This window comes from Lentzea sp. NPDC092896, from assembly GCF_044754905.1.
GTDB lineage: Bacteria > Actinomycetota > Actinomycetes > Mycobacteriales > Pseudonocardiaceae > Lentzea.
Genome location: NZ_JBIVPX010000015.1, coordinates 1 through 55,747 on the forward strand (window position 1 = coordinate 1; position 55,747 = coordinate 55,747).

Sequence of the window (55,747 nt, forward strand, 5' to 3'; positions counted from 1 at the left end):
CCGCAGGTCGACGAGTGGATCTTCCCGTCGGGCCGCACGATCATCGTGCTGTCCGAGGGCCGCCTGATGAACCTGGGCAACGCCACCGGCCACCCGTCGTTCGTCATGTCGAACTCCTTCTCCAACCAGGTGATCGCCCAGATCGAGCTGTTCACCAAGCACGCGGAGTACGGCAATGACGTCTTCCGGCTGCCCAAGGTGCTCGACGAGAAGGTCGCCCGCATCCACCTGGAAGCACTGGGCGGTGAGCTGACCGAGCTCACCAAGGACCAGGCCGCCTACCTGGAGCTGGACGTCGCCGGGCCGTTCAAGCCGGAGCACTACCGCTACTGATCGAGACGGGCTGGACGGCAACGGACCCGTTGCCGTCCACCCGATCAGCTGTCTCGACCCGAAGCAGGAACGATCTTGCCCAGCACGGACAGCAGGGTGGCCACGTCGCCGTCGTCCAGCGCGGACAGGGGACTGGACGCCACCGTCGTCCGCATGACCTCTGCCCGCACCTGCCGCCCCCTTTCGGTGAGGACGAGCGCGCGGGACCGCCGGTCCCGCGGGTCGGGAACCCGTTCGACCAGTCCACGGGCGGCGAGCTGGTCCGCGACGAACGACAGGTTGGGCGCGTTGCAGTGCAGACGGCTCGCCACCGTCTTCATCGACGGTGGCTCCTCGTCCGGCTCCACCGCCCAGAGCGCCTGAGCGGTCGCGGTGGTCAGACCCAGTTCCGCGAGGGGGCCGGTGATCGCCGCCTCGGTGAGCATGAACACCTCGTGGATGGCGCGGATGGCTGCGACCGCCCCTTGTTCGTTCATGAACGCATTCTAGCGACTTGCTTCGAGCCTCGAACTTGTCATTCATCGAGGCCTTGTCGGTGCCCGCACCTACTATGCCGACCATGACGCGGTACATCGACGAAGACCTGCACGGCGCGGAGTTCCGCGAGTGCGACCTGACCGGGGCACGCCTGATCGGCGTCGTGATGCAGGACGCCGTGATCGACGGGTTCGTCACCAACCTCGTGGTGAACGGCGTCGAGGTCACCGAGTACGTCGAGGCGGAGCTCGACCGGCGTCATCCGGTGCGGGTGCTGCTCCGCTCCGAGGACCCGGCCGACCTGCGCGAGGCAGCACGTCAGCTCCGCGCCGCGTGGTCCGCCACGGCAGACCGAATCCGCCGCACCCCCGGCATCGAGCACCGCAGCGTGAACGACGAGTGGTCGGCGGCGCAGACGATGCGCCACCTCGTCTTCGTCCACGACTCGTGGTTCCGCCGTTGCTGCCTTGGCTCGACGGAGCTGTTCACGCCGATGGGCATCGGCCCGGCCGTCGAGCCCTACCGCGAAGCACACGGCCTTGACCTCTCGCTCGACCCGGCCCTCGACGAGATCGTGAGCGTGCGCGACGCGCAGGCGGCCGAGCTCGAGGCCTGGCTCGACGAGGTCACCGACGCGCAGCTCGCAGCGCCGGCGCCGGTGCCCGACGACGACGTCTGGCCGCCGTACGCCAGGGGCCGCACCGTGCGGCAGTGCCTCCGCACGGTGCTCAACGAGACCTTCGAGCACCACGGCTTCTGCGTCCGCGACCTCGCCCTGATCGAGGCGCAGAACGCGTGAGCTGGGCGGGCCGCTCCCACGCCTGGCGTTCCGCGCCGCGCGGATCGTCGACCGCGCCGCTGTCCACGTCGAACCGCATGGTGGTGCGCCGGTCCAGCTCGTAGCGCGGCCAGCCGGGATCTCCGGTGCGGGCGAAGCGGACCCAGCTGTCGTGGACCCGCGTGACGAGGGACGACGGCGCCTCGTCGTCGCCGAGCAGCCTGTTCGGCCCGCGCAGTGAGGGCAGGTCGGTCCGCCCGAACACGAACGGGAGCTCGACCGTGTGCGTCGCGCCGAGCGCGCCGTCGAGGGCGGGTGAGCGCCACGCGAACTCATAGGCGAAAGCACGGGCGTGTGCTTCGGTGAGCGCCCAGGTGCCCGCGCCGAACAGGGCGTCACCCAGGATCGCGGACCGGATCTCGCCGTCGGTGGCCGCGGGCCGCTGCGAGCGGTAAGCCTTGACCAGCCGCAGCGGGTCGGGGTGCGCCTTGGCCGCGATGGCGTCCACGTCCGCGCTGGTCGAGCTGTCGTACTTGCCGAACGGGACCAGGTAGAGATTGCCCTCCTCGGCGTTCGTGCCGATGAGCAGGTCGACCTCGGCGACGGGGGCGTCCGCCGGTTGCGTGTCGAGGACCAGGCTGAACGGGCTCAGCCCGACCAGCGGATCGGTGTGCGTCGCGGTGCGCAGGTCGATGCCCGCGAGCTTGGACGCCGTCTCCACGAGACGCTCGTCGGAGATCTCCGCGAATGCCTGAGCGCTCGCCTCGACGCCGAGGAACTCGGCGGCGGCACGGGTGACGAGCGACGCCTGCTCGGGGGAGAAGGCGCCCAGACCGCTTCCACTTTGGACGATCGCGCGCCGGAACAGTCCAGTGGCGTCTGGTGTGGCCAGCAGCCCGCCGACGATGGTCGCCCCGGCGGACTGGCCGAACACCGTGACGGCGCCGGGATCGCCACCGAACCCGGCGATGTTCTCCCGCACCCAGCGCAGGGCCGCGACCACGTCGAGCAGGCCGCGGTTGGCAGGGGCGCCGGGAACGTCGAGGAACCCGGCGACACCGAGGCGGTAGTTCACGGTGACGAGCACGACGCCGTCACGGGCGAACGCCGACCCGTCGTACGACTCGGCTCGTCCGGAGCCCGCCACGAAGCCGCCTCCGTGCACGAACACCATGACGGGCAGGCCGGTGGCGGCGGGATCCGGCGTCCAGACGTTGACGGTGAGGTAGTCCTCGCCGCGGTGCCAGCCGTCGCCGAAGTAGGCGCGCAGGTCCATGCTGCCGAGCAGCCGCGGCGCCTGCGGGGCGGTCGGCCCGAACTCGGTGGCGTCGCGCACGTCTCGCCACGGCTCGTGCTCTTCCGGTGCCGCGAACCGGCCGGCACCGGAAGGTGCGGCGGCGTACGGGATGCCGAGGAAAGCGGTGATCCCGTCCCTGCTCAGCCCGCGCACGGCACCTCGGGTGGTGGCGACCTCCATCGCGCTCACCTCTGCTCGTACGAGGAGAAGGGCGCCCAGTCCTTGATGGCGAACGTGCCCCCGTCGCGCGCGACCTCCACGGCGCCGCCGCCGGGGAAGTGCGCCGGGAACACCAGCGTGCCGGTGTCCGCGGCCTCGCCCAGGATCCTGCGCCGGGTGGCGCGGGCCTCGGCCGGGTCCTCGCAGAAGCAGCTGTTGGCGTCCGGCTCGAGGACCTGCACCGGTGCGTGCATCAGGTCGCCCACGAACACCGCGCGGTCGGTGCCGGAGGCGAGGGTCAGGACGCTGGAGCCCGGAGTGTGGCCGGGTGCCGGTTCCAGGCGCAGGTTGGCGTCGATCTGGTGGCCGCGCTCCCACAACTGCACGAGACCGGCCTGGTGCACGGGGGCGACGCTGTCCTCGAAGACGTTCTGGTTGCCGCGGCCGAGCACGGGAGCCCTGTTGTTGGCGGGGTTCCAGAAGTCGAAGTCGTCCTTCGGCATCAGGTAGGCGGCGTTGGGGAAGGTCGGCACCCAGGCACGGTCCTCGAGGCGGGTGTTCCAGCCGACGTGGTCGATGTGCAGATGGGTGTTGACGACGACGTCCACGTCCTCGGGGCGGACACCGGCGCGGGCGAGGTTGCCGAGGAAGTCCGTGGAGAGATGGCTCCACACCGGGGCGTAGGGGCGCTCCTTGTGGTTGCCGACCCCGGTGTCGACCAGGATCGTCCTGCCCTCGCTGCGCACCAGCCACGTCTGGATGGCGGCGCGCACGTTGCCGGTGGCGGGGTCGAGGAACTCCGGCGCCACGTCCTCCCAGACCTGCTTCGAGCTCTCGGGAAAGAAGACCTCGGGCGTCATCTCCACCGAGCCGTAGTACTCCCACACACGGGTGACGGAGACGTCACCCAGTTCGATCGTGTCCATGCCGTCGATCCTGCGAACCCCGGCTCAGGGCAACCAGACCCGACCTTGCCTACCACTGGCGTGGTCAGGCTCCGCACGGCCGGCTTGCGCATACTGGCTGGATGAGCGGACAGGGACAGCTCGCCGAGTACCTCCAGGCCTGCCGGGCGCGCCTGCGACCGGACCAGGTCGGCCTGTCGACCTACGGCGAACGGCGACGGGTCCCCGGTCTGCGCCGCGAGGAGGTCGCCGGCCTGGCCGGCGTCAGCGCCTCCTACTACGTCCGGCTGGAACAGGGACAGGCCCAGCACGCGTCGCCGGAGGTCGTGGCCGCACTCGCCAGGGCGTTGCAGCTGAACCCCGACGAACACGCCCACCTGCGTGAACTGGCCCAGCCACGACGCCACCGGACCGCGCCGAAGCCACCGCCCGAACGAGTCTCGCCCGACACCGCCGAACTCGTCGCCACGCTGACCCAACCTGCTGTCCTGCTGGGCAGGCGCGGCGACGTGCTGGCGTGGAACCCCCTGGGCCACGCCCTCTTCGCGGGCCACCTCGACCAGTCCAGCCCGCACCGCCCCGCGGACCGTCCCAACATGACCAGGCTGGTCTTCCTCGACGCGCACACCCGTGCCCTCTACGGGAACTGGGCGCTCAAGGCCCGTGCGGTGGTCGGCAACCTCCGCCTCACCGCCGGCAAGTACCCGGAGGACCGGGAACTGACCGCCCTCGTGGGTGAACTGGCGACCCGCAGCCCCGAGTTCGCGACGATGTGGGCCGACCATCGAGTCCGCACCTGCGCCAGCACCGCGCACCAGATGCACCACCCCGTCGCGGGGGAGATCCTGGTGAAGCAGCAGACACTCCGCATCCCGAGCGCCCCGGACCAGACGCTGACGGTCGTGACGACGCAACCCGGTTCGGCCGCGGAGGCCGCGCTCACGTTGCTCGGGCAGGCCGCGGCGATGGCACGACCGGAGGCGCCCGCCGAACCGCGCCGGCCTCAGCAGTACACGTAGACGTACTTGGTCTCGGTGTACCGGTCGAGTGACCTGGAGGTCCACGCTTCGACGTCGTCCCAGCGGTTGTTCTGATAGGTGACCCGGAACGCGTTGCCGTGAGCTTTGCCGTAAGCGGGAAGAACGTAGATGGTGTGGAAACCACAGCCGTCGAAGACCCAGTACACCGCCGGTTCGTGCACCGTGGGTTCGATGCAGGCATGCCCGTAGTCACAGCTGTTGGACCAGTGCCCGGCCCCCACCTTCATCTCGGGCGCGGCCTGGGAGGGCGCCGCGCACACACCCGCCAGGGACAGGGTCATCGTGGCGCAGGCCAGCGCTTTCCTGAGGACGTTCATCAGTTCGGTGATTCCTTTCTCGCAGCGACACAACGAACTCACGCTAGGAAGAAGGCATTGCGGAAATGTTGGTTCGCAGGTCACGGCGGTCGGCCGCTGAAGCGACTCTGAAGATCGCCGCCAGGCCTGGCCACGGGGCAGCGCGGCCCGAACACTGTCCGCCATGGTGCAACTGGACGAACGCGCCGCGGTGAGGAGACTGCACGACCGGCTCGGTGTGGGGCCGCGACCCGGCGATCTCGACCGCCCGTACGACGTCGCGCTCGACGCCCTGCTGTCCGACGGTTCCGCCGGCGTTCCCGCGCCGCGACCGGCCAGCCCTCCCCGCCCCGGCAAAGGCGACAGCCAGGCCAAGAAGGACGCCGCCCGCCAACGCGTCGAGGACGAGCACGCGCTGACGGTGTGGTGGCTCGACCGCATGGTCACCGCCGACGGCCCGGCCGCCGAGCGCATGACCTGGTTCTGGCACGGGCACTTCGCGACGAGCGAGCAGAAGGTGCGGTCGCCGGCGCTGATGCTGGCGCAGAACGAGACGTTCCGCCGGCTCGGTCTCGGGCCGTTCGCGGACCTCGCGCAGGCGCTGGTGGTCGACCCGGCGATGCTGGTGTGGCTCGACGGCAACGACAACCGCGCCGGGGCGGCCAACGAGAACCTCGCCAGGGAACTGATGGAGCTGTTCACCCTGGGGATCGGCCACTACGACGAGATCGACGTCCGGGAGGCCGCGCGCTCGCTGACCGGGTGGACGGTGCGCGCGGAGTCCGGCAAGGCGGAACTGGTGGCCAAGCGCCACGACGACGGCGCGAAGAGGGTGTTCGGCCAGACCGACCGGTTCACGGCGCAGTCCCTGATGACGCTCGTCCTGGACAGGCCGGAAAGCCCCGAGTTCGTCGTGGGCAGGCTGTGGTTCCGGCTTGTGTCCGCGCAGCCGCCCGCCGCCGAGGTGGTCGAGCGGCTGGTTCCGGCGTTCCGGCGCGACACCCGGTCGTTCCTGCGTGCCCTCGCCTCCGAGGCGGCGTTCCGCGACTCCGCGAACGTGCTGGTGAAACAACCCGTCGACTGGGCCGTGGGCCTGATGAGAGCGCTGAACGTGATGCCGCGTGACCTGAACGGGAAGCAGGCGGACGCGATGCTGCGCTCCCTGCGCGGGCTCGGGCAGGTCCCGTTCCGGCCGCCGAGCGTCGGAGGCTGGCCGGCGGGCGGTGCGTGGCTGACGACGGCCGCGTGGCCGTCCCGGCTCGACCTGGCGAAGCTGGTGGCCGAACGCGCCGGCCTCAAGACCGCTCTCGGCGGCGCGGACAGGATCGAGGGCGTGCGGCGCCTGCTCGGCGTCGACTCCTGGTCGGACCGCACCAGGTCGGCGCTGGAGAAGGTCGTGGACACCCCGGTGCAGCTCGTCGTCGTGGCGGCGAGCGCCCCCGAGTACGTGGTGAGCAGGTGAGCTCGTGAACATCGTGACCCGACGCCGATTCCTCACGTTGTCCGGTGTCACCGCGGCCGGTGCCCTCGCCTTCGGCGCCACGCGGGTGAACTGGGACGACCTGATGGGCGCCGCCGCCGACAACCCGCTCGACCCGAGCCAGGGCGTGCTGGTCGTCGTGACGCTCTACGGCGGCAACGACGGTCTCAACACCGTGGTGCCCGCCGGGGACCGCGCCTACCAGGACGCCCGCCCCGACCTGGCCTACCGGCCGGACGAGGTGCTCGGCCTGGGCGAGGGTCTCGGCCTGAACCCCGGCATGAAGGGCCTCAAACAACTGTGGGACGAGCAGGGGCTCGCCATCGTGCGCGGGGTCGGCTACGCCCAGCCCGACCACAGCCACTTCCGGTCGATGGCCATCTGGCAGACGGCTTCGCCGCGCACCTCGGTGCCTTCCGGCTGGCTGGGGCGCTGGCTCGACGAGACCGCGGGTGACGACCCGTTGCGCGCGTTGTCGGTGGAACCGCTGCTGCCGCCGTTGCTCGCCGGCGAACGCACCGCGGCGGCGTCGTTCCCGCTCAACGGCCTGAAGCTGCCGACGGGCCCGCTCGGAGACGCGTTCGCCGCGCTGGGCCAGGCGTCGGACGGCGAGGAGCACTGGCAGGCACGCGTCGCCCGGTCCATCGCGGACGTCCGCCACACGGCCACGACCCTCACCGGCTCGCCCTCTGGCGGGCAGATCCCGAGCGACGACCCGGACGAGCAGCGCGACAAGGGCTCCTCGGCGGGCGGCGGTGGCGCGCTGGGCGCACAGCTCGACGTGGTCGCCCGCCTGATCGAGGCGGGAGCGCCCTGCCGGGTCTACTCGGCGTCACTGGGCGGGTTCGACACGCACTCCGACGAGCGCGCGACCCAGCAACGCCTGCTGTCCGAGCTGGACGGCGCGCTCACGCCGTTCGTCCGCCGCGTGGGGAAGAGGGCCGTCGTGCTGGTCTACTCCGAGTTCGGCAGGCGGGTGCGCGCCAACGCGAGCGACGGCACCGACCACGGCACGGCGGGACCGGTCTTCCTGCTCGGCGCGAACGTCCGGGGCGGGTTCCACGGCGCGCAGCCGAGCCTGACCGACCTCGACGACGGTGATCTCAAGCAGACCACGGACTTCCGCGACGTGTACGCGACCGTGCTCGACCGCGTGCTCGGGACGGAGCCCGGCCGGGTGCTGAAGGACCACACCGGTGAGGTCGGCGGCCTGTTCACCTGACCGGATTCGCGGTGTCAGGTCCGGCGCGAGGCGAACCGTTCGAATATCCGTCGCCTATTTGTCCGGTGTTGCCGGACCTGTGACCTCGACGGACAGCCCGCTGTCGCTGTCTGTAGCGACGTGCTCACCAGGGGAGATGTGACCATGAACACTTGCCCGTGATGTTCTCGTGTTCGTTTCGTAATGTGGCCCGTCTTGTGAGTATGCCCTGTCCCCGACGCAAGGTGTTTCCCGAATGCCGGGCCGACATAGAACGCCGCAGACACCCAGCCGGAAGCTGCCCATCGCAGTCGCCGCCACCCTCTCCGTGGGCTTGGTCGTGACCTTCTGGATCGTCCGCAGCTCCGATCAGCCGGTCGATCCGACCGGAGCGGCCGCCCTTCTCGCCGCCCCGACGACGTCAGTCAGTCAGGACGTGCGGCCGGTCACGACGACGCCGTCCTCGGAACCTCCGGTGACCACCACGCCGCCGCCGGTGACCACGACGACCCCCGAGACCACCACGCCGCCCCCACCACCCCCGCCGCCGCCCTGCCCGACCACTCTGGACGGAGTCAAGCCGCACGTGGCGCAGGTGGGTAACCACATCGCGGGCAAGTTCGGAATCAAGGACATCGGCGGCGCCGCCGGTCGTGCCGGCGGCGGCGAGCACCCCCTCGGGCTGGCGCTGGACTTCATGGTCAACACCGACACCGCCACCGGCAACGCCGTGGCCGACTACGTGCTGGCCAACCGCAAGGCGTTCGGCGTCACGTACGTGATCTGGCGCCAGCGCTACAACGACGGCAGCGGCTTCACGCCGATGGAGGACCGCGGTAGTCCAACGGCCAACCACATGGACCACGTGCACGTGTCGTTCCAGGCTTCCGCGACCGTCAACGTCACCTGCTGATCCCGCTGGAACCCGTTTTGACGACGCGGTAGCGCAGGTGGTCGACGGCAGGGGAGTGGGGCGTCTCGACGCGTTCCAGCTCGATCGCCGAATCGAGCGCGGCGAAGAGTGGCGTGCCGCCGCCGAGGAGCAGCGGGACCACGTGCACGTGGATCTCGTCGACCAGGCCGAGTGGCAGGGCCTGCTGCATCACCGTGGCGCCGTGCAGGCCGACCCACTTGTCGCCCGCGGCCTTCTGGGCCTGCCCGATCGCGCTGGCCACGCCGTCGGTGACGAAGGTGTAGCCGGGGTGGTCCTCGGCGGGCGCGTGGTGGGTCACCACGAAGCTCTGGCAGCCCGGAACCGGGCCGCCGGGACCCCACGCGTGCACGGTCTTGTCGAACGACGTGCGGCCCATCACCACGGCACCGCAGTGGGCGACCGCGTGCTCGAGGTACTCGCGGTCCGCGTCGATCGGGTCCTTGAACATCCAGTCGTGCAGGCCGCCGGCGCCGTCGCCGAACGGGTTCTCCCTGCTCGCGCCGGGGCCGGTGGCGAAGCCGTCGAGCGAGATCGACATGTCACAGATGACCAGTCCCATGGTTCGTGTCCCTTCCGGATCCATCTTGCTGTCACCCACACGTCGAACACGTGCGGTGGATTTCGACAGCTGGGACCGGACACCCTCTGAGAGCCTGTTGGTAGATGGTCATGCCGTGGTTGAGCTGGGTTGTCCGGGCTGGCCCCAGCGTGCTGGTGGTGGGTCGCCGGAGAGTTCTCGGGTCGGGCGGCGGGTCAGCCGGCCGAACGTCCTCTCGACGACCCATCTGCGGGGCGGTACCACGAAGCCCTTGATGTCGTCGGTGCGTTTGACAACGGTGAGTGTCAGGCACAGCACGGCTTTGGCCCACGTGACGAGGCGTCCGGCGTAGCCGCCGTCGGCCCAGACCAGGGTGATGGTGGAGAAGTGTTCGCGCAGCAGTGCCGGCAGCCGGTGGGCGCTGTCGCGGTCTTGCACGCCGCCGGAGGTGACGGTCACCATCAACAGGAGTCCGAGGCAGTCAGTGGCAATGTTTCTCTTACGCCCCTTGGTTTTCTTCCCCGCGTCATAGCCGGCGCCGTCGGCTGCCACGGTGTCGGCACCGCGCGCGGTCTGGGCGTTGATGACCGCTGCGGTAGGCAACTCGGCCCGGCCACACGCGATCCGGATGCGTCCCCGCAACCGGTCGGCCAGACGCTGCGGCAGGCCCCGTTCGCTCCACCGTTCGAAGAACGCATACACCGCTTCCCAGAGCGGGAAGTCGACCGGCAACGCCCGCCGCTCGATGCCATAGCGGGTCAGATAGCCGATCGCGTCCACCATCGCACGCAGGTCATGCTTCATTGGCGCTCCGGCAGGGCTCTTGCGCAGCTCGGCCATGACCGCCCGCGCTTGCGGCTCCAACACCTGCGAGTGCTCATCGGTCAGATCAGACGGACACCGACGTGTCCGGTCACGACATGCGCAACCAGACACGCCACAACTCGCCTTCGCGTCCTCGACACGGTAGACAGACGTCCTGGGGCTTTTAATGATCAAGTTGGTGGTACATCTCGATTACCAGAAGCCCCACCTTGATGCCCTCACGCTCACGACCAACCCACACCATTCGCCAACAGACTCCCAGGGAGGAAGTCGTGCGAGTTCTTTTCTCGTCATCGCCGGGGCTTGGCCACCTGTTTCCGATGATCCCGCTCGCCTGGGCGCTGCGGACCGGGGGTCACGACGTGCTGGTCGCCAGCACCGGTGACGTCGTCGAACGCGCCGCGCAAGCTGGGCTGCCCGCGGTGGAGGCCGCGCCGGGGCTGGACGTGATGAAGTTCTTCGGGACTGCAGTGCGGGAGAACGAGCGGTTCGGGGACTTCGCGTCGATCCACGAGCTGTTCGTGGAGGACCCGCGGCGGGCGATGGAACTCGTCGCGCGGGTGTTCGCCGCGCTCGGCGACCGGCTCACCGAGGGGATGCTCGCCGCCGCCCAGGGTTGGCGGCCGGACCTGGTGGTCTTCGAGCAGATGGACTCCGCGGGCCCGTTCATCGCCGCGAAGCTCGGAATTCCCGCCGTGCAGCACAACTTCGGTTCGGCGCGCGGGACCGACGAGCTCGCGCTGTACGCCAAGTACACCGACGCCTACGACCGGCATGGCGTGACGCGGCCGACCGAGGCTGACGCGATCATCGACATCGCCACCGAGGGGCTCGGCACCCCGCAGATCGGGTGGCCGATGCGCTACGTCGCGTACAACGCGGGCGGGGTGCTGCCGGGGTGGCTGCTCGCCAAGCGGGAACGGCCGAGGGTGTGCGTCACCCTCGGCACCGCGGTCGGCCTGATGTCCGTCGGCGCGCTGGGCCAGATCGTCGAGGCGGCCAAGGAGATCGACGCGGAGTTCATCTTCGCGCTCGGCGACTCCGACGTCGCGGAACTGGGCGAGCTGCCGGAGAACGTGCGCCTCGTCGAGTGGATCCCGTTGAACGCCCTGTTGGAGCACTGCGACGCGATCGTGCACCACGGCGGCTCCGGCAGCACCTTCACCTCGCTGGCCGCCGGAGTGCCGCAGTTGCTGCTTCCGCACAGCGCCGACCAGTTCGACAACGCGACACTCGTCCGCGATGCTGGTATCGGCCTGTGGCTCGAAGACACCACCGTGGACGCTTCGCATCTCACGAAGCTGTTGGAGGACAAGGGGATCAGGGCGGCGTGCGAGCGACTCCGCGCGGAGAACGCCGCACGCCCCCTGCCATCGGAGCTGGTGTCGAAGCTCGTCGCGCTGGTGAGCTGATCCGGCTTGGTGATCTGGGCCTCGACCGAGCTCGGCGCGCCGAGCGCTGGTAGGCCTTGCGGCCGAAATGTGTCAGTCGGACGTATTCAGCCGGACGTCTCGGCCACGGCGGGAGAACGGGCCGGTGAACACCGAGGGGCGGCGACGGGGGTCTGAGCGGGGCGGTGGACATTGCCCGACACGGCACGGACCGAGGAGGACCCGACATGGGTGGTGTGATCATCAGCGAGCCGGAGGAAGGCTCCCCAGTCGAGGACCTGCCCTGGGTCATCGTGTTCCAGTCCCTCGACGATTCGTGGGACTCCTTCACCTGCGGGCCATACGACCGGGACCCCGCCACTGTCCACTGAGGATGAACAGTGCGCCACCGACCGCCAGGAGCGTTCCGGTCACCGCGACCGTGCGCAGCCACGGCCGGTCGCCGCGCCGGTAGATCTCGTTGTGCCTGCGGGCGTGCCGACGGTCGGGCTCGAAGTCCGACCGCCGCCGGGGCATCCGCCCGTCGGCGTCCGGCACCTGCACTGGCGAGGTGACCCGGGGGAACACCGGGACCGCCTGCGGCGACACGTGCGGCTGACCGCGTTCGTCCCACGCCAGTTCCACGCCGAAGCGCTGATTCGGGTAGCGCAGCTCGGTTGGCAGCTTGTCCGCGGGCAGTACCATCGGCCGGTCCTCGCCCTTGAGCTGGTTCGCGCCCCTCGCCAGCTCGCCGAGCAGCACCCATTCCGCCGCGTCGATGGAGGCGCCGACCTCGCGCGACCATTCGCCAACAGGCTCTAAGTGGTGGGCACGAGGTGGCGTGGGGCTTCCTGCACGACCGGATTCGTCAGCGACCCGAGCTGGTCGATCTCGACGGTGCACTCGTCGCCCGGCTTGAGCCAGACCTGCGGCTTGCGCAAGGCACCGACGCCGCCAGGAGTGCCGGTGACGATGACGTCGCCGGGGGACAGCGTCATGGCCTCGGAGAGGATCGCCACCAGCCTGGCCACGCCGAAGATCATGTCCTCGGTGTTCGCCTCCTGCATCGTCTCGCCGTTGAGGACGGTCCGGATGCGCAGTCCGCGGGCGCCAGGGGGTAGTTCGTCACGCGTGACGAGCTCAGGGCCGAAGGCGCCGGTGTGGTCGAAGGTCTTTCCCATCGTCCACTGGTCCGACTTGAGCTGGAAGTCGCGAACGGACCCGTCGTTGAACAGGGAGTAGCCCGCGACGTGGTCGAGCGCCTCGTCCTCGCCGAGGTGCCGCCCGCCCCTGCCGATGACCACGGCGAGTTCGCATTCGTAGTCGAGCAGGTCGGACGCGTCCGGCCGCACCAGCGGATCGCCGTGCGCGACGAGGCTGTTGGCGAACCGGGCGAAGACGGCGGGGTACGTCGGCGGCTCGAAACCGCTCTCCTTCGAGTGGTCGCGGTAGTTCAGCCCGATGCAGAGGATCTTTCCCGGGCGCACGACCGGCGGCAGCAACGTCACGTCGGACAGGGCGAACTCCGGTGCGCCCGCCAGGGTTTCCGCCAACTGGGCCAGAGCCGAGTCGTCGCGCAGGAAGTGCGCGAGGTCGCCGCCGAGCCGGGAGACCGGAAGTCCTCGGTAGCCCCCTCCGGACCTGATCGCGACGCCCTCTTCGGACTCGTTGGTGTAGCTGATGAATCGCAACAGTGCCTCCAGCACTCGGGATCAGACGAAGTAGATGGCGCCGGTGATGGTGGCGGCCGCCATGGCGATCAGGCTCAGGCCGAGAGTCCACGGCCAGGCGAACCGTTGAAGGGAACCGATGTCGGTGCGCAGCAGCGTGGCGACGAAGTAGATCGGCGCGATCAGCGGGCTGAGCGAGTGCAGCGGCATCCCGATCAGTGCCGCCCTGGCGATCACCTCGTGCGGGACGCCGAACGCGTCGGCGGTCTGCGCGAGGATCGGGACGACACCGATGAAGAAGCTGTCGGTGGACAGGATGATCAGCAGCGGCATGGACAGCACCGCGGTGACGAAGGCGAACGCGCCGCCCCAGCTCTGCGGGACGATCGAGATGATGCTGCCGGACATCGCCTCGACCATGCCGCTCTCGCTGAGCACGCCGGTGAAGGAGCCCGCCGCCAGGATGAGCGTGACCAGCATGACCACGGTGCCGGCGTGCGGCTTCAACCGGTCCTGCTGCACCCGCAGGTTCGGGAAGTTGACCGTGGCCGCGATCGCGAACGCCCCCATCACCAGCGCGGGCAGGGGGAAGAACCCGAGCGCCAGGCTCACCATGAGCGCGATGGTGAGCGGGAGGTTGAACCAGAAGTTCTTCGGCTCGATCACCTTGCGCGGCGTGTGAGCGCTGGTGTCCTCGGTCTCGGTCTCCGTTGCCTCGACCTTGCTCAGCCGACGCCGCTCCGAGCGACCGAGGACGTAGGCGAAGACGAGGGCGGCCGCCAGGGTGATGAAGAACGCGGGCAGCATGGGCACGACGACGTCCGTGATGTCGACGCCCAGGGAGATCGACATCCGCGCCGCCGGACCGCCCCACGGCATCCAGTTGAGGATCGGGCAGATGATGCCGAGCAGCATGGCGATGATCAGCGGGTTGATGCCGATCCGGCGGTATATCGGGTACATCGAGGACACGGTGATGAGCACGGCGGTGGCGCCGTCGCCGTCGAGACCGACGATGATCACCAGGACGGCGGTACCCACCACGATCTTCACCGGGTCCTCGCCGACCGCCGCGATGATCCGGCGGACGAACGGCTCGAACAGTCCGCATTCGAACATCACCAGGAAGTAGAGCAGGGCGAAAACGAGCATCACCGCGGTCGGCGCGGTTTCGACGATGCCGGAAATCATCATCTCACCGAGCTTGGCGCCGAATCCGCCGATCAGGCCGAACACCAGCGGAACGAGGATCAGCGCGGCGACGGCCGACATCTTCTTCGTCATCACCAGAGCGGTGAACAGGCCAATCGTGCCAAACCCCAGAAGAGCCAGCATGGCATTCCTCTCAGCGACGTCGGCGGCGCTTTTACGAGGCTGAGGCTAGGAGTCCGGTCACCGGTGAATCGTCCTGCGGTCCGGGGAGGTCTGTCCCCTGGTCGGGGGACTCTTCGCGGGGTGTGGCGAGGATAATTGCCCGCGTGGCCATTGTGGACGACTCCGGGACAACGGCGCCGCACGCGCGCGATGCGGCGGCTCCCCACGTGGTGCGCTCACTCGGCTGGCAGGCGTTGCTCATCGCGCTCGCCTGCCTGCTGGTCGACGCCGTCGTGTTCACGGCCGCGACGCCGGAGGTCCCCCTCGGGCTCCGGGCCGCCGCCCTCGTCGCCATCGTGTGCGTCGACGGCGCGCTGGCCCTGCCCCTCCGGTTCTCCGGTTGGGTGACCTTGGCACACGCGGTCACCGCGGTCGGCCTGGCCCTGATGCTCCGCACGACGCCGGACGCCGACATGGACCTCGTGGGCGGCGTGATCGCCGCCTACCGCGCCGGTGCGTGGCTGCACGGCCGGGCGAGCGTCGCGGCGGTCCTCGCACTGGCGACGGGCGCGGTCCTCTCGCAGGCGGTGGCGGACCCGTCGAACGTTCTCGCGACGGTCACGGAAATGATGAAGGACGCGTTCATCCCGTGGATGGTGGGCAGGTACACCTCGGCCCGCCGCGCCTACATCTCGGAGATTCGGCACAACCGGGAGAACGAACTGCGCGAGGCCAACGCCGAGGTGGACAAAGCGGTCCGCCGGGTGCGGACCTCGATAGCGCGCGATCTGCACGACGTCATTTCCCACCACGTGAGCGCGATTGGCGTGCATTCTGGTGCCGCGCGCATCAAACTCGCCGCGAGAACGGATTTCGACGACGAGGAGATCATGGACTCGCTCATGGCCGTCGAACTGTCCAGGCGGTCGGCGATGTCCGATCTCCGCCGGATGCTCGACCTCCTGCACGGCAAGCCGGACTCGTCCACCCAGCCAGGGCTCGGCAACCTCGACGAGCTGTTCGACGGGGTGCGCCGCTCGGGCCTCGCCACGCGGTTCCGGGTGAGCGGCGCGCCCCGCTGGCTGCCCGGCTCCGTCGACGTCGCGTTGTACCGGATCACCCAGGAGATGCTGACCAACGCCCTGCGCTACGGGGACGGGTCCACTGTGGACGTCTGGCTCGACTTCGACGAGACCTGCGTCGTGCTGACCGCGCGCAACGGCATCGGAGCCTCCTGCGAGCGCTCGTCCTCAGGACGCGGGCTGGCCGGCATCCGCAGCAGGGCCGCGCTGTTCGGTGGCACCGTCTCGCACGGGCCCGACACCGCGGGGAAGAACTGGGAGACCAGGGTCAGCGTGTCCTACGGCGTCTCATCAGCAGGAGAAGCACTGTGATGTTCCGCGTCCTCATCGCCGACGACCACGCGACCTTCCGGTCCGGTCTGCGCGCGATCCTGCACACCCAGCCGGACTTCGAGTGCGTGGCCGAGGTGGGGGACGGGCGCGCCGCGGTGGCGGAGACCATCAGGCTGCGCCCGGACCTGGCGATCCTGGACGTCCAGATGCCGAAGTTCGACGGGCTGTCCGCGGCCGCCGAGATCATCGCCTCGGGACTGACCGGGGTGCGCATGCTCATGCTGACCACCTACGACAGCGACGAGTACCTGCACCGCGCCCTGACCGCCGGCGTGCACGGCTTCGTGCTCAAGAGCCTGCCGCCGGAGGAGCTCATCGCCGCCATCAGAGCGGCGGCCAGAGGCGACGCCTACGTCGACCCGTCGGTCGTCCAGCGGCTCAAGCCGCGCTTCGCCGACGCACTGGCCCCCGCCGGGGAGGAGAGGGAACTGCCGCCGGGGATGGCCAGGCTGACCGCGCGCGAACACGAGGTGTTCCTGCTGCTGGCGGAGGGTTTCACGAACCCGGAGATCGGCCTGCGCCTCTACATCGGCGACGAGACGGTGAAGACCCACGTCTCGCGGATCCTGACGAAGCTGAAACTGCGGGACCGGGTGCACGCCGTCCGGTACGCCTACCGGCACGGCATCATCCAGGTCGGCGACGAACGCGATCTCTGAAAGCACTTCGGACGGCCGGTGCGTGCACCGGCCGTCCGAAGTGGAGGGTCACCAGCCAGGTGATTCGTCGATCCCCGGCCCGCGGAACGTCCCGGTCATCGTGGCGGGCGGGAGCGTGGCCAGGTGGACAGGAGCGACCGCGCCGTCGGCGAGGGTGCGGTCGCCCCGCCAGGGCGTCGCCGCGTTGAGGTCGGTCGGCACCCGGCCGGGCGTGGCGGCGTTGACCTGGATCCCGTCCGCCCGCAATGCCTCGGCGTACACCAGCGTGAGCACGTTGAGCGCCGCCTTCGACGAGCTGTACGCGAGTGCCCCGCGCTTGCGCTGACGGCTGTCCGGCTCGCTCAGCGCGGTCAGCGAACCGAGGCGGCTGGACATGTTCACGATCCGGCCGTTCGCCGACCTCCGCAGCAGCGGGACGCACGCCGAGATCATGGTGACCACCCCGAGGACGTTGACCTCGTAGGTCGCCCGCAGCTGGTCCGCGGTGATGTCGAGGACCTCGGTGCCGATCTCTCCCGCTACACCGGCGTTGTTGACCAGCACGTCGAGCCGTCCTGACTCGGCGTCGATCTCGCGGACGGCGGCCTCGACGGACTCCCGGTCGATGACGTCGAGACGGACGAATCGCACGTCGCCGGTGCCGATCTCGGCGACCGCCTCGCGGCCGCGGGTCTCGTCCCGCGCACCGAGGTAGACCCGCATGCCGCGCTCGGCGAGCTGGCGGGCGATCTCGTGGCCCAGCCCCTTGTTGGCCCCCGTCACCAGGGCGATGTCGCTCATGCCGCCCTCCGGGTGTTCGCCCGCACCGCCGCGAAGTCCGGGTACCCGTTCACGGCCATCAGCAGGTCCGCCTCGGCGAGCAGCGACCGCAGCACGTGGACCAGCCCGGGGACCCCGCCGAGGGCGAGGCCGTAGACGTACGGGCGGCCGATCCCGACCATGGTGGCCCCGAGCCCGATCGCCTTGACCACGTCGGACCCGCCGCGCACGCCGGAGTCGAACAGCACCGGGACGTCACCGCACGCCTCCACCACGTCAGGCAGGAGCTCGAGCGCGCTGAGACCGCCGTTGGCCTGTCTGCCACCGTGGTTCGAGCAGTAGACGCCGTCCACCCCGGCGTCGATCGCGCGGCGGGCGTCGTCCGGGTGGCAGATTCCTTTGAGGACGATCGGCAGCGTCGTCAGCGACCGCAACCACTCCAGGTCCGGCCAGGACAACGGGTTGCCGAAGACCTGCGCCCAGGTCTGGACGACGTCGCGGCCCTCGGCGAGCCGGCGGAAGACGGGGTCGCTGGTGTAGTTCGCCAGCACGTGCCCGCGCAGCTGGGGGAAGCTGCCACTCGCGAGATCACGCGGCCGCCAGCCGGGGACCCAGGTGTCCAGGGTGACCGCGATCCCGCGGTACCCCGCCTTCTCGGCGCGCTCGACCAGGCTGGCCGCGAGGTCGCGGTCCCTGGGCGTGTAGAGCTGGAAGAAGCTCGGCGTCGGACCGGCGTGCGTGATCACCTCCTCCAGCGGGTCCTCCATGAGCGTGGAGAACATCGCGGGCACACCGGTTTCGGCTGCTGCCCGCGCGACCGCGATGTCTCCGTGATCGGTGACTAGGCCGGCGACGCCGACCGGTGCCATGAAGATCGGACCGGGGAAGGTCTGTCCCCACAGAGTCACCGACGTGTCCCGCTGCTCGGCACCGACCAGCATGCGCGGCACCAGTCCCCACCGCGAGAACGCCTCCACGTTGCGGCGCTGGGTCGACTCGTCGCCCGCACCGCCCGCGACGTAGGACCGCAGCGACGGTGGAAGCACGGCCATCGCCCTGCGTTCCAGCGTCGCGTGGTCCATCGGGAACTCCGAGATCTTCCCGTTCAGCGCGTCGAGGTAGATCCCGAACTGGTAGTCGGCGAATCGGCCCGTCACAACCGGACGTCCAGCAGGTAGGCGTACTGCTGCCCGGAGTGCAGGTCGCGCTCCTCGACGCTGCCCTGAGGCGTTCGCCTCGGATAGGAGATCTTCAGGACCTTCAGGGACGGGATCGGGTACAGGGACACCGTGTCCGCGTCGACGCCGTAGATGGCCGCGATCGACTCGGCACCCAGCGCCGGGCTGCCGGAGTAGCGGTCGTAGTTCTCCTGGCCGTCGAACATCAGGTCGACGGTGACCCAGAACGGACCGGCCACTTTGGACCGGACGTGCCGGCAGACCTCACTGACCTTGGGCATTGCTGACCAGCCTTCCTGCGGTCGCGGTCTCGATCGTCTCGACGCGGACGAGCTCCAGCGGGTGCTCGACGCCGACCACGTGGTTCAGCACGAACCGGTAGACGGCCCCGCGGTCGATGTCGCCGGGGGTGAAAGCCCAGCCGTAGCTGGGAAGTTCCATGCCCGCGCGGATCGGCATGTGGAAGAAGTACGGGTTGCAGGCCTTGGCGATCTCGCTCGCCAGTGCCTGCGACTGGGCGGTGACGACGCACATCAGCCCGATCTCGAGCGGCACCGAGCCCTGCGCCGGCGGCATCCCGCTCACGCCGTTCCAGCCGTACATGCGCAGGGAGAGGTGGAACTCGTCCTCGCCGAGGCCGGTCGCCGACTTCGCCCGGTCCGTCAGGACGCTCAGCATCTTGTCGTGGAACGCCTGCGGATCGGCCAGCACGTCGGGGTCGGCGATGCCGACGATCATGATGGTCTGGAACAGGTTGCCGGAGGCGCCCTCCAGTTTCATCGTGTAGGGCTGGGGAGTCCACTTCGACCCGGTGACGCGCACCTTGGACTCGGTCAGCTGGACGTACTCGCACTGCGTCACGTCGAGCTCACCGCCCGGCTCGGTCAGCTTCCACGGGTTCTTGTTCTCGTAGAGGAGATGCCCGGAGATGCTGTTCACCGTCGCCCGGAACTGCGGATCCACCGGTTCGACGTCGAAACCGTCCGCGTGGATCTCCAGCAGCACCCCGCGCTGCCCGGTGTTGGCCGAGGTCGCCTGGCCGCCGCACTCGGCGATCTTGCCCGCGTGCCAGCACGGCCCGGCGGGCGCGCCCTTCCACAGCGGGAAGGCCGCGATGACCGCCGGATCGGAGGAACGTCCGCCGATGATGATGTCGGCACCGGCGTCCAGCGCGGCGAAGTAGGGCTCGGGGCCCATCAACGCGACGATGTGCAGGCAGGTGTCGATCGTCTCCTCGTCGAGGTCGCCGAGCGGGGGCAGGGCGGCGACCTTGCCCTCGGCGAGCTTCTTCTTGAGGAGCCCGGGAGACTGCTCCGAGTACAGCAGCGCGATCTTCGGCGTGTACCCCTTCTCCTCGGCGATCTCCAGCACGATGTCCCGCGTCCAGTCGACGTTCAGGTCGCCGCCCGCCTGACCGGCCGTGCCGATGATGATGGGGATGTTCGCCGCCCGCTGGGCCCCCATCAGCAGTTCCAGGTCCTTCTTGACCGAACCGCGGTCGTTCTTGGACACACCTTTCGCGAGATAGGCCGCGCCGCTGTCCGTCGAACCGGCGTCCAGGGCGATCACGTCGGGCTCGCGCGCCAGGGCGTAGTCGATCTCCTCCGGGAAGATCCCCACTCCCAGCGAACCCTGGGGCACGTAAACCTTGATCGGTTTGCTCATGCTGTTTCCTTCGTCGGTAACGGATCAGTGCTGGTTGGGCGGAACGTCGCTGCCGGTCCGGCCGACCAGGAAGTCCAGGTCGCAGCCGTCGTGCGCCTGGTTCACGGTGTCCACGTAGAGCCTCGCGTAGCCGCGCTTCGCCTTCGGCTCGGGAACTTCCCTCGCAGCGAGCCGTTCCTGAAGCTCCACATCGGACACGAGCAGGTCGAGCCTGCGTGCTGCCACGTCCAGTTCGATCAGATCGCCGTCGCGGACCACGTCGAGCACGCCACCGGCGGCGGCTTCGGGGGACACGTGCAGGACGACCGCGCCGAACGAGGTGCCGCTCATCCGCGCGTCGGAGATGCGCACCATGTCCTGGACACCCTGCGCCAGCAGCTTGGTGGGGATCGGCATCATCCCCAGCTCCGGCATGCCGGGAAAGCCCCTGGGGCCGCAGTTCTTCAGCACCATGACCGAGTCCGCGTCGATGTCCAGGGCGGGGTCGTCGACACGCGCGTCGAGATCGTCCTGGTTCTCGAACACCACGGCTCGTCCCCGGTGCTGGAGCAACCGCGGTTCCGCCGCGGACGGCTTGATGACGGCGCCCTCCGGGCACAGGTTGCCGCGCAGGACGGCGATGCCCGAGTGCGACTTGAACGGCTCGGCCACGCTGAAGATCACGTCGCGGTTGTGGTTCACGGCCTGGGCGTTGCTCTCCGCGAGCGTCCTGCCGGTGACGGTCAGCGCGTCGCCGTGCAGCAGGCCCGCCTCGCACAGGTCGCGGATGATCACCGGCAGTCCACCGGCCTCGTGGAAGTCCTGCATGAGGTACTGGCCGGACGGCTGGATGTTCAGCAGCGTCGGGACGTCCCTGCCGATCCGGTGCCAGTCCTCGATGGACAGTGGCACCTCCATCCTTCGCGCCATCGCCGTCAGGTGGATCACGGCGTTGGTCGAGCCGCCGATCGCGGCGTTGACCTTGATCGCGTTCTCGAACGCCTCGCGGGTCATCACCTTGTCGAGCGTGAGGTCCTCCCGGACCATGTCGACGATGCGGCGCCCCACCATGCGGGCGAGGACCTTGCGTCGCGCGTCGACGGCGGGGATCGCGGCGTTGTCCGGCAGGCCGATGCCCATCGCCTCCACCATCGCCGCCATCGTCGACCCGGTGCCCATCACGTTGCAGACGCCGACCGTGCGGTTGAGGCAGGACTCGGCCTCCTCCACGTCCGCGACGGTCGCGCGGCCGGCTCGCAGGTCCGCCGAGAGGGTCCAGGCGTCCTTGATGCCGAAGGGTTTGCCGCGGAAGCTGCCGTTGAGCATCGGTCCCGCCGACAGCCCGATCGTCGGCAGGTTGACGCTGGCCGCGCCCATCAGCAGGCCAGGGGTCGTCTTGTCGCACCCCATCATCAGCACCACGCCGTCGAGCGGGTTGGCGCGCAGGGTCTCCTCGACGTCCATGCTGCAGAGGTTGCGCAGCAACATGGCGGTGGGCCGGGTCAGCGTCTCTCCCGTCGAGATGACGGGGAACTCCATCGGGACGCCGCCCGCCTCCAGCACGCCCTCGCGCACGTGCTGCGCCAGCTCGCGGAAGTGGGAGTTGCAGGAGGTCAGCTCGGACCAGGTGTTGCAGATGCCGATGACCGGCCGTCCGTCGAAGTGGTCCTTCGGCACGCCGCGGCTGCGCACCCAGCTGCGGTGCGTGAAGCCCTTGGCCCCCTGGCCGCCGAACCAGTCCTGCGACCGGCGCTCAGCCATTCCCGATCCCCTTCCGGAACCGGCCCAGCGCGGGCAGGTACCCGATCGAGCCCTCCTCCAGGGTGGTGCCGAAGTTGCGCGCGACGCAGGACTGCAGGACGTAGAGCCCGTAGACCAGGATGAGATCGGTGACGCCCTCGGTCCCGAACCGGTCGAACTGGAGCCAGTTCTCGTCCGAGATCCGGTTGTGGAAGAACATCTCGTCGACGGTGCGGACGACCACCTCGTCGAAGCCCGTCAGCAGCCGGCTTCCCGGACCCGCGGCGACGCCGGTCAGGTCCTGGTCCGTGACGCCCAGCTTCAGGCAGGCCTTGCGGTGCTGCGACCACAGGTACTCGCTGTCGCACAACCAGACCGTGCGCATGCAGGCGATCTGCCACACGCGTGAGGGCAGGCAGGTGTCGTCGATCGCGCGTTTCCCGAACGGTGAGAGCGCCTGGAGGAACTCCGGATAGTTGATCATCGCCTTCTGCAGCTTCGAGGTGCTCGGCTTGCCGCGACGTCCCATCCGGTTCGCCTGCTCGATCTGGCGTGGGCTCAGATCGGCGTAGTCGGCCTCGAAAACACGCTTGGGCACACGACGTGGCGATGCCGCGAGGTTCCGTTCAGGTGCGGGGGACAGCGCGCCCCATCCGGTGAGACCGTCCTCCGGTTGCACGCCCATGCTGTTGACCGCGGCCGCCAGCGACACGAAGAAGCCGTAGGTGGTGATGAGGTCCATGACCGCGTTCGGGCCGAGAAGGCTTATCCGGTACCACTTCTCGTCGGACAGGTAATGCGTGTGGTGCAGCTCGTCGATCGCTTCGACGACGTGCTGCTCGATGCCGCTGAGTTCGGTTTCGGTGATTCCCGGGCTCTGCGCGTGAACGTGCGCCCACAGGTATTCGCTGCCGCACGCCCAGGCCGTGCGCGCGGACGCCAGTGCGGCCAGCCGTGGCGGCAGATCGCTGGTCAGGGTGACCCGCGTGCCGATCCGGCCGAGCGAGCGGGCGAACTCCGGGTAGTTCAGGAAGGTCCGCATCATGGTGGAGGTGCCGGCCTCCCCGTACGGGCCCATCTTGACGCGCACGGCTTCCTGGCGTCCGGTGAGGCCGTCCAGGTCGACCGGCGGAACGCGCGTCGGGTACTGCGGATTCATGAGTTCTCCGGGAAAGAGATGGGTGTTGTCGGCTCGCCGGCGGTGAGCACGGCGACGACGTTCTGCACCGCGACGGCGGCCATCCGCGTGCGGGTCTCGGTGGTGGCCGAGCCGAGATGGGGTGTCAGCACGACGTTGTCCAGTTCGAGCAGATCGGGGTGCACCCGCGGTTCGTCCTCGTAGACGTCGAGAGCGGCACCCGCGATCTCGCTGGTGCGCAGGGCCTGCGCCAGCGCGGCTTCGTCGACGACCGGGCCGCGCGCCGTGTTGACCAGGTACGCGCCCGGCTTCATCAGGCGCAGAGCCGCTTCGTCGATCAGGTGGCGGGTTTCCTTCGTCAGCGGGCAGTGCAGCGAGACGACGTCCGAAGTGGACAGCAGCTCCGCCAGCCCGACGCCGGTTCCTCGTCGCGAGTGGTGCACCACGTCCATGCCGAAGGCGGCTGCACGTACTGCGACGGCCTGGCCGATCGCGCCCATGCCCACGATGCCCAGCCGTCGCTCCTGCAGTCCTGCGCCGAGCAGGAAACCGATGTCCCACGACCACGGCTCGCCGGACCGGATCAGCCGGTCGCCCTCGCTCACCCGGCGGGTCACGTCGAGCAGCAGCGCCATGGTCAGGTCGGCGGTGGCGTCGACCAGCACACCGGGGGTGTTCGTCGCGACCGCGCCGTGGGCGGTGATGGCGGCGACGTCGAGGTTGTCGTAGCCGGTGGCGGTGTTCGCCACCACGCGCAACCGAGGACCGGCTGCCACGAGGACCTCCTGGTCGACCCGGTCGTTGAGCGTGGTGATCACCGCGTCCGCTCCGGCCACGCCGGCGCGCAGTTCCGCGGGCGTCAGCGGGCGGTCGTGCGGGGAGACCGTCACCGCGCCGACTTCGGCGAGCGGTGCGAGCACGTCGCCGGGAAGTGCCCTGGTGATGAAGATGTTCACCGGGTCTCCTAGTGCCGGACGCGCTTGAGGGCCAGCAGCCCTTCCGGCGTGAACTCGGGAGAACGCGCCCACGTCACGACGGACTGCTCCTCCTCGCGGACTTCCTCCGCCAGGCCGGGCAGACGGTCGGCGACGTCGTGCGGGACGCGCAGGACGCCGTGCTCGTCCCCGTGCAGCAGGTCGCCGGGGGAGACGTCGAGGCCGCCGACCCGGACCGGCACGCCGATCGCGGTGAGCCGCATGTGGGCACGGGCGACGCAGAGACCGGCCGCGTGCACGGAGAAGCCCAGCCCGCGCAGGTCCGGCGCGTCGCGCACCCGGCCGTTGGTCACGAACCCGGCGATGTTCAGCGCTGCCAGGAGGGTTCCGTTCACCTCCCCGAGGAACGCGCCCGCGCCGGGGACCTCGTCGAGGTCCTCCAGCACGACGACGACCGGTCCTTCGACGGCGAGCACGGCGCGGTGCAGTTCGGCCACCGGCACCGCGTCCTCGCCGGCGGTGCGTGCCCGCATCGTGGCGGTGACCGCGGTGCCGACGAAACGGCCACCGGCTATCTGGTGCAGCGAGCCGTCCGTGTACGACTGCCCGTCGGCACCGGCCTCGGTGCGGCGCAGCGCGTTGCTGAGCGCGGGCGTGTCCCAGCCGGACAGTCCTTTGAGGATGTTTTCGGTCATGGCCGTTCTCCGTTCTGGGAGGAGGAAGTGGAGGGCCGCCGGATCGCGATCCGGGTGACGACGACAGCGGCGAGGCAGGCCACGACGGCGATGTCGACGAGCATGAGGCGCCAGCCCGTCACGTCGACCATCGCGCCGATCAACGCGGGGCCGAGGAATCCGCCCATGCCCCAGCCGATGTTGTAGATGGCCGTGTACGTGCCGAGCACCCTCGCCGAGGGCGCGAGGTTCCACAGGACGACGGCGGCGTTGATGATGAACCCGGCCGCACCGGCGGCGCCGACGGCCAGGGCGATCATCGTCCCGATCTGGCTCGCGAACAGGGTCGCGGCGACCAGCGCGGCGGCGAAGGTGATCATGCCGATCACCATGACCCTGAGCCGGCCGAAGCGTTCCGCGAGCAGGGCGATCGGGTAGGCGAGCGCGATGTAGACGAGACCGCTGACCAGCGGCAACCCGCCCGCGTCGCCACGGGAGAGGCCCAGCGCCTCCATGCCGTACGGGGTGATCAGCGACCGCGACGCCGCCCACGCGCAGCTGAAGAGCAGGGTCGCGGCGACCAGCAGCAGCCGGCTGCGGTCGGGGTCGCGCAGGATCTCCGCCATCGTCCCGGTCGCCTTGATCTCCTTGCGATCACGCGACTGCGGCAACCGGTCCTCGGCGAGCGCGGCCAGGTAGGCGGGGGAGCGGCTGTCCCGCACGGTCAGACCCAGCACGGCCACCGCCACCAGCATCATCGCGGCGGGGATGAAGAACGCCGCGGTCGGGTGGTCGTCGACGACCAGGAGGCTGAGCACCGCGGCCACGATGCTGGTCAGCCCGGAGGCGATCTTGACCGCCGCGTTGCCCCGGCTGCGCCGCTCCGGCGGCAGGAAGTCGGGCATCAGCGACTCGGAGATGGACTTGAACCCGTTCGTGATCAGCCCGTAGAAGAAGATCACCACGATCAACGCCGGCAGTGAGCTCGCGACCAGCGGTACGGTCAGGAACACCAGTGCCGCCAACGGCATGCCGACCATCAGGTACGGCATCCTTCGGCCCCACGAGGTCCGTGTGTTGTCGGAGCGGTTGGCCATCCACGGCTGCACGAACAGCCCCAGGACGTTGTCCATGCCCATGAACAGGCCGACCAGTGCCGCGCTTCCGAGGTGTGCCAGCAGCAGTGGCGGGACCTGGGCGTCGTAGAAGTTCCAGGTGACCTCCTGGGCGAACACCGCGAGCGTCACCAGGAAGGTGATCTTCGCCGTGCCCTCGCGTTTCTGCAGGGGAGTGAGGGTCGTGTTCATCGAGTTTTCCCAGCGGTGTCAGAAGATCGGCGGAATGACGGCGTCGATCAGGTGCGGGCCGGGCTCGGCCAGGGCGCGCCGGAACTGCTCGGCGAGCTCCTCCGCGGTCGTCGCACGCGTGGCGGGAACGCCCATGCCTTCGGCGATCTTGACGAAGTCCAGGTCCGGCCGGGAGAGGTCGAGCAGGGCGTTCGCCTTGGGGCCACTGCCTTCCGCGCCGACGCGCTGCAGCTCCATCCGCAGGATCGCGTAGGCGCGGTTGTTCAGCAGCACGGTGGTGACGTCGAGGTTCTCCCTGGCCTGCGTCCACAGCGCCGAGATCGTGTACGCGGCGCTGCCGTCGGCCTGCAGGTTGATCACGGGCCGATCGGGTGCCGCGACGGCCGCACCGGTCGCGACGGGCATGCCGTAGCCGATCGCGCCGCCGGTCAGCGTCAGCACGTCGTGCCGCGGCGCGCCCGCGGTCGCCGACGGCAGCAGCAGCCCGGAGGTGTTCGCCTCGTCCGCGATGATCGCGCCCTCCGGCAGCAGCGCGCCGATCACCTCGACCCAGTTCTGCGCCGTCAGCGGCCCGGATGGCAGCGCGGGCCGGGAGGCCTGCCGCAGCACCGGTTCGACACCGGCGGCGACGAGGTCCGCGAGATCCTCCAGCGCACGCGGGACGTCCTGGCCAGGTTCGGCCAGCACGTGGACCCGCGCGCCCTCCGGCACCAGGTCGCTCGGCTTGCCGGGGTAGGCGAAGAACGACGCGGGCGCCCTCGTCCCGGCGACGATCACGTGCTTGATCCCGTCGAGCTGGTACGCGACCTGTTCGGCGAGGTATCCGAGCCGGTCGATCGCCGGCAGCCCTTCACCGCGTTCGAGCCGCGAGGGGAACGTCTCGGCGAACGCCTTCGCTCCGGTCGCGGTGGCGATCCGGTCGGCCGCGCGCAGCCCTGCCTCACGGCACGCGCCGCCGCCGATGAGCAGTGCGACCGGTTCGCCGCCGGTCAGCACCTCGGCGACGCTCTGCACCGTGGCCGCGTCCACCACCTGGGGACCCCGCGGCGGGACGGGCGCGGAGGTCTCGCCCCGGGGTCCCCAGGACACGTCGGCCGGGAGGATCAGCGTCGCGATCTGGCCAGGGGCGGACCGGGCGGCCGCGACCGCCGCGGCGGCGTCGGCACCGACGTCCTCGCTGCGTTCGGATCGCCGGACCCAGCCTTCGAGAGACCCGGCCACCGCTTCGATGTCCGAGTCGAGCGGAGCGTCGAACTGCTTGTGGTAGGTCGCGTGATCGCCGATCACGTTGACGACCGGGGTGTGCGCGCGGCGCGCGTTGTGCAGGTTCGCCAGCCCGTTGCCGAGTCCGGGGCCGAGGTGCAGCAGCGTCGCGGCCGGTTTGCCGGCGATTCGCGCGTACCCGTCCGCCGCCCCGGTGACGACGCCTTCGAACAGGCCGAGCACGCCCCGCATCCCCGGCGCGCTGTCGAGCGCGGCCACGAAGTGCATCTCGGAGGTGCCGGGGTTGGCGAAGCAGACGTCCACCCCGGCGTCGACGAGCGTGCGGATCAGTGACTGTGCGCCGTTCATTTCGCGTTCTCCTCGGTGGGAAGGACGCCGGGGTTGAGGATTCCGGCCGGGTCGAAACTCGCCTTGATCCGCCGCATCAGCGCGATCTTCACCGGGTCCTCCAGGCCGAGGAAGTAGGCGGACTTGGCCTGACCGATGCCGTGCTCGCCGGAGATCGCGCCGCCGAGCTCCATGCCGAGCGCGAAGACGTCGGTCAGCAGTTCCTTCCGCTTCTCCCGGTCCGGGCAGAAGATGCCGAGGTGGACGTTGCCGTCGCCGGCGTGCCCGCACCCGGCGGCGCCCGCGTCCCGCGACAGCACGATCTCCCGTGCCCTGCGCAGGAACTCCGCCATCGCCGCCCGCGGCACCACCACGTCGATGACGTCGTCCGCGCCGACCGCCTTGGCCGTCCAGAAGGACTTCTCGCGTGCCTGGACCAGCCTGCGGGCGGAACCGCCTTCGAGCACGTAGACGTCCAACGCGCCGAGGTCGCCCAGCAGGCCCCCGAGCTCGCCGACGTCGGCGTGCAGCCGGTCGTTGTCGCGGTTCTCCAGCGCCACCACCAGATACGCCTGCGCGGTGTCGCGGATCCGTTCCGGCACACCGAGGCTGAGGTTCTCGTGGTGGCTGATCGCGGCGAGCGTCAGGCTGTCGACGTACTCGAGGACGTGCGGGTCGAGCCCGCTGGCGATGACCTTCGGAACGGCGGTCAGCACCTCGTCGAAGGTCTCGAACGGGGCGAGCACCGTCGCGCCGTGCGGCAGCCGCGGGTGGAGCTTCACGATGATCTCGGTCGCGATGGCGAGGGTGCCCTCGGAACCGATGATGAGCTGGGTCAGGTCGTAGCCGCTGGAGACCTTCGAGATCTTGCCGCCGGTCCGGATGATCTCACCGGTCGGCAGAACCGCCTCCAGCCCCACGACGTGATGCCGCGTGACGCCGTACTTGACCGCACGCATCCCACCGGCGTTCGTCCCGACGTTGCCGCCGACGCTGGCACTCAGCTCGCCGGGATGCACGGCGTAGGTGAGCCCCGCCGCCGCGGCCCGTTCGTCCAGTTCGGACAACGTGACCCCGGGCTGGACGACGGCGACGTGGTTCTCGGTGTCGATCTCCAGCACCGCGTTCATCCGCTCGAACGAGATCACCAGCCCGCCCGCGAACGGCCGCGCACCACCGGAGAGCCCGGTCCCGGAGCCCCGCGCGGTGACCGGCACGCCGAACTCACCGGCGGCCTTGAGCAGCTCCGCGACCTCAGCGGCGGTCGCCGGTCTCGCCAGGTGGGCAGGCGGCAGGGGAGCGAACGACAGGGCTTCGTCGTGCGCGTAGTCCTCCGGGATCGCATTGCCGGAAAGCAGGTTCGCCTCCCCGACGATCTCCGCGAACCGTGCCGCGACAACGCTCATCGCCACTCCTCCTCGAGTGCCAGGGGCAGCTCTGTCTCAGGTGGACAGTCCCTTGACCACTACGGTAGGAATGGCGCTACCGCGGAATCGTCCCGCCAGTCGGGGACACTTCTCCCCCGACCAGGGGACGCCGGTCCGCTTCGTCAGGCGGTCAGTGCTGAACGCGGTCCGTCCCACTCCACCGGTCCCCGCGAGGGACGCGATCGCGCGGTCGTTCAAGGCCGGAGGTGATGACGGAGTTCGCCGGGGTTCTGCGTCCAGGCGAGCATCTGGCGTGCCTGGGACGGCAGGTCTGGTCAGCTCACCGGAGGCGGCGGCCGGAGGCCGTCCATCATGAGGTCCAGCAGGCGACCGGCCTTGGCCTCGTGCCCAGGCCGGGGGGCCACGGTGAAGATGCCGATGAGGAACGCGGCGATGTCTTCGGCGGTGACGTCGGAGCGCAGGTCGCCCTCCGCGCGTCCGGCGTCGAGGATCGTGGAGATCGCCGCCAGCAGCTCGGTCCGGGTCCGCGCATGGGCGATCTCGCCCGACTCGATCATCGCGAGCAGCGTGTCGATCATGCCGTTCTTGGTCGCGATCCAGTCGCCGAACAGGTCCGTCCAGCGCCGCATCGCCTCGGCCGGGGGCAGTCGGCCGAGCAGGTCGCGGGCACCTGTCGTGAGCCGCCCGACCTGGTCGCGGTAGACCGCGTCGACCAGCGACTCGCGGGTGGGGAAGTGCCGGTACAGCGTGGCGATGCCGACGCCGGCCTCGCGGGCGATCTCCCGCATCGACGGCTCCGCGTCAGCCGACGCGAACAGGCGGGTCGCCACCTCGAGCAACTGGTCGCGGTTGCGGATCGCGTCCGAGCGCGACGCGCGTGTCTCCGGTTCAGCCAAAACGGATCACGCTCCGTTTGTGTTAGGGTCGCCCATGGAAACGGAGCATAGTCCGTTTCGGTGTGCTCCCTCGTTGCAAGGAGACCGAGCTACATGCGGCACGATCAAGATTCGACGGTCAGGAGCAGGGCGGTCCTGCTCGAGTCGTTCGGTGGTCCCGAAGTCCTCGACGTCCGTGAGGTTCCCGCTCCGCAGGCCGGCGCGGGACAGGTCCGGGTGCGGGTCACCGCGGCCGGGCTCAACCCGATGGACTGGATCATGACCGCCGACGCGGACACCGCGGCCCGGTTCGGCCTGAGCCTCCCGGCCGGGTTCGGGACCGACTACGCGGGCGTCGTCGACCAGGTCGGTGCCGGGGTGAGCGGCTTCGCACTCGGCGACCGGGTGTTCGGGGGCGCCCTGTCGCGCGCGGTCGCCGACTTCGTGGTGGTCGACCCGGCCGGGGAAGTCGCGGCCAACGAGGCTCATCACATCCCCGACGGCGTCGACGACCGCACCGCCGCCACCCTCGCGATCGCCGGCCGCACGGCCTCCGCCGCCCTCGCCGTGGTGGTCCCCGGCCCCGGCGACACCGTCCTGATCGGCGGCGCGGCGGGCGGGGTCGGCGTGTTCGCCGTCCAGCTGGCCCGGATCGCCGGCGCGCGCGTGATCGGGACGGGATCAGCGGCTTCGGCCGAGTTCCTGCGCGATCTCGGGGCCGACCCGGTCACCTACGGCGACGGACTGGCCGACCGGGTCCGAGCCCTCGCTCCCGGCGGTGTCACCGCCGCACTCGACCTGCACGGGACGGAGACACTGCAGGTCGCGAGGGAACTCGGCGTTCCGGACAGCCGCATCTGCACCATCGCCACGAAGGTCGACGGCGTGTCGGCGGCCAACGGCGCGAACGCCGCTCCCGGCGCCCTGGAGGAGATCGCCCGCCTGGTCGCGGCCGGTCGGCTCCGGGTTCCCGTCGCGGCGAGCTTCCCGGTCGAGCAGATCCGCCGCGCGGCCGAACTCCAGGCAGGGCGGCACGTGCACGGCAAGGTCGTCATCGACCTCTAGAACCGCTGGACGCCGATGACTTCCAGCAGGCGCAGCTGATCGACGGCCTGGCTTCCCGGCGTGGCGACGAAGAACTGCAGCCGTTGGTGGCCGTCCTCGCTGAACAGGTTCTGGCACTGGATGTCGACGACTCCGAGTTCGGAGTGGACGATCCGTTTGTGCTCGCCCCGGCGGACGGCGACGTCACCGGTGTCCCACAGCGCCGCGAACTCGGCGCTCGTCTGACGGAGCCGCGTGACCATCGCGGCCGCCGCGCCCGCGGGGGCGTGCCGGGCGACGGCGGCGCGGAGGTCGGACACCAGGACCTTGGAGTGGTGCGGGTGGTCGTCGTCTGGGTAGATCGCGCGGACGGCGGGCTCGGTGAACCACTGCGACAGGAAGCTCTCGCTGGTCGCCGGGCCGAGCAGGGCGGTGGCGAGCCGGTTCTGCACGAGGGTTTCGTGCAGGTCGGTGATGATGCGGGCCGGGGTGCCGTCGAGCCGGTCGAGCAACGCGAGCATCGCGGGCGCCACGTGCGCCGAGACGCCGTGTGCCGGTGGCACGGGCCTGCCCGCCAGCAGGAACAGGTGCTCGCGTTCGTCGGAGTCGAGGCGGACCGCCCTGGCCAGTGCGGTGAGCATCTGTGCCGAAGGCTGTGCGCCGCGGCCGCGTTCGAGCTCGATGTAGTAGTCGACCGACGCTCCGGCGAGCTGGGCGACCTCGTCCCGGCGCAGTCCGGGCACGCGGCGCCGGGATCCGGTCGGCAGGCCCACCTCGGCCGGCGTGATGCGCGCACGCCGCGACTGCAGGAACAGGCCGAGCTCCACGAGATCCACCTCTTCAGTATCGCCGCGGGCCGCCACCCCAGCCAGGGGACGCCATCCCCTGGGTCAGCGGCAACTGGTTACCGGGCTGTCAGCACGAAATGCTTCTCTCACAACGAAAAGGAGCACGTCATGCCGTTCGCCAACCTGAAGGTTCCCGCGGGCACGCTGTCCGCCGAGCAGAAGCAGACCCTCGTGGAGAAGGTCACCGATCTCTACGCCGACACCTTCGGCGACGCCGTCCGCGACAACACCATGGTCCTCGTCGACGAGGTCGCCGACGGCGGCTGGGGCATCCGCGGCGAGGTCCTCACCCTCGCCGAACTGCAGCGGGGATGACCGTGACGGCGGCTCGCTCCGAGCCGCCGTCCTCCCGCAAGAGGTGCGTGGACGCGCCCACCACCAGCGATACCAGCGCCGGGCCCCGGCGGTATCGGGCGTGGGACCGGGACGGGAACCGGCGCTGTGACAGTCGTGTCGACCTGCTCACGAGGGGAAGACAGATGACTGAGGCGATCAAGCATCACCCCGTCCAGACCAGTGCGGCGCTCTCCGTGGACGAAGAGGACCCGTTCTTCTTCGACCACCCGCTGGACCACGTTCCCGCGATGCTGCTCCTGGACACCTGCCTGCACAGCGCCGTGCGGTCCGCTGCGGACGGCGTGCGGGTCCGCTCCGCCCGGTTCCGGTTCCGGAAGTTCTGCGAGAAGGACCTGCCCACCGCCGTCACGGTGAGCAGCGCGGGTGTGAATCCGCTGAGCCACGAGGTCTCGGTGACCCAGAACGACATCGTGGTCTGCGACGGCGAGATCACGCTGGTGCCCGGCGACGAGATGTCGTGGCCGCTGCTGCGGGCGGACGCACGGCGCGCCGACAAGCACCTCGTGCACAAGCTCGTGGACGACCGCGTGCTGGTCGGTCCGATCCAGCGACACGACGACGGCCACACCGTGGCGGTCGGCGGACCGGTCGTGCGCGCCGGGCGACCGGGCCTGCACCCGGTCTCCCCGCTCGTCGAGGCGGCCCGCCAGGCCGGGATCATGACGCTGCACGAGGTGTCCGAGGTTCCGCTCGGCTGGCAGTTCGTGGTGACCCGGCTGCAGGTCGACCTCGTCGCCGGCGGGGAGCGTCGCGGCGCGACCACCCTCCGGTACGGGACGTGGAGGCTCTCCGGCCAGGTGTTCGTCCTGCCCGCCGAGATCGTGGCCGGTGGCCGCGTGGTGGGGACGATCTCGTTCTCCGGACGGGTGATGCCGCTGTCCGACTACCACCAGCTGCGTCCCGAGGCGATCGGGGCGAACCGGTGAAGGGCCTGCTGCACAGCCGTTTCCCGGCGGTGGCGTTCGTGGTGGGCATCGCGGGCCTGGCCGCCGGCCTCGTCCGAGCCGTGCTCGACACCGGCCAGCCCACCCACCCGCTCGGCGCGGTGCTGCTCGCTCTCTACCTGGCGTGGGTCCTGCTGGAGGTGCGGACCACCCTCCGGACCGCGGCGTCGGCCTCGTCGGCGGACGACCGGGGCAGCGAGCAGCTCTACGGCGTCGCGCGCCTGGTGACGATGCTGGCCGCCGCGCTCGGACCGGTCCCGTGGTCCTCCTGGCAGCCGTGGATGGTGCTCCCGCCGCTGCTCCTGGTGTCCGGTGTCGCGCTGCGGCTGACGTCGATCCACGTGCTCGGCCGGTTCTACTCGCACCGCGTGCGCCTGGTCGACGACCACCGGATCGTCACCACCGGGCCGTACCGGCTGGTCCGGCACCCGTCCTACACCGGGATGCTGCTCGCCAACGCGGGACTCGTCCTCTACTTCGCCAACCCGGTCAGCGTGGCCGCGTTCGCGCTGTTGTTCGTGCCCGCCGTCGTGAACCGGATCCTGGTCGAGGAACGCGTGATGTTCACCGTGCCCGGATACCGCGAGTTCGCGCTGGACCGGAAACGCCTCGCCCCGCTCGTCTGGTGACCGCCCGCGTCCGAATCCCGAGGAGTTCCGCCGTGATCGAGACCATGGACCAGCCACTGGCCGCTCAGAGGGTCGGCTGGAAGTTCGCCCGGCTGAAGACCATGAGCGAAGCCGGCATCGACGTTCCCGAGTTCTTCTGCCTCACCGGCGACTTCTTCGCCCGTGCCGTGCCCGCCGCGACCGTGCGCGAGGCGTTGGCGGGCCTGGACTTCACCGACTGGCCGGCCGTGCGGGCCGCCGCCGAGCGGATCCGCACGAAGATCATCGACGGTGGCCTGCGACCGGAGGACGAGCAGCGGCTCGCCGAGGCGATCGCGGCGAACTTCGCCGACGACGCCGTGCTCGCGGTGCGCGCGTCGATGGTGGGTGCCCGTGCCGAAGAGGGCGAGGACTCGGCGGAACACGCGTTCGCCGGCATGAGCGACAGCTTCCTGTACGTGCCCGTCCACGGTGTCCGGGACGCCGTGCTGAAGTGCTGGGCCTCGGCCTTCAACCCCGAGGCCCTGCTGTACCGGCACCGGCACGGACTGTCCACACAGGACGTCTCCGTGGCGGTCGGCGTGCAGCGCATGGTGTTCGGCGAGCGATCGCTCGTGCTGTTCACCTGCGACCCGACGACCCACGCCAGGGACACGGTGATCAGCGCGGGCTGGGGCATCGGTGAGGGCGTGGTGGCCGAGCGCACGCCCACCGACCACTACTTCGTCCGCTTCGGCACCGGCGAGGTCCGCGGTGTGATCGCCGACAAGACCACCATGGTGACCTTCGACGACGAGCACGGCCACGGTGTCCGCCAGGCACCGGTGGCCGCCGAGCGCAGGGCCGCCGCCGTGCTGTCCGACGCCGAGGTGACCGGCCTGGCCGAGCTGGGCCGCCGGATCGAGGCGCTGTTCGGCTGCCCGCAGGACATCGAGGCGACGATCACGCCCGACGGCGCCGTCCACGTGGTGCAGTCGCGGCCGATCACCCTCGATCCGGCCCGCAACCGCGTCTTCAGCAGCGCCAACGTCTCGGAGAGCTTCCCGGGGACGACCACGCCGATGACCTACTCGGTGGCGCGGAGGTTCTACTGGCTGCTGAACCACGACTACCTGCGCCGCTGCGGCGTGCCCGAGCGCGAGCTGCACCGCCTGCACGAGACGATGACCCGGCTGGTCGCCCGCGTGGACGGCCGGATCTACCACAACATCACCTCTTTCATCCGGATGCTCGACGTCTTCCCGCTGTTCGACGGCCTGCGCCGGGACTGGGAACGACTGGTCGCCGAGCTGGACACCAGCTACCACTACTCGGGCGGCGAACGCAGCCGCCGCGAGCGCCTGCGCCGGGCGGCGAAGCTCGCGACGGGCTGGGGCAGGGCCGCGGTCAACTACGCGTCGCTGCGCCGCGACTTCGCGGCGTTCGAACGCGAGTGGGCCGGGATCATGGAGTCCCGCCGGGAGCGCGACCTGACCGGTGTGCACCCGCTGACCCTGGCCGACGACTACCGCGAGGTCTGGCGCCGGGCGGGCGACCTGTGGGGCGTCACGCTGGTCAACTACCAGTTCATGCTGATCACCCACAAACGCATCGAGCGCTGCCTGGAGCGGTGGGGCGTCGGCGACTCGGACACCCTGTTCAGCCAGCTGCTCTGCGGTGGCGAGCAGTTGCGCGGCGCGGAGATCGCGCTGAGCGCCGTGCGGCTCTCGGAGCAGGTGGCCGCGGATCCCGAGCTGGCGGCGCTGTTCCGGTTGAAGCCGCCGCAGGAGATCTGGCGGTTGCTCTCGGCGGGGGAGCTGCCCGAAGGGTTCACCGCCGCCGTCGAGCGGCACCTGACCCGGTACGGCGACCGCGGCCTCGAGGAGCTCAAGCTGGAGCGGCCGAACCTGCGCGAGGAGCCCTGGGAACTGCTGCGGCTCGTGGGTCAGTACGCGACGCGCGGGATCACCGCGGCCGAGATGGAGCGGACCGAGGCGGAGACCCGGCTGGCGGGGGAGGAACGGCTCCGTCGCGCGCTGCCCTCGGCCGTCAAGCGGAAGGTGCTTCTGGGCCTCTTCGACCGCCTGCGCACGTTCCTCTGCTTCCGCGAGGCCGGCCGGTACCAGCGCAGTGAGCTGTTCGGCTACAGCAAGCGGATCATCGCCGCGCTCGGCGCCGACCTCCACCGCCGTGGTGTCCTCGCCGAAGCGCACGACGTGTTCCTGCTGGAGCTCGACGAGCTGTTCGGCTTCCTGGACGGTTCGGGGTCGACGCACGACCTCGCCGGCCTGGTCGAGGTGCGCCGCGGTGACGCCGCCAGGGCAGAGCTCCGGCGGCCACAGCGCGAGTTCTCGACGGCGGACGTCGTGGCCCTGTCGGTACCGGAGGCGGTGGCCGAGGAGCCGGACGCGGGCGGTGCGCTGCGCGGGCTCGGCTCGTGCCCCGGCAAGGTGCGCGGGCGGGCCAGGATCGTGCTCGACCCGGCCTTCGCCGACGACCTCGACGAGAACGACATCCTCGTCGCCCGCGAGACCGACCCCGGCTGGCTGTACCTGATGCTCAGGGCCCGCGGCATCGTGGTCGAGCGCGGCAGCCTGCTGTCGCACACCGCGATCACGGGCCGGAAGTTCGGCATCCCCACGATCGTCGCCGTTCCCGGTGCCCTGCAACGGATCCCGGACGGCGCGCTGATCGAGCTCGACGGTGCCACCGGCACCGTCACGCTGGTGGAGGACTGATGACGACGTGGTGGCGGTTCAGCCTCCAGCGCTACCCGCCGGCGAAGTACGTCTTCTACGTCTTCCTGCTGGTGGCCGCCGTGCTGACGACGCTCGCCCCGCTGCGCGCCGGCTCGGGCCCCGGGCCCGTCGAGGTGGCGTGCGGCTGGGCCGGCGCGTTCACCCTGCTGTACTTCTTCCGCGTCGTCGACGAGATCAAGGACCTGCCCTACGACCGCGAGTTCAGCCCGGCGCGGCCACTCGTCACCGGTGACGTGACGACCGCGGACATCCGGACCTACGGGACGGGCTCCGCTGTGGCGGCGCTGGCGTTCTCGGCCGTCGCGGGCCTGGGACCGCTGATCGTGGCGGCCGGTGCGATGTCCTACTCGCTCCTGCTGTTCCTGGCGGAGCGGAAGTCGGCGAGGTTCGCGGACAGCATGTGGGGCAACATCGTCGTCACCATCCAGCTCAAGACGATCCTGGTGCTCTACGTCGTGGCGGTGGGCGGCGGGGGAGAGGTGCTGCCCACCGGGCTGCTGGTGGTCTCGTTCCTCTTCGGCTACCTGCACTGGGAAATCGCCCGCAAGACCATGCGGCGCGAGTTCGAGCGGCGCGGCGAGAAGCTCTACTCGACGGCGGCGGGGTGGAGGGGAGGGGCGTCGGTCGCCCTGGTCCTGCTGGTCGTCGCGTGCGGCCTCCAAGCGGTCGTGGCGCTCGTCTGGGACGACGCAGGGCTCGAAACCCTCCTGCTCGCACTGCCCCTGCCGATCACCGCGTGGGGCCTCGCGAAGCTGGCGCGCAGCCGCGAGAAGCGTTACGCGCCGGGAAATCCCGCACTGCTGGCCTACGTGGTGTTCCTCGCCGCGTGCACCCTGAGGACGTTGCCGTGACCATCCTTGAAGGACCCGAAGTCCGCTCGTACCCCATGGCGCGAACCTGTCCGTTCGACCCGCCGCCGGACATGCTCGACCGCCTTCCCGCCGCCAAGGTCCGCATGCCGTCCGGCGAGCAGGCGTGGCTCGTCTCCGGCTACGAACTGCAGCGGAGCCTGCTCGCCGACCGCCGGCTGAGCGCCGATCCCCGGCGCCCCGGTTTCCCGTTCCTGTCCGAGGCCGACGCCGCGTTCCGCCAGTCCTTCAAGGCGTTCGGGTTCATGGACGGGCGGGACCACATCATGCGGCGGCACATCCTGGGCGGCTACTTCACCAACAGGCGGGCCGCCTCGATGCGGGCCGGCATCGAGGCGCTCACCCAGAACCTCCTCGACCGGCTGGCGGCAGGCCCGCGCCCCGCGGACCTGGTCACCGGGTTGGCCCTGCCGCTGCCGACAGAGGTGATCTGCGACATCCTCGGCGTCCCCTACGACGACCACGAGCTGTTCCACCACAACGTCGCGACGATCGTCTCGGTCGGCGCGACGGCAGAGGAGGTGGGCGCGGCGTTCCAGCGGCTGCGCGCGTACTTCGAGGTGCTGACGTCGGTGAAGCAGCGCGATCCCGGCGACGACCTGCTCTCGATGCTGGTCGTCGAGCAACTCGGCGCGGACGGAGGGCTCCCCCGGGAGGAGGTCGTGGACACCGCGATGCTGCTGCTCGCCGCCGGCCACGAGACGACGGCGAACATGATCGCGCTGGGCGTTCTGGTGCTCCTGCAGGATCCCGCGCGCATGGAGCTGTTCCGCGACGGCGACGACGCGACGGTCGTCCGTGGCGTCGACGAGTTGCTGCGGTACCTCTCGGTGGTCCACAGCGGACTGCGCCGGGTCGCGGTCGAGGACATCCCGATCGGCGGGCAGACCATTCGCGCCGGTGAAGGTGTGGTGCTTCCCGGCGAGGCGGCGAACCGGGACCCGTCGGTCTACGCCGACGCGGACGTGGTCGACCTCGACCGCGACGCACACCAGCACCTGGCGTTCGGGTACGGCCCGCACCACTGCATCGGCCGCCGGATCGCGGAGGTGCAACTGCGCGTGGTCTTCCGCGCTGTCGCCCGCGGGCTGCCGGGCCTGCGGCTCGCGGCCGACGTCGAGAGCCTCCGGTTCAAGCACGACCAGGCCATCTACGGCGTCGAGTCCCTGCCGGTGACCTGGTAGTCCCCTCCGCCGACCTCAGGGAACCCGATCATGCAGCTCGAAGACGCCCTCACCACCACCCGCGCGGTACGGCGGCGCCTGGACCTCGAACGGCCGGTGGACCTCGAGATCGTCCTGCGGTGCCTGGAAACCGCTTTGCAGGCACCGACCGGCGGCGACCGCCAGGCCTGGCGGTTCGTCGTCGTCACCGAACCCGATCTCCGCGCCGAGGTCGGCCGGATCTACCGGCGGTGCTTCGAGGAGCGCACCCGCGGCGCCGCCGGCCGGACCTACGAGAACGCCCAGCACCTCGCCACCGTCATGGAGCGAGTACCGGTGCAGATCATCCCGTGCGTCGAAGTCCCCGGCGGCCACCTTCCACCGCGTAATCAGGCCAGTCTGTGGGCAGGCCTGCTGCCCGCCGTGTGGAGCTACATGCTGGCGGCCCGCGGACACGGCCTCGGCACCTGCTGGACCACGGCCCACCTCGCCGCCGAGGAAGAGGTGGCCGCGCTGCTGGGCATCCCGGACGGCACTCGTCAGGCGGCGCTCATCCCCACCGCCCACACGCTGGGCGCCACCTTCCTCCCCGCTCGCCGCCGCCCTCTCGGCGACGTTCTGCACCTCAACGGCTGGACCACGCGGGAACCTGCCTCCACGTGACCGGCGTCACGGAGCAGCGAGAAGCGGATAGCTCATCCGATTGCTACGTTGAAGTGGATTAGTCTTCCGTTTCAGGTCGGAGGGCGCAGCGCGGAGTGAGTGATCGGCATGAACAACACCCCGTCAGCGACACGGGAGACCGTCACGGCGTCAGGAAGGTCGCGGACCCTCACCGTGGTCGGAAACGCGGACGGTGCGCCTGGGCGCACGCTCGTGCTCGTCTTCCACGGCTCGAAGCAGACCGCGGACAAGCACCGGGCGTTCACCGGCAACGCGTTCGACGACCTGACCGCGGACGGAGCCGCTGTGGTGGCCTACCTGGACGGGTACCGGGGCAACTGGAACGACGCGCGGCGGGAGGCCTCGTTCGCTGCCCGCAAGGAGAACGTCGACGACGTCGAGTTCGTCAAGACGGTCATCGAACGGCTGAGGGTCACGCACGGCATCGACCCGCGGAAGGTGTTCGCGGTCGGGTACTCCAACGGCGGCCAGATGGTGATGCGCCTGGTGCACGAAGTCCCGGAGCTGATCTCCGGCGCGGCGGTGTTCGCCGCCACCATGGCCACCACCGAGAACTTCCTGATCGAGAACGCGCCCTCGGTGCCGATGCCGATCCTGCTCGTGCACGGGACGAAGGACCCGATCGTCAGCTTCGGGGGAGGAGCGTTCAACTGGTGGCAGAAGCTGGTGTTCAAGGTCGGCGGCCGCAACCGGTCCGCGCCCGAGACCGCGCGGTACTTCGCCGACCGCAACGGCATCACCAGCCCGCCCGTCACCACCACCCTGGCCAAGCCCCGCGACTCGGCCGATCCGACCACCGTCGAGCGCACCGACTACCGGCAGGCCGGGCGTCAGCCCGTGGTGTTCTACGCGATCGATCAGGGCGGCCACACCATCCCCGGCCCGGCCAAGGCACCCGGCGTGCTCGGCAGGACCAGCCACGGCATGAACGCCGCCCACGCCGTCGGAACCTTCTTCCGCATCACGAGCTGACCGCTGTGAGCCTTTGCGCTGCAACAGTTCGTGCACTCGGATCAATGATCCATTGTGGACCGGGGAGGCCGTCCGTGATGGCGCCGCCGGCTCGGGGTCGAGACTGGTTGAATTGCAGTGCCCAGTGTTCGACGCCTCACGAGGAGACGATCAATGCCGAGTACTTCAGGTGACCAACCGTCCTCGGGGCACGTGCCGAGTCTGCCGGTTCCGCCCATGGTCGCCGACCTCGGCCCGATCACGCACGCGCTGTTCCGTGTTGCGCGGTTGAATCGTCTGCACGCACGGAAGCTGCTCAAGCCCAGTGGCCTGCATCCGGCGCAGGAACTTGTGATGATGCAGCTGTGGGGCGTGGGGCCGCAGCGGCAGACCGACCTCGTCAACCTCCTCGGCTCGGATGCCGCGACGATGACGCGGACCATCCGCAGGCTTGAGGACGAGGGTTTCATCACCCGGCGTCGCGACGAGCGGGACAAGCGGGCGACCATCATCGAGGCGACTCCCGAAAGTCAGGCGTTGCGCGCCGACGTCGAGAAGGTGTGGTCCGAGCTGGAAGCCGCCGTGACGCGGGACCTCGACCAAGATCAACGCGACGTCCTGCTGGCGCTGCTCGAGACCGTCGAGTCCGGCCAGGCGCACATCCTCGTTGACGCCCAGATCGACGGCATCGCGCAGATCTGACCCGGTTTCCCGGCTCGCGAACGGTCAAGGCGGTGCCAGTGCTGGTGTGACTGGGGTCACTGAGGAGCGATCTCCGTCTCGGAACAACTTCGTGCAGTTACCTGTTCGAACAAGTAAGTTCAGGTCGAGTCACGAGGAGTTCACCATGTCGTTCAGCGACGAAGAACGCGCCTACATCGCCGGCCAGCCGCTGGCCCGCATCGCCACCGTGTCGCCCGACGGTCAGCCGGACGCGACTCCCGTCACCTTCGACTTCGACGGCGCTGACTTCTTCGTCGGCGGCTACGACCCCGGCAACACCCGTCGAGCTCGCAACGTGCGGGCTGGTCAGCACAAGGTCGCCCTCATCATCGACGACCTCCTGACCCGGCAACCGTGGACCCCGCGTTTCCTTCGCGTCTACGGCACGGCCGAACTCGTCGATCGAGGTGGTCAGGACGTGCTGAGGATCAGCCCGGTCACGAGTTGGTCGATGAACCTGTCCGGCGCCTGGTCACCAGGGTCGCATGTGGACAATCCCACTCGAAAGACCAATCACACCAACAACATCGAGGACTGATGTTGACGGGTGGCTGCTGCCGGCCGCTCCGATCGCCTTGCGCGCAGGCGTCCGCCGGATGACGCCACAGCAGCGCACACCCCTGCACTAGCAGGCAAATCGAACATTTCCGTTCAAGGCTCCCGAACAAGGCTCTCGCAGGTCTTGTCGGAGAACTTCGCGCGCCCAGATTCCCCACGCCCGCAAATCCCACAGACAGGAAGATCATGACCGCGACCGCTCACCAGCCGACCCAGCCCAGGTACGCCTCCACCCTGCCCGTCCCGAGCGCGGCGGACGGACCGAAGATCCCGGATGAGGGGTACCTCGTCCAGGAGATCGCCGACCAGCTCTACTGGTTGACCGACGGCAGCTACGGAATGATGTTCTCCGTCGCCGACGAGGGTGTCATCGCCGTCGACGCGCCTCCGACGCTGGGACACAACATCACCCGCGCGATCGCGAAGGTCACCTCCAAGCCCGTCACCGACGTGATCTACAGCCACCAGCACTCCGATCACATCGGTGCCTCCAGCCTCTACCCGGACACCGCTCGCCGCTACGCGCACCGCGAAACCGCGCGTCAACTGTCGGACGTCCAGGACAAGAACCGGCCCGTGCCGACCGACGTGTTCGACACCTCGATGGTGGTCGGCGAAGGCAAGCACTCGCTGCAGCTCGACTTCCACGGCCCGAACCACTCGACCGGCAACATCCACATCTTCGCGCCGGCGCAGAAGACGCTCATGTTCGTCGACGTCATCTTCCCCGGCTGGGTCCCGTTCGCCTACCTCGCCGTCAGCGCCGACATCCCCGGCTGGATCAAGGCCCACCACGCGACCAGGAACTACGACTTCGACACGCTGGTCGCCGGTCACCTCACCAAGCTCGGAACACCGGCGGACGTCGACACCCAGATCGACTACGTCACCGACCTCCAGCAGGCCGCCACGCAAGCTCTGGCGTCCGTCGACTTCGCGAAGGTGGCCGGTCCTCTCGACCACGCGAACGGATGGGCCATGTTCGGCGCCTACTTCGACGCGGTCGCCGGGCAGGCCACCGACGAGATCGTCCCCAGGTGGGCCGACCGGCTCGCCGGTGCGGACGTGTTCACCTGGTCGAACGCCTGGGCGATGGCCGAGGCCGTGAACATCGACTTCGGCACCGTCACCGACTACCAGATCCACCCCTGACCGACGCCGTCCTGATCGCCGTCGACGCACGATCGTGCGTCGACGGCTCGCTCATGAGCCCAGTCGAGTTCCGGGGCGGCTATCCGCGTCGGGGCGCCGAACGCCGCTCGCGCGACGCGCGCAGATAGCCCATGACCAGTGACTCCAGGTCGGGTTCCGCGGCGGCCCAGCCCTGCGGTGCCGGTCCGGCGTCGCGCAGCAGCAGGGTGGACTGGCGCCCGGTGCGGGTCGCGCTGACCGGCGATCCGTCCACAGCGGACTCGTCGGCGGCCGGGCCGACCAGGATCCGGTGCCGGGCGAGGACTTCCTCGATGTCGCCGTCCACCTGAACCCTGCCCTCGTCGACCAGCAGGATGTGGTCGCACACCTCCCGCAGATCGGTGAGCAGGTGTGAGGACATCACCACCGTGGTGCCGCGCTCGGCCACCTCGGTCATGACGATCCGCAGCGTCTCGTCGCGGGCCAGCGGATCCAGATCGGACAGCGGCTCGTCCAGGAGCAGCAGCCGGGGGAGCCGTCCCAGGGCCACCGCGATGGCCACCTGCGTCCGGGTGCCCGCGGACAGGGTGCGCATCCGCGCCTCCTGGTCCACGCCGCCCAGCAGCCCCAGAACCTCGCCGACCCGCTCCGCGGACCAGCGGTCGTTCATGGCCGCGCAGAGCCGCACGAGTTCGCGCACCGTGAGGTCCGGGTACAGCGGCTGGTTCTGCGCCAGGAACGAGACGTCCGGGTGAATGCGGCCCCGCAGCGGGGTGCCGAAGGCGCTCAGCTCACCGGTGGTGGGGCGGACGAGGCCCGCGGCCATGCGCAGCAGGGTGCTCTTGCCGGCTCCGTTCGGGCCGACCAGGGCGACGACCTTGCCCTCGGGAATGGTGAAACTGCAGTCGCGGACCGCCCAGTGCTTGCGGTATCGCTTGCCCAGGGCGGTGGCGGTCAAGGGAGTCATGATCGTTCCTCGGCGGGGTAGTGCTCGTCGCGGACCGCGAAGTACAGGGCGTCGACGTCCTCGACACCGAGGCCGTCCTCCCGTGCGTGGCCCATCCAGCCGGTCAGTTCCTGCCGCAGCGGTGCGTCGTCGCCGGTGGTCGCCTCGGAGGACAGGGACTTGGTCACGAACGTGCCCAGGCCGCGGCGGCCTTCGACCAGTCCTTCGCGTTCCAGTTCGCGGTAGGCCTTGAGCACGGTGTTGGGGTTGACAGCGGTCGCCTCCACCACCTCCCGTGCTGAGGGCAGCCGGTCGCCGGGGGTCAGCAGTCCCAGTCGCATGGCGTGTTTGACCTGATGGACGATCTGCATGTAGGTGGAGACCCCGGAGCGCCGGTCGATCCGGAACTCGATCACATCGGCCAGCATAGGTGCTCCCGCGGTCGGGGGCCTCCACCGCTCAACTCTGCCGTCGCAGCGCCCAGATCGTGCCCGCCAGCAGCACCACCGCGAGTCCGCCGAAGATCGCCGCGTCGACCAGGTGCACCTGCCAGGCCTGGCTCTCGGGGATGAAGACCGCGTACTGCTTGGCGAGACCGGACTGCGGCAGACACGCCAGGAATCCCTCCTGCGTGTTCGGCGTCCCGCCCGGCGTCGACTTGCAGGCCTGGGTCAGGGCCAGGACCTTGTCGCCGGGTACCGGCCGTCCTGCCGCGTCGAGATAGCCGCTCTCGAGCACCAGGTTGCTGTTCCGGTCCACGTCCAGGTTCGCGTCGGGCGCGGCTTCCAGGCGCTGTCCGGCGACCAGGCCGTTCACCAGGCCGGACAGGGCGAGGCGCACGACGATGAACGCGCCGAGCGCCGCGGTCATCGCCACCAGGGTGCGACGGGACACCACGCCGAGGAAGGTCCCGAGCGTGAACGCGAACAGCGCGTAGCCGACCGGCGAGACGTGCTCGATGCCGAAGTTCACGGCGTTGAACGGGCCGTTCATCCGCGGCCCCAGCGTGCCGGCCGCGGACAGCCACCCCGAGACCAGGTGCTGCAGCGCGATCAGCACGACCATCGCGGGCACCAGCGCGACGACGAGCTTGCTGAACATCCACCGGGTGCGGCTCACCGACTGCGTGAAAGCCAGCACGTAGGTGCCCTGCTCCAGTTCCCTGGCGAACAGGGGCGCCCCGATGAAGACGCCGATCAGGACCGGTAGCCCGGTGATCGCGAGCTGCCCCATCATCATCGGGTTGCTCCACGCCTCCCGGAACGCCTTCTGCACCTCGCCCGGCACGGAACACTCTCCCAGCGCCTGTGTCACGCACTGGGTGAGCTGCGCCGAGGTGATGTCGGCGGTCATGCTCGACCGCAGCAGGGTGATGGCGCCCGCGCCGAGGACCAGCAGGCCCAGCAGAGTGAGCAGTTGCAGGCGCTGCTGCCGCCATGAAGCCCAGATCATGCCGCTTCTCCTTGTGCCGCCGCACGCATGTGGTTGAGAGCCAGTTCGCCGAGCGGGGTGCCGCCGGCGCCGAGCCGGCTGACGTCCCCCGCCAGCAGGATCCGTCCTTTGTGGAGCAGGACGAGGTGGTCGCACACGCCCTCCAGTTCCGCCAGCACGTGTGAGGACAGCACGACGGTGATCCCTTGGTTCCTGGCCTCGGTGATCAGCGCGTGCAACACGGTTTCGCGGGCCAGCGGGTCCAGATCGGCCAGCGGCTCGTCGAGCAGCAGCAGGCGAGGTCGCTTGCCCAGGGCCAGTGTCAGGGCGACGCGGGTGCGCTGCCCGCCGGACAGCGTGCCGACCTTGGCGTTAATCGGTACCGCGGCCTGCCCGACCAGGTGCTCGGCGTAGCCCTGGTCCCAGGTCGGGTTGGTCCTCGCCCCGTACGTCAGCGTCTCCGCCACGGTGAACTGCTGGTAGAGCGGCTTCTGCTGAGCCAGGTAGGACACCGCCGGGTGCAGGCCCCTGCCCGTCGGGCGGTCACCGAACACCGTGATCGCGCCGGTCGTGGGGCGCAGCAGGCCGGTGATCAGTCCCATCAGCGTGCTCTTGCCCGCGCCGTTCGGGCCGACGAGGGCCACGACCCGGTTCTGGGGGATCACCAGGGATGTCTCCCGCAGCGCCCAGCCCCTGCGGTACCGCTTGCCCACACCCTGGGTGAAGACCGGAAGCACCTGTTCTGGCTGACTTCGCATGTTCACGGCCATCTCCTTTCCGTCCTCGGCTGCCGCCAAGGTAACACCTTTCACTAGTGAAGTAGTGAACCGTGAGATCTGCCTCGCCGAGGCAACCTGCGGGAGGGTGTGCGGATCGGGGAACCGGTGGTTCGACCCGTCTCGATGTCCGACCGCATGTTCCGCCGTGATCGACGGCATGCTTGTCTCTGGTCTGGAAACCGGACGGGTGCGCGTGTTCAGCGTCGCGACCGCCATTGTGGACGGCCGAGCAGACGAGAGAGAACCGAGTGATCAACGAGAACGACCCCGAGGTGGTCGCCGAGCTCGACCGTCTCGACGAGGCGGTCAGAGCGGCGCCAGCGGGAGACACGACGGCGCAGATCGCGCTGTGGCGGCAGGCGGCCGCGTTGGGGCACTGGTTCTTCATCGCGCGGGGGCCGGCAGACCAGCCCCGTCCCTACGCCGTGGCCGCCGAACAGGGGCCGATGATCTGCCTCTACAGCAGCGCGGAACGGGCGAGCGAGGCCGCCCACGTCCTCGGGCTGGCGGAGTCGGAGAGCGGCGTGGTGCCGACGTTCGGCGTGCCGATGCCGGTGGCGATCGACTACGTCGCCTCGTTCGGCCAGGCCGGCGTCTTCGGTGTGACACTGGATCATCCGCGGCTCGGTCACCACATCCCGCTGGCGAACCTGGGTCTGCTCAAGGGCTGGATCGAGGGGGCCGGGCGATGAACGGTGCCGATTCGGGCGACGGCTTCGTCGAGGTGATCGCGCGCGAGGTGGAGGCCGACCCCGGGAACCTGGCGTTGCGCGAGGACTTCGTCACGCTGCTGCTGGAGAACGACCTGGGGCGCGCCGCCGTCGAGCTGAAGAAGTTCGAGGCCGTCGGCGGCGATCCGGCACGGGTCCGCCTGCTGCGCGCCCGGCTGATGGCGGCGCGGATGCGAGCCTCCACCCCGCCGCCCCTCGCCGGCGAGTCCCGGCAGGACGGCGGCAGTGCCCGGCCGCCGTCGGTGTGGGACGCCGAACGCCCGGCGGTGACGCTGGCCGACGTCGCGGGGCTCACCGAGGTCAAGCGGCACCTGGACACCACGTTCCTGGCCCCGCTGCGCAATCCCGATCTGGCGGCGGCGTTCGGGCAGAGGCCGGGCGGGTCACTGCTGATGTACGGGCCTCCCGGTTGCGGCAAGACGTTCATCGCCAGGGCGATCGCAGGCGATCTCGGAGCGTCCTTCCTCCACGTGACCCTCGCGGACCTGCTCAGCAGGTGGATCGGGGAGAGCGAGAAGGCGATCCAGAGCGTGTTCCGCGACGCCCGCGCGGCAACGCCGTGCGTGATCTTCTTCGACGAGTTCGACGCGCTCGGCGGCCGGCGCACCTCCGGCGGGTCGCAGTCGATGCGGATGCTCGTCACCCAGCTGCTGGAGGAGCTCGACGGCGTGGCCGGCGTGAACGACGGGGTCTACTTCCTGGCCGCCACGAACCGGCCGTGGGACATCGACTCCGCGCTGCGCCGGCCGGGCCGGATCGACAGGACGGTGCTGGTGCTGCCACCGGACGCGGTCGCCAGGGCGGCGATCGTCCAGGGCGCGCTGGAGGGCAAACCGGCGGACGACGTCGACGTCGTCGCCGTCTCCGCGGCGACCGAGGGCTTCTCCGGTGCCGACCTCAGCCACCTGACGACCACCGTCCTGCAGCAGGCGATGGTCGAGTCGATGAGCAGAGGTGAGCTGGTGCCGGTCACGACCGACGCGCTGCTGGCCGCGGCCGGCGGCGTCACCCCGTCCACGACGTCCTGGTTCGACCAGGTGGCGCCGGTGCTCGAGTACGGCGTCGACGACGGCACCTTCGACCAACTCCGGGCGTACCGGGTCAAGCGAGGTATGCGATGAGTGACTTCGGCCGTTGGTCCGCCGACGACGCCCTGGAGCGGAACGCCGACCTGGCCTGGGAGCTCTTCGCGGCACAGCCGGCGCATCCCAGGGTCGCCGAGCTGGCGTCGCAGGTGCTCGCGGTCCAGCCGGAGCGGAGCAGCATGTCGCTGTTGCTCGCCAACCACCGGGAGATCTGTGGCCAGGCCGCCGAAGCGCGGCGCCTCTACCTCCTGGTCGCTGGTCGTCGCGACGGCCAGTTCATCAACGCGGCTCGGGCGCTCCGGCACCTCGCGTTGGCCGAGCACGATCATTCCGAGGCGCTGCGGTGGGCGCGCACGGTGCTGGGCGAGGACCACGAGGAGTGGGACGACTGGATGGAGCTGGGCTTTGCCCAGGCGCTCTGCGGGGAGCACGAGGACGGGTGGCGCCGACTCGACGAGGCGGTGGCACTGTGCTCCCGGACGGCGCCGGACGGACTCCCCAAGGCGTTCGGGAAACGCGCGGCGTATCTGCTGGGGACCTTCGCACCACCCGACCGGTTCGTCCCCGCCGCCGAGGAGGCCATCCGGGCCGACGCGGCGAACTCCTGGGTGGCTCTGATGCTCGGCTGGGCCTACCTGGTGCAGTACCGGTTCGCCGACGCCGAACAACTCGGTCTGCGGCTGCTGCGCGAGAACCCGACCGAGGAGATGCTGCAGAACCTCGCCGGGACGGCTCGGACGTTGCGGCGGATCGTGGAGAACGCCGACGCCCAGAACATCTCGCTGGAGGACATCCGCAACGCGGGGGTGATCGAGCTGGGGTGGCAGCAGCTCCGCGACCAGATGCTCGGCACCGACCTGGCTTCCGCGCTGGCGGCGTTGGACGACGTGATGCCCGCCGACCTGCGCGCCACTCTGCGGCCGGGCACCTCGATCACCGACGAGTCCGATCGGGACAGACTCGGCTCGATGGTCGCGGAGGACCTGGTGGCCTGGCACGACGGTCAGCAGCCCGGCTCCGGCGGCGCCTGGGGCCTGGCCGAGCCGTTCCGCCTGATGTCGGCAGCCGAGATCATCGCCATGAGCACCGAGATCGAGGCCGACCCGGCAGCACATCCGGACTGGCCGGAGAACGAGGCCTGGGAACAGGTGATGACCGACGACGCGGGGGCGCACCTGGTCGTCGTCGCGTTCGGCGCGCTGGTCGAGCGCCGGCCCGGACGTCCCGACGAACCCGTCGCCGCGTCGGCGGCCGACTGGATCTGGGACCGGGTGGCCGCCTTCGGCGGTCCGGACCCGCGACCGGCACCCCGGAAGGCCGAGGCTCTCCCGGCCGGCCTGCCTCCTGTCCCCGGGACGTCGCTGACCGGTGCCATCGCGACGATGTACGCCGCTCTGGGCACGTCCGAGAGCTCCGCGCCGTACGCGGAACTGCGCACGCTCTTCCCCGGCGCGACCGTCCGGCAAAGCGCGCTGGACCCGGTGATCTCGGGCCCCGGCGGCGTCGACATCGCGTTGCTCGACGGGCTGGTGAAGAAGGTCACCGTCGACGTCGCGCTCTGCCCGAGCGCCGAGCGCGTGATCTCCGGGCTCGACCTCGGCGGGCGACGCGACGCGGTCGATGCCCACGTGCGGGCCCACGGCGCCCGTGTGCACAACAGCTGGGAGGACCGCGCCTCCGGCGAGGTCACCGTCAACTACGACCTCGCCGAGCACCGCCTCGGCTTGCAGTGGCAGACCGGGAAGCTCGCCCGGATCTTCGTGTCCGCCGTTGTGCGGGCGGTTGACGACTGAGCAGGAGCCGTCTGCGAGGTCAAGGTGCGGCGGTGCGCGCAGCACGACGCGCACCGCCGCTCATTATCCCTTGCAGCCGAACGATGTCGAGCGTCTGCACGACGAACTGCCACGGCCCGAGCCCGAGCTGTCGCAGCCCGGGCGCGTGGTCGTGCGCGACCGTCACCACGGCCCCGGCGAACAGCAGCCACCAGAACGCCCGTGCAGGCCGGGAAACCCGGCCGAGCCGGGCCTGGTGGAACGGGACGTGCCGCTCCTCGTCCCGCAGAATCCGATCCGCGACGTCGGCGGTGAGCGGGTCACCACTGCCGTCCCGCAACGCCCGGTAGTACCGCAGCGCCACGGTTTCCGCGATGAGCAGCACCATCAGCTCCAGTCGCAGGCCCAGTGCGCGACGTAGCCGCACGAACACCGCGTCCGTCCAATGTGAACTGATCGTCGGCTGATCGGCCGCCCGCAGCAGATGCTCCAACATCCGCGCGTGGTTCTGCTCCTCGGCGACGAACAACCGCACCGCTCCGCCATAACTCCCACCGCCCGCTTTGGCGATCAGGTTGGCGCCGTCGCCGGACTCGCCGACCTGGAACCGTTGCACGCTCTTGACGACGTCGGGGTGCAGCCGGGCGCCGACGGTCCAGTCGGGATCACCCGTGCGCTTCCGGCGTGCGGCTTCGGCCTCGAAGTTCTCGACCCATGCAGTGAACATGACAGGAGGACGGGCGGGTCACCGGATGCGTTGGCCGTCTTGTGGGGAGGTCCTGTGAAGGTTCGGTGTGCGTGTTGAGCAGGTCCGCCACCGCTGGATGCCTTTCCAACGCCTCGGCTCACAGGGCGTCGAGCCGGGCGAAGCCGCTGTTCACCGGACTAGCCCTGACGGTGGCTTCCTGTTTCGCGGTCCCACAGCAGCTCGGTCAGCTGTGCGACCGCCTTGTCCCGGTGCCGCCGGTAGGTGTTGAACGACAGGTGCAACGACTCCGCGACGCGCTCCTGCACGCCTGTCGGTCGCAGGAACGTGCGGTCGATCAACATGCCGAAATCGGGCTTCAGCAGGGCTACGGCGTCGTCGAGCAGGTCTCGCAGGGATTCGGCGTGCGTGCGTCCTGTTCGTTGGTGCCGCCGGACCATCCGAGACCGCAACAACGGGTTGGACCTGAGCGACTCCGGCGAGTGCAAGGTGCGCAGGGCGGAGCGGACGGCCTCGGTGAACTCCGGCCGGGACAGCACCGCCTCGCGGTGAGCCGGCGTGCCCAACTGGCCGGCGTGCAACAGATCCGTGTACTCCTCGACGCCGGTTCGGCGCCAGTCGTGGGCGAACACCGGGTACGACGACTCGCCGACGGTGTAGTCGGTGACAGCCCGGAATCCGAGGGACTCCATGGCAGGTGCCCACAGCTCGCCGTCGTCGAACGCGCCCACGAGGCTCCACGCCGTGTCGTCGTCGATCAGGATGATCTCCAGCATCTGCCACGCGATGAACAGCGTCAGCGACGGTGACGGGCGTTGGCCGTGGTCGCGGTCGAGGAAGAAGCGCCAGGCGCGGACCCGGTCACCGGCGCGCGGCGGTCCGTGCTCCGCGGCGTGTTCCCACATCGCGTCGGCGCCGGGGTCCGCACCGAGGTCGGCCTCGGTCAGGTCCAGGCACGCGCCGTAGCCCTGCGGTTCGCCGGTCTCCGTGCGGAAGACGCGGAAGGCCTCCGGCCGGCGCTTCATCCAGTGCGCCACCGACCCGGCCTGTTCGCGTCCCTGCCACCGGGCGGTCATGGCGACGATCTCCGGCTGGTCACCGTCGTGCAGCCCGCCGGCGTGAGCCCGCATCGCCGGCGGCAGCGACGACAGCGCGGCGAACCGGGACCGGGCGCCGTTCAGCACGACCGTCATGACCATCAGGTCCAGCCGCTCCCGTTCGGTCGCCATCGCCCGGACCTGGCCGTGGAACAGGGCCAGTTTCCTGCGGTAGAGGGCGGCGTGGCGGGCGGGGTCGCGCCAGCGCAGGTCGGCGACGATGGCGTCGCGGACCACGTCGTGCGGGTACAGCCCGTACGGGGACTCGTCGACGAACACCTGCGCCCGCAGCCAGGCGAACAGCTCACCGGTGTCGTCGCCGGCCATCGAGCGCAACAGGTCCTCGGTCGTGACGAGCAACAGCGCGCACACCTCCAGCGCTGTGCGGTGGCGAGTGCCCGGCACCTCACCGATCAGCTGCGTCAGCAGCGTGCCCGCCCCTCCTGGCAGGTCCGACAGGGTGCGCGGAGCGGTGCCGCGGCGCACGGCGTCCACCACCATCGACAGGGTGAGGGGGTGGCCGCTGCTGATCTTCAGCAGCCGCTCGTGCGACTCCTCGGGAACGTCCTGGGCGCACAGGTAGGCGAGGCATTCCCGCGGTGACAGGTTCCCGAGCGCGACGACCCTCATCAACGTCCGCCAGGCCGGGTCCGCACGCCACCGCGGTCCTGGGCTCCGCCGTCCGGCGATCACCACCAGGCAGGACGCCGGGAGCGAGGGCAGGTAGTGCTCGCGGATCCAGTCGTCGATCGGCTCCAGCAGCTCGTAGGTGTCGATGAGGAGGATCGCGGGCTCGTCGCCGACGGGCAGGGGCAGCGCGCCTCGGCCGAGAGTCAGGTGGCGGCCGTCTGCCCGGACCGGATCGAAGCCCTTCTCGGCGGCGATGCCGGCGAACACGTCGAGCAGCGCGCTCTTGCCCACCCCGCCGGGCCCGTGCACGAAGACCACGCCGGGGCCGCCCAGCGCGTCCCGGAACACGGCGACCTCGTCGTCGCGGCCGATGAAGGACTGCCGCCGCAGCTCCCGCAAGGTGTGTCCGAGTGAGGGCATGCGCCCGACAGTAGCCACGTCACCGGGAACCGGGTTTGGGCACCGGATGGGCAGCGGCTGGGCTGTCGGCAGGAGACAGGCGCGGTGACGATCTTGGTGCGGTGTGTTCGCGCCGCGAGTCCTGACCTCATAGCGGAAACGAAGGAAAGTCACCATGAACGAGAGCCGTGCCGAGTTCCCGAGCAACTGGGGACGCTGGGGCGACGCGGACCAGCTCGGCACCGTCAACCTGATCACCGCGGAGTCCCGCGCGCGTGGTGCGGCGCAGGCGCGCACGGGGTTGTCGGTCTCGCTGGCGCGCAAGACCCCGACCGCGCCGCTGATGGGCGGTCCGATGGCGGCCCTGCAGGCGGCCACCACGGGTGTGCAGACCATCATGTCGTTCACCGGCGCACCGCCGCTGGCGATGGCCGAGCTGATGCTGGTCACGACCCATCATCCCGAGGTCACCCACCTCGACGCGTTGTCGCACATGGTGGTCGACGGGCAGGTCTACCCCGGGATCGCGCAGGCGGAGAGTTCGGGGCCCGCGGGAGTGACCCGCGGCGCCGCCGACGTGTTCGCCGGCGGGATCGTGACCAGGGGAGTGCTGCTCGACCTGGCCCCTGGCGGCAAGCTGCCCGACGGGCACGCCGTCACGGCCGGCGACCTGGAGGCCGCGGCGGCGCGGGCGGGCGTCGTGGTGGAGTTGGGTGACGCCCTCGTGGTGAGGGCGGGCTGGGACCGGGTTCCCGACCACGGCCGGGCGCTGCCGGGCATGACCTCGGGTGCGGTCCGGTGGATGCACGACCAGGAGATCTCCATCTACGCAGGGGACATCGGTGACGCGTCCCCGCCGCTGAAGGACGACGTCCCCGGCGCGTTGCACCGGCTGGGACTCCTCCGCCTCGGCCTCGTGCTGGTCGACGGCGCCCAGTGCGAGGAACTCGTCGCGGTGTGCGGGGAGCAGGGCCGTCACACGTTCCTCTTCGTGGCCGCTGTTCCCCGCATTCTCGGCACCACCGGCCTGCCGGTGAACCCGCTGGCGGTCTTCTGACCTACCGCGGCCGCGAGCCCAGCAGACCGCGGGCGGCGAGGTTCTCCATCAGCGCGGTGATGCCGAACGTCCAGTCGTCCGCGTCCTCGGCCGTGTTCACGACGTTCGTCAACGCGCCCAAGCGGGGCGAGGAGATGCGAACGACGTCCCCGGCCTTGTGGGTGAACCCTTCGCCGGGCTGGTCCCGGTCCTCGGTCGGAGCGAACATCGTGCCGGTGAACAGCACGAAGCCGTCGGGATAGCGGTGGTGGGCGCCGAAGGCGTGGGAGACGAGGTCCTCGAGCTCCCGGCTGATCTCGGAGACCGGATTCACGCCGTGCAGCTCGAAACCGTCGGGGCCGGTGATGTCCAGGGCGATCCGCGTGGCTTTGGCGTCCGCCAGGGTGAACCCGTCGTCGAACAGCCGGAGGAACGGTCCGATGGCGCAGGAGGCGTTGTTGTCCTTCGCCTCGGTGAGCAGGAGAGCGCTGCGGCCCTCGAAGTCGCGCAGGTTGACGTCGTTGCCGAGCGTCGCGCCGACCGGGTTTCCGCGCGAGTCCACCACCAGGACGAGCTCGGGCTCGGGGTTGTTCCAGGCCGAGCGCGCGAGAACGCCGACGTCGGCTCCCAGCCCCACCGCCGAGAGCACCGGGGCCTTGGTGAAGATCTCGGGGTCCGGGCCGATGCCGACCTCGAGGTACTGCGACCACAGGCCCTCGGCCTGAAGAACCCGCTTCACCTCCGCGGCCTCCGCCGACCCCGGCTTCAGGTGGGAGATGTGGCCCTGGACGATCGCGCCCACCTTCGCGCGAACTTCCTCGGCCCGCGTGGGATCCCCGTCGGCGCGCTCCTCGATGACCCGCTCGAGCATGCTGCGGACGAAGGTCACGCCGGCGGCCTTGAGCACCTGCAGGTCGACCGGTGCCAGGAACCGGGGAACGGCATCGGCCGGGTTCGTCGTGGCGGCCAGCACTTCCGCGAGCGGCCACGACGTGCCGCCGGGGTGGCTCTTGACGATCTCCAGCGTGTCCGGCCGCTCGAGCAGTGACGACACGGTCGCCGTCACCGGCGACAGGTCGACGACCTCCTCGCCCCGGATCGCCACGACCGAAGGACCGCCCGCGGACGGGTCGAAGACCCTCGCGACGAGTGTGGCGTCCGCTGCGTCCTGGGGGAGAACGTCGGCGGCGTCGAGTGAGATCCCCATGGAAGTCCTTCCTGTTGGCACCTCAGATCAGCTGAAGTCCCGACCAGCTTCCTCCGTCGCGCAGCGCTCCGAACACCCTGCGCCGTCCCGGGATTCGCACGACGTTCCTGTGTGGAACGGGGTCGTGCGCGCCTCGACCTTATGGCCAATTGGTATGTACCACTTGCCGGATCCTCGCCTTACGGTTTGCGCGCAATCACCCTGCATGCAAGGAGCGGACATGAACCGCAAGCTCATCGCCGCCACCACGGCGGCGGTCACGGCGGCCGGGCTGACCATCGCGGTGGCGCTGACGACCAGCGCCACCGCGGCCAACACGGCTGACCCTGCCCTGCTGGCCGCGATGGCCCGTGACCTCGGCATCTCCTCGGAGCAGGCGCGTGAACGCCTCGACGCCGAGAAGGTCGCGGGCCAGACCGACGCCGCGCTGAAGTCGCGCCTCGGCCCGGCGTACGCCGGGTCCTGGCTGGACAGCACCGGCCACACCCTCACCGTCGCGGTCACCGACCCGGCGCTGGCGAACGCGGTGCGCTCGCGCAACGCCGTCGCCACCGCGGCGAAGCACAGCGCGTCCGCTCTGGACAGCGCGAAGATCAAGCTGGACGCCAGGGCCACCACCGCACCCGACGCCGTTCCCGGCTGGTACGTCGACGTGCGCACCAACAAGATCGTCGTACTCGCCCGCGCCGGCGGCGAGGCACAGGCCAGGGCGTGGACGACCGAGGCAGGCCTGCAGGGCGACATCGTCGCCTTCGAGGCCAGCACCGAGGACCCCAAACCGCTGATCGACGTCATCGGCGGCAACGCCTACGGGCTCCCCGGCGGCGGACGCTGCTCCATCGGCTTCCCCGTCGAGGGCGGCTTCGTCACCGCTGGCCACTGCGGAGCCGCGGGTGGCCGCACCTCCAACCCCGGCGGCACCATCCAGGGCAGCAGCTTCCCCGGCAACGACTACGCCTGGGTCCGCACCGACGCGGGCAACACCCCGCGCGCCCTGGTCAACCGCTACCCGGGCACCGTCCCGGTCGCGGGCTCCCAGGAGGCTCCGGTCGGCTCCTCGGTCTGCCGCTCCGGCTCCACCACCGGCTGGCACTGCGGCACCATCCAGCAGAAGAACGCCTCGGTCACCTACCCCGAGGGCACCATCACCGGCCTGACCCGCACCAACGCCTGCGCCGAGCCCGGCGACTCCGGCGGCTCGTGGCTGACCGGTGACCAGGCCCAGGGCGTCACCTCCGGCGGGTCCGGCAACTGCCAGTCCGGCGGCACCATCTACTTCCAGCCGGTGACCGAGATCCTGCAGGCCTACAACCTGCGCCTGATGACCACGGCCGGTCCGACCACGACCACCCCGCCGACCAGCACGACCACGACCACGCCCCCCGGCGGTGGCGGCTCGTGGGCCCCGTACACCAACTACGGCAACGGCG

The 55,747-nt window shown here is 70.1% G+C and carries 55 protein-coding genes (1 of these 55 cut by a window edge); 26 read left to right on the forward strand and 29 right to left on the reverse strand.

The window, feature by feature from the left end; genetic code table 11:
* A partial coding sequence (locus ACIQF0_RS44160) for an adenosylhomocysteinase (RefSeq protein ID WP_401040419.1) occupies window positions 1-333 on the forward strand: 333 nt, incomplete at its 5' end.
* Between the two features lie 44 nt (window positions 334-377).
* Here ACIQF0_RS44160 and ACIQF0_RS44165 read toward each other — a convergent pair.
* Window positions 378-809 carry a MarR family winged helix-turn-helix transcriptional regulator gene (locus ACIQF0_RS44165; RefSeq protein ID WP_401040421.1) on the reverse strand — a complete coding sequence of 144 codons (432 nt, stop codon included), beginning with the start codon at window positions 807-809 and terminating at the stop codon, window positions 378-380.
* Window positions 810-892: 83 nt separating this feature from the next.
* On the opposite strand from ACIQF0_RS44165, the gene ACIQF0_RS44170 reads away from it, so the two are divergent.
* Window positions 893-1,609 carry a DinB family protein gene (locus tag ACIQF0_RS44170; RefSeq protein ID WP_401040423.1) on the forward strand — a complete coding sequence of 239 codons (717 nt, stop codon included), beginning with the start codon at window positions 893-895 and terminating at the stop codon, window positions 1,607-1,609.
* Here ACIQF0_RS44170 and ACIQF0_RS44175 read toward each other — a convergent pair.
* On the reverse strand, window positions 1,539-3,065 hold the full coding sequence (locus tag ACIQF0_RS44175; RefSeq protein ID WP_401040425.1) for a carboxylesterase/lipase family protein: 1,527 nt from the start codon (window positions 3,063-3,065) through the stop codon (window positions 1,539-1,541). The two genes, ACIQF0_RS44170 and ACIQF0_RS44175, sit on opposite strands and share 71 nt — an antisense overlap.
* 5 nt (window positions 3,066-3,070) lie before the next feature.
* The gene (locus ACIQF0_RS44180) at window positions 3,071-3,970 is read right to left on the reverse strand and encodes an MBL fold metallo-hydrolase (protein ID WP_401040428.1); all 900 of its coding nucleotides are present in this window, start codon (window positions 3,968-3,970) and stop codon (window positions 3,071-3,073) included.
* Between the two features lie 101 nt (window positions 3,971-4,071).
* Here ACIQF0_RS44180 and ACIQF0_RS44185 point away from each other — a divergent pair, with 101 nt between their 5' ends.
* Window positions 4,072-4,968, forward strand: a complete 897-nt coding sequence (locus ACIQF0_RS44185; protein ID WP_401040429.1) for a helix-turn-helix transcriptional regulator — start codon at window positions 4,072-4,074, stop codon at window positions 4,966-4,968.
* Here the strand turns inward: ACIQF0_RS44185 and ACIQF0_RS44190 are convergent.
* A complete protein-coding gene (locus ACIQF0_RS44190) occupies window positions 4,953-5,306 on the reverse strand; it encodes a hypothetical protein (RefSeq protein WP_401040432.1) in 354 nt (117 codons plus the stop codon). The genes ACIQF0_RS44185 and ACIQF0_RS44190 overlap by 16 nt on opposite strands.
* A gap of 163 nt (window positions 5,307-5,469) precedes the next feature.
* Between ACIQF0_RS44190 and ACIQF0_RS44195 the strand changes: the two genes are divergently transcribed.
* The 3 genes from ACIQF0_RS44195 to ACIQF0_RS44205 all read left to right on the forward strand — a co-directional run bounded on the left by ACIQF0_RS44195 (window position 5,470) and on the right by ACIQF0_RS44205 (window position 8,879).
* A complete protein-coding gene (locus ACIQF0_RS44195; RefSeq protein WP_401040435.1) occupies window positions 5,470-6,747 on the forward strand; it encodes a DUF1800 family protein in 1,278 nt (425 codons plus the stop codon).
* A gap of 4 nt (window positions 6,748-6,751) precedes the next feature.
* Complete coding sequence (locus ACIQF0_RS44200) at window positions 6,752-7,987, forward strand: DUF1501 domain-containing protein (protein ID WP_401040437.1); 1,236 nt, start codon at window positions 6,752-6,754, stop codon at window positions 7,985-7,987.
* A 319-nt stretch (window positions 7,988-8,306) separates the two neighbouring features.
* Window positions 8,307-8,879 carry a hypothetical protein gene (locus ACIQF0_RS44205; protein WP_401040440.1) on the forward strand — a complete coding sequence of 191 codons (573 nt, stop codon included), beginning with the start codon at window positions 8,307-8,309 and terminating at the stop codon, window positions 8,877-8,879.
* Here ACIQF0_RS44205 and ACIQF0_RS44210 read toward each other — a convergent pair.
* Window positions 8,869-9,459 (reverse strand): dihydrofolate reductase family protein, encoded by a 591-nt coding sequence (locus ACIQF0_RS44210; protein ID WP_401040442.1) that lies wholly within the window; start codon window positions 9,457-9,459, stop codon window positions 8,869-8,871. The two genes, ACIQF0_RS44205 and ACIQF0_RS44210, sit on opposite strands and share 11 nt — an antisense overlap.
* A 108-nt stretch (window positions 9,460-9,567) precedes the next feature.
* Window positions 9,568-10,374, reverse strand: coding sequence for an IS5 family transposase (locus tag ACIQF0_RS44215; RefSeq protein WP_401040767.1), 807 nt, complete (start codon window positions 10,372-10,374; stop codon window positions 9,568-9,570).
* A 209-nt stretch (window positions 10,375-10,583) separates the two neighbouring features.
* Between ACIQF0_RS44215 and ACIQF0_RS44220 the strand changes: the two genes are divergently transcribed.
* Window positions 10,584-11,675, forward strand: a complete 1,092-nt coding sequence (locus tag ACIQF0_RS44220) for a nucleotide disphospho-sugar-binding domain-containing protein (RefSeq protein ID WP_401040445.1) — start codon at window positions 10,584-10,586, stop codon at window positions 11,673-11,675.
* A gap of 306 nt (window positions 11,676-11,981) precedes the next feature.
* Here ACIQF0_RS44220 and ACIQF0_RS44225 read toward each other — a convergent pair whose 3' ends face one another.
* From ACIQF0_RS44225 to ACIQF0_RS44235, 3 genes are read right to left on the reverse strand one after another with little or no spacing between them, the layout of a single operon-like run.
* Window positions 11,982-12,395, reverse strand: a complete 414-nt coding sequence (locus ACIQF0_RS44225; RefSeq protein ID WP_401040447.1) for a hypothetical protein — start codon at window positions 12,393-12,395, stop codon at window positions 11,982-11,984.
* 56 nt (window positions 12,396-12,451) lie between these two features.
* Window positions 12,452-13,339: a fumarylacetoacetate hydrolase family protein gene (locus tag ACIQF0_RS44230; RefSeq protein ID WP_401040449.1), complete on the reverse strand. Its 888-nt coding sequence runs from the start codon at window positions 13,337-13,339 to the stop codon at window positions 12,452-12,454.
* Window positions 13,340-13,345: 6 nt separating this feature from the next.
* Window positions 13,346-14,638 (reverse strand): CitMHS family transporter, encoded by a 1,293-nt coding sequence (locus tag ACIQF0_RS44235; protein WP_401040452.1) that lies wholly within the window; start codon window positions 14,636-14,638, stop codon window positions 13,346-13,348.
* A 143-nt stretch (window positions 14,639-14,781) separates the two neighbouring features.
* Between ACIQF0_RS44235 and ACIQF0_RS44240 the strand changes: the two genes are divergently transcribed.
* Together ACIQF0_RS44240 and ACIQF0_RS44245 are read left to right on the forward strand one after the other, a co-directional pair.
* Entirely contained in the window at window positions 14,782-16,011 is a 1,230-nt protein-coding gene (locus tag ACIQF0_RS44240; protein ID WP_401040454.1) for a sensor histidine kinase, read from the forward strand.
* Window positions 16,011-16,691 (forward strand): response regulator, encoded by a 681-nt coding sequence (locus ACIQF0_RS44245; RefSeq protein WP_401040456.1) that lies wholly within the window; start codon window positions 16,011-16,013, stop codon window positions 16,689-16,691. Before ACIQF0_RS44240 ends, ACIQF0_RS44245 begins: the two co-directional genes overlap by 1 nt.
* 48 nt (window positions 16,692-16,739) lie before the next feature.
* Here the strand turns inward: ACIQF0_RS44245 and ACIQF0_RS44250 are convergent, their stop codons facing one another.
* The 12 genes from ACIQF0_RS44250 to ACIQF0_RS44305 form a co-directional block, all read right to left on the reverse strand.
* Window positions 16,740-17,471: an SDR family NAD(P)-dependent oxidoreductase gene (locus ACIQF0_RS44250; protein ID WP_401040459.1), complete on the reverse strand. Its 732-nt coding sequence runs from the start codon at window positions 17,469-17,471 to the stop codon at window positions 16,740-16,742.
* The gene (locus ACIQF0_RS44255) at window positions 17,468-18,607 is read right to left on the reverse strand and encodes an alpha-hydroxy-acid oxidizing protein (RefSeq protein ID WP_401040461.1); all 1,140 of its coding nucleotides are present in this window, start codon (window positions 18,605-18,607) and stop codon (window positions 17,468-17,470) included. Before ACIQF0_RS44255 ends, ACIQF0_RS44250 begins: the two co-directional genes overlap by 4 nt.
* Window positions 18,604-18,909: a DUF4387 domain-containing protein gene (locus tag ACIQF0_RS44260; RefSeq protein WP_401040464.1), complete on the reverse strand. Its 306-nt coding sequence runs from the start codon at window positions 18,907-18,909 to the stop codon at window positions 18,604-18,606. Before ACIQF0_RS44260 ends, ACIQF0_RS44255 begins: the two co-directional genes overlap by 4 nt.
* A complete protein-coding gene (locus ACIQF0_RS44265; protein ID WP_401040466.1) occupies window positions 18,893-20,293 on the reverse strand; it encodes an acyclic terpene utilization AtuA family protein in 1,401 nt (466 codons plus the stop codon). The genes ACIQF0_RS44260 and ACIQF0_RS44265 overlap by 17 nt, the downstream gene beginning before the upstream one ends.
* A 24-nt stretch (window positions 20,294-20,317) precedes the next feature.
* Window positions 20,318-22,033 carry an IlvD/Edd family dehydratase gene (locus ACIQF0_RS44270; RefSeq protein WP_401040469.1) on the reverse strand — a complete coding sequence of 572 codons (1,716 nt, stop codon included), beginning with the start codon at window positions 22,031-22,033 and terminating at the stop codon, window positions 20,318-20,320.
* Complete coding sequence (locus ACIQF0_RS44275; protein WP_401040471.1) at window positions 22,026-23,171, reverse strand: hypothetical protein; 1,146 nt, start codon at window positions 23,169-23,171, stop codon at window positions 22,026-22,028. The genes ACIQF0_RS44270 and ACIQF0_RS44275 overlap by 8 nt, the downstream gene beginning before the upstream one ends.
* Complete coding sequence (locus tag ACIQF0_RS44280; RefSeq protein ID WP_401040474.1) at window positions 23,168-24,106, reverse strand: 2-hydroxyacid dehydrogenase; 939 nt, start codon at window positions 24,104-24,106, stop codon at window positions 23,168-23,170. The genes ACIQF0_RS44275 and ACIQF0_RS44280 overlap by 4 nt, the downstream gene beginning before the upstream one ends.
* 8 nt (window positions 24,107-24,114) lie before the next feature.
* A complete protein-coding gene (locus tag ACIQF0_RS44285; RefSeq protein WP_401040475.1) occupies window positions 24,115-24,780 on the reverse strand; it encodes an RraA family protein in 666 nt (221 codons plus the stop codon).
* On the reverse strand, window positions 24,777-26,066 hold the full coding sequence (locus ACIQF0_RS44290) for an MFS transporter (RefSeq protein ID WP_401040478.1): 1,290 nt from the start codon (window positions 26,064-26,066) through the stop codon (window positions 24,777-24,779). The genes ACIQF0_RS44285 and ACIQF0_RS44290 overlap by 4 nt, the downstream gene beginning before the upstream one ends.
* Before the next feature lie 18 nt (window positions 26,067-26,084).
* Window positions 26,085-27,638, reverse strand: coding sequence for an acetolactate synthase large subunit (locus tag ACIQF0_RS44295; RefSeq protein ID WP_401040480.1), 1,554 nt, complete (start codon window positions 27,636-27,638; stop codon window positions 26,085-26,087).
* Entirely contained in the window at window positions 27,635-29,023 is a 1,389-nt protein-coding gene (locus ACIQF0_RS44300; protein ID WP_401040483.1) for an FAD-binding oxidoreductase, read from the reverse strand. The genes ACIQF0_RS44295 and ACIQF0_RS44300 overlap by 4 nt, the downstream gene beginning before the upstream one ends.
* 296 nt (window positions 29,024-29,319) lie before the next feature.
* Window positions 29,320-29,901, reverse strand: coding sequence for a TetR/AcrR family transcriptional regulator (locus ACIQF0_RS44305; protein WP_401040484.1), 582 nt, complete (start codon window positions 29,899-29,901; stop codon window positions 29,320-29,322).
* Window positions 29,902-29,994: 93 nt separating this feature from the next.
* On the opposite strand from ACIQF0_RS44305, the gene ACIQF0_RS44310 reads away from it, so the two are divergent.
* A complete protein-coding gene (locus tag ACIQF0_RS44310; protein ID WP_401040486.1) occupies window positions 29,995-30,945 on the forward strand; it encodes an NADP-dependent oxidoreductase in 951 nt (316 codons plus the stop codon).
* Here the strand turns inward: ACIQF0_RS44310 and ACIQF0_RS44315 are convergent.
* Window positions 30,942-31,760, reverse strand: a complete 819-nt coding sequence (locus ACIQF0_RS44315) for a helix-turn-helix transcriptional regulator (RefSeq protein ID WP_401040488.1) — start codon at window positions 31,758-31,760, stop codon at window positions 30,942-30,944. The genes ACIQF0_RS44310 and ACIQF0_RS44315 overlap by 4 nt on opposite strands.
* A 120-nt stretch (window positions 31,761-31,880) precedes the next feature.
* Between ACIQF0_RS44315 and ACIQF0_RS44320 the strand changes: the two genes are divergently transcribed.
* The 11 genes from ACIQF0_RS44320 (at window position 31,881) to ACIQF0_RS44370 (ending at window position 42,519) form a co-directional block, all read left to right on the forward strand.
* On the forward strand, window positions 31,881-32,087 hold the full coding sequence (locus ACIQF0_RS44320) for a 4-oxalocrotonate tautomerase family protein (RefSeq protein ID WP_401040491.1): 207 nt from the start codon (window positions 31,881-31,883) through the stop codon (window positions 32,085-32,087).
* Window positions 32,088-32,251: 164 nt separating this feature from the next.
* Window positions 32,252-33,055 (forward strand): AfsA-related hotdog domain-containing protein, encoded by an 804-nt coding sequence (locus ACIQF0_RS44325; protein WP_401040494.1) that lies wholly within the window; start codon window positions 32,252-32,254, stop codon window positions 33,053-33,055.
* The gene (locus ACIQF0_RS44330) at window positions 33,052-33,702 is read left to right on the forward strand and encodes a methyltransferase family protein (protein ID WP_401040496.1); all 651 of its coding nucleotides are present in this window, start codon (window positions 33,052-33,054) and stop codon (window positions 33,700-33,702) included. Before ACIQF0_RS44325 ends, ACIQF0_RS44330 begins: the two co-directional genes overlap by 4 nt.
* A gap of 32 nt (window positions 33,703-33,734) precedes the next feature.
* On the forward strand, window positions 33,735-36,398 hold the full coding sequence (locus tag ACIQF0_RS44335) for a PEP/pyruvate-binding domain-containing protein (RefSeq protein WP_401040499.1): 2,664 nt from the start codon (window positions 33,735-33,737) through the stop codon (window positions 36,396-36,398).
* Window positions 36,398-37,270, forward strand: coding sequence for a UbiA family prenyltransferase (locus tag ACIQF0_RS44340; RefSeq protein WP_401040502.1), 873 nt, complete (start codon window positions 36,398-36,400; stop codon window positions 37,268-37,270). Before ACIQF0_RS44335 ends, ACIQF0_RS44340 begins: the two co-directional genes overlap by 1 nt.
* Window positions 37,267-38,472, forward strand: coding sequence for a cytochrome P450 (locus tag ACIQF0_RS44345; protein WP_401040504.1), 1,206 nt, complete (start codon window positions 37,267-37,269; stop codon window positions 38,470-38,472). The genes ACIQF0_RS44340 and ACIQF0_RS44345 overlap by 4 nt, the downstream gene beginning before the upstream one ends.
* A gap of 30 nt (window positions 38,473-38,502) precedes the next feature.
* Entirely contained in the window at window positions 38,503-39,114 is a 612-nt protein-coding gene (locus ACIQF0_RS44350) for a nitroreductase family protein (RefSeq protein ID WP_401040507.1), read from the forward strand.
* 174 nt (window positions 39,115-39,288) lie between these two features.
* On the forward strand, window positions 39,289-40,107 hold the full coding sequence (locus ACIQF0_RS44355) for an alpha/beta hydrolase family esterase (protein WP_401040510.1): 819 nt from the start codon (window positions 39,289-39,291) through the stop codon (window positions 40,105-40,107).
* Between the two features lie 153 nt (window positions 40,108-40,260).
* Complete coding sequence (locus ACIQF0_RS44360; protein WP_401040513.1) at window positions 40,261-40,788, forward strand: MarR family winged helix-turn-helix transcriptional regulator; 528 nt, start codon at window positions 40,261-40,263, stop codon at window positions 40,786-40,788.
* Window positions 40,789-40,933: 145 nt separating this feature from the next.
* The gene (locus ACIQF0_RS44365) at window positions 40,934-41,347 is read left to right on the forward strand and encodes a PPOX class F420-dependent oxidoreductase (protein WP_401040514.1); all 414 of its coding nucleotides are present in this window, start codon (window positions 40,934-40,936) and stop codon (window positions 41,345-41,347) included.
* Window positions 41,348-41,553: 206 nt separating this feature from the next.
* Window positions 41,554-42,519: an MBL fold metallo-hydrolase gene (locus ACIQF0_RS44370; RefSeq protein ID WP_401040517.1), complete on the forward strand. Its 966-nt coding sequence runs from the start codon at window positions 41,554-41,556 to the stop codon at window positions 42,517-42,519.
* Window positions 42,520-42,598: 79 nt separating this feature from the next.
* On the opposite strand, the gene ACIQF0_RS44375 is transcribed toward ACIQF0_RS44370, so the two are convergent.
* The 4 genes from ACIQF0_RS44375 to ACIQF0_RS44390 are packed head-to-tail and all read right to left on the reverse strand — an operon-like array spanning window position 42,599 to window position 45,633.
* The gene (locus tag ACIQF0_RS44375; protein ID WP_401040520.1) at window positions 42,599-43,465 is read right to left on the reverse strand and encodes an ABC transporter ATP-binding protein; all 867 of its coding nucleotides are present in this window, start codon (window positions 43,463-43,465) and stop codon (window positions 42,599-42,601) included.
* On the reverse strand, window positions 43,462-43,860 hold the full coding sequence (locus ACIQF0_RS44380) for a GntR family transcriptional regulator (protein WP_360045703.1): 399 nt from the start codon (window positions 43,858-43,860) through the stop codon (window positions 43,462-43,464). Before ACIQF0_RS44380 ends, ACIQF0_RS44375 begins: the two co-directional genes overlap by 4 nt.
* A 43-nt stretch (window positions 43,861-43,903) precedes the next feature.
* On the reverse strand, window positions 43,904-44,896 hold the full coding sequence (locus tag ACIQF0_RS44385; RefSeq protein WP_401040523.1) for an ABC transporter permease: 993 nt from the start codon (window positions 44,894-44,896) through the stop codon (window positions 43,904-43,906).
* Window positions 44,893-45,633, reverse strand: coding sequence for an ABC transporter ATP-binding protein (locus ACIQF0_RS44390; protein ID WP_401040771.1), 741 nt, complete (start codon window positions 45,631-45,633; stop codon window positions 44,893-44,895). The genes ACIQF0_RS44385 and ACIQF0_RS44390 overlap by 4 nt, the downstream gene beginning before the upstream one ends.
* A gap of 269 nt (window positions 45,634-45,902) precedes the next feature.
* Here ACIQF0_RS44390 and ACIQF0_RS44395 point away from each other — a divergent pair, with 269 nt between their 5' ends.
* From ACIQF0_RS44395 to ACIQF0_RS44405, 3 genes are read left to right on the forward strand one after another with little or no spacing between them, the layout of a single operon-like run.
* Window positions 45,903-46,346: a hypothetical protein gene (locus tag ACIQF0_RS44395; RefSeq protein ID WP_401040524.1), complete on the forward strand. Its 444-nt coding sequence runs from the start codon at window positions 45,903-45,905 to the stop codon at window positions 46,344-46,346.
* Window positions 46,343-47,506 carry an ATP-binding protein gene (locus tag ACIQF0_RS44400; RefSeq protein ID WP_401040526.1) on the forward strand — a complete coding sequence of 388 codons (1,164 nt, stop codon included), beginning with the start codon at window positions 46,343-46,345 and terminating at the stop codon, window positions 47,504-47,506. Before ACIQF0_RS44395 ends, ACIQF0_RS44400 begins: the two co-directional genes overlap by 4 nt.
* Entirely contained in the window at window positions 47,503-49,263 is a 1,761-nt protein-coding gene (locus tag ACIQF0_RS44405; RefSeq protein ID WP_401040529.1) for a tetratricopeptide repeat protein, read from the forward strand. Before ACIQF0_RS44400 ends, ACIQF0_RS44405 begins: the two co-directional genes overlap by 4 nt.
* A 19-nt stretch (window positions 49,264-49,282) precedes the next feature.
* Here ACIQF0_RS44405 and ACIQF0_RS44410 read toward each other — a convergent pair whose 3' ends face one another.
* Both ACIQF0_RS44410 and ACIQF0_RS44415 read right to left on the reverse strand, forming a co-directional pair.
* Window positions 49,283-49,969 carry a ferritin-like domain-containing protein gene (locus ACIQF0_RS44410; RefSeq protein WP_401040531.1) on the reverse strand — a complete coding sequence of 229 codons (687 nt, stop codon included), beginning with the start codon at window positions 49,967-49,969 and terminating at the stop codon, window positions 49,283-49,285.
* 158 nt (window positions 49,970-50,127) lie between these two features.
* The gene (locus ACIQF0_RS44415; RefSeq protein ID WP_401040534.1) at window positions 50,128-52,095 is read right to left on the reverse strand and encodes an ATP-binding protein; all 1,968 of its coding nucleotides are present in this window, start codon (window positions 52,093-52,095) and stop codon (window positions 50,128-50,130) included.
* Between the two features lie 154 nt (window positions 52,096-52,249).
* On the opposite strand from ACIQF0_RS44415, the gene ACIQF0_RS44420 reads away from it, so the two are divergent.
* The gene (locus ACIQF0_RS44420) at window positions 52,250-53,131 is read left to right on the forward strand and encodes a cyclase family protein (RefSeq protein WP_401040536.1); all 882 of its coding nucleotides are present in this window, start codon (window positions 52,250-52,252) and stop codon (window positions 53,129-53,131) included.
* Window position 53,132: 1 nt separating this feature from the next.
* Here ACIQF0_RS44420 and ACIQF0_RS44425 read toward each other — a convergent pair whose 3' ends face one another.
* Window positions 53,133-54,317 carry a fumarylacetoacetate hydrolase family protein gene (locus ACIQF0_RS44425; RefSeq protein ID WP_401040539.1) on the reverse strand — a complete coding sequence of 395 codons (1,185 nt, stop codon included), beginning with the start codon at window positions 54,315-54,317 and terminating at the stop codon, window positions 53,133-53,135.
* A gap of 220 nt (window positions 54,318-54,537) precedes the next feature.
* Here ACIQF0_RS44425 and ACIQF0_RS44430 point away from each other — a divergent pair, with 220 nt between their 5' ends.
* Window positions 54,538-55,747: the 5' portion of an alpha-lytic protease prodomain-containing protein gene (locus ACIQF0_RS44430; RefSeq protein WP_401040541.1), read on the forward strand. Its footprint extends 104 nt past the window's final position; 1,210 of the gene's 1,314 nt are visible here — the first part of the coding sequence; the start codon lies at window positions 54,538-54,540; its stop codon lies off the right edge, out of view.

Coding starts and splice junctions, on each gene's coding strand:
- ACIQF0_RS44165 (WP_401040421.1), bottom strand. CDS start 809: ATGAACGAACAAGGGGCGGTCGCAGCCATCCGCGCCATCCACGAGGTG.
- ACIQF0_RS44170 (WP_401040423.1), top strand. CDS start 893: ATGACGCGGTACATCGACGAAGACCTGCACGGCGCGGAGTTCCGCGAG.
- ACIQF0_RS44175 (WP_401040425.1), bottom strand. CDS start 3,065: ATGGAGGTCGCCACCACCCGAGGTGCCGTGCGCGGGCTGAGCAGGGAC.
- ACIQF0_RS44180 (WP_401040428.1), bottom strand. CDS start 3,970: ATGGACACGATCGAACTGGGTGACGTCTCCGTCACCCGTGTGTGGGAG.
- ACIQF0_RS44185 (WP_401040429.1), top strand. CDS start 4,072: ATGAGCGGACAGGGACAGCTCGCCGAGTACCTCCAGGCCTGCCGGGCG.
- ACIQF0_RS44190 (WP_401040432.1), bottom strand. CDS start 5,306: ATGAACGTCCTCAGGAAAGCGCTGGCCTGCGCCACGATGACCCTGTCC.
- ACIQF0_RS44195 (WP_401040435.1), top strand. CDS start 5,470: ATGGTGCAACTGGACGAACGCGCCGCGGTGAGGAGACTGCACGACCGG.
- ACIQF0_RS44210 (WP_401040442.1), bottom strand. CDS start 9,459: ATGGGACTGGTCATCTGTGACATGTCGATCTCGCTCGACGGCTTCGCC.
- ACIQF0_RS44220 (WP_401040445.1), top strand. CDS start 10,584: ATGATCCCGCTCGCCTGGGCGCTGCGGACCGGGGGTCACGACGTGCTG.
- ACIQF0_RS44235 (WP_401040452.1), bottom strand. CDS start 14,638: ATGCTGGCTCTTCTGGGGTTTGGCACGATTGGCCTGTTCACCGCTCTG.
- ACIQF0_RS44245 (WP_401040456.1), top strand. CDS start 16,011: ATGTTCCGCGTCCTCATCGCCGACGACCACGCGACCTTCCGGTCCGGT.
- ACIQF0_RS44250 (WP_401040459.1), bottom strand. CDS start 17,471: ATGAGCGACATCGCCCTGGTGACGGGGGCCAACAAGGGGCTGGGCCAC.
- ACIQF0_RS44260 (WP_401040464.1), bottom strand. CDS start 18,909: ATGCCCAAGGTCAGTGAGGTCTGCCGGCACGTCCGGTCCAAAGTGGCC.
- ACIQF0_RS44265 (WP_401040466.1), bottom strand. CDS start 20,293: ATGAGCAAACCGATCAAGGTTTACGTGCCCCAGGGTTCGCTGGGAGTG.
- ACIQF0_RS44270 (WP_401040469.1), bottom strand. CDS start 22,033: ATGGCTGAGCGCCGGTCGCAGGACTGGTTCGGCGGCCAGGGGGCCAAG.
- ACIQF0_RS44275 (WP_401040471.1), bottom strand. CDS start 23,171: ATGAATCCGCAGTACCCGACGCGCGTTCCGCCGGTCGACCTGGACGGC.
- ACIQF0_RS44285 (WP_401040475.1), bottom strand. CDS start 24,780: ATGACCGAAAACATCCTCAAAGGACTGTCCGGCTGGGACACGCCCGCG.
- ACIQF0_RS44290 (WP_401040478.1), bottom strand. CDS start 26,066: ATGAACACGACCCTCACTCCCCTGCAGAAACGCGAGGGCACGGCGAAG.
- ACIQF0_RS44295 (WP_401040480.1), bottom strand. CDS start 27,638: ATGAACGGCGCACAGTCACTGATCCGCACGCTCGTCGACGCCGGGGTG.
- ACIQF0_RS44300 (WP_401040483.1), bottom strand. CDS start 29,023: ATGAGCGTTGTCGCGGCACGGTTCGCGGAGATCGTCGGGGAGGCGAAC.
- ACIQF0_RS44310 (WP_401040486.1), top strand. CDS start 29,995: ATGCGGCACGATCAAGATTCGACGGTCAGGAGCAGGGCGGTCCTGCTC.
- ACIQF0_RS44320 (WP_401040491.1), top strand. CDS start 31,881: ATGCCGTTCGCCAACCTGAAGGTTCCCGCGGGCACGCTGTCCGCCGAG.
- ACIQF0_RS44325 (WP_401040494.1), top strand. CDS start 32,252: ATGACTGAGGCGATCAAGCATCACCCCGTCCAGACCAGTGCGGCGCTC.
- ACIQF0_RS44340 (WP_401040502.1), top strand. CDS start 36,398: ATGACGACGTGGTGGCGGTTCAGCCTCCAGCGCTACCCGCCGGCGAAG.
- ACIQF0_RS44350 (WP_401040507.1), top strand. CDS start 38,503: ATGCAGCTCGAAGACGCCCTCACCACCACCCGCGCGGTACGGCGGCGC.
- ACIQF0_RS44360 (WP_401040513.1), top strand. CDS start 40,261: ATGCCGAGTACTTCAGGTGACCAACCGTCCTCGGGGCACGTGCCGAGT.
- ACIQF0_RS44365 (WP_401040514.1), top strand. CDS start 40,934: ATGTCGTTCAGCGACGAAGAACGCGCCTACATCGCCGGCCAGCCGCTG.
- ACIQF0_RS44370 (WP_401040517.1), top strand. CDS start 41,554: ATGACCGCGACCGCTCACCAGCCGACCCAGCCCAGGTACGCCTCCACC.
- ACIQF0_RS44375 (WP_401040520.1), bottom strand. CDS start 43,465: ATGACTCCCTTGACCGCCACCGCCCTGGGCAAGCGATACCGCAAGCAC.
- ACIQF0_RS44385 (WP_401040523.1), bottom strand. CDS start 44,896: ATGATCTGGGCTTCATGGCGGCAGCAGCGCCTGCAACTGCTCACTCTG.
- ACIQF0_RS44390 (WP_401040771.1), bottom strand. CDS start 45,633: ATGCGAAGTCAGCCAGAACAGGTGCTTCCGGTCTTCACCCAGGGTGTG.
- ACIQF0_RS44400 (WP_401040526.1), top strand. CDS start 46,343: ATGAACGGTGCCGATTCGGGCGACGGCTTCGTCGAGGTGATCGCGCGC.
- ACIQF0_RS44405 (WP_401040529.1), top strand. CDS start 47,503: ATGAGTGACTTCGGCCGTTGGTCCGCCGACGACGCCCTGGAGCGGAAC.
- ACIQF0_RS44410 (WP_401040531.1), bottom strand. CDS start 49,969: ATGTTCACTGCATGGGTCGAGAACTTCGAGGCCGAAGCCGCACGCCGG.
- ACIQF0_RS44415 (WP_401040534.1), bottom strand. CDS start 52,095: ATGCCCTCACTCGGACACACCTTGCGGGAGCTGCGGCGGCAGTCCTTC.
- ACIQF0_RS44420 (WP_401040536.1), top strand. CDS start 52,250: ATGAACGAGAGCCGTGCCGAGTTCCCGAGCAACTGGGGACGCTGGGGC.
- ACIQF0_RS44425 (WP_401040539.1), bottom strand. CDS start 54,317: ATGGGGATCTCACTCGACGCCGCCGACGTTCTCCCCCAGGACGCAGCG.